This is a genomic window from Streptomyces sp. NPDC028711 (genome assembly GCF_055565415.1).
Genome location: NZ_JBVHUJ010000013.1, coordinates 85529 through 139977, shown reverse-complemented (window position 1 = coordinate 139977; position 54449 = coordinate 85529). Strand labels below are relative to the sequence as shown.

Annotated in this window: 55 protein-coding genes and 2 pseudogenes (1 of these 57 cut by a window edge); 25 read left to right on the top strand and 32 right to left on the bottom strand. The window is 71.1% G+C overall.

Annotated features, from left to right (window positions below; all coding sequences use genetic code 11):
- The 6 genes from ACZ4VK_RS32050 to ACZ4VK_RS32025 all read right to left on the bottom strand — a co-directional run.
- Positions 1-852 carry the 5' portion of an HEXXH motif domain-containing protein gene (locus ACZ4VK_RS32050; protein ID WP_468359851.1) on the bottom strand. Its footprint begins 426 nt before the window's first position, so 852 of the gene's 1278 nt are visible here — the first part of the coding sequence; its start codon is at positions 850-852; its stop codon lies off the left edge, out of view.
- A gap of 201 nt (positions 853-1053) precedes the next feature.
- Positions 1054-1251 (bottom strand): hypothetical protein, encoded by a 198-nt coding sequence (locus ACZ4VK_RS32045; RefSeq protein WP_468359848.1) that lies wholly within the window; start codon positions 1249-1251, stop codon positions 1054-1056.
- Positions 1252-1387: 136 nt separating this feature from the next.
- On the bottom strand, positions 1388-4621 hold the full coding sequence (locus tag ACZ4VK_RS32040) for an SAV_2336 N-terminal domain-related protein (protein ID WP_468359845.1): 3234 nt from the start codon (positions 4619-4621) through the stop codon (positions 1388-1390).
- Positions 4622-4637: 16 nt separating this feature from the next.
- Positions 4638-5654: an AAA family ATPase gene (locus ACZ4VK_RS32035; RefSeq protein WP_468359844.1), complete on the bottom strand. Its 1017-nt coding sequence runs from the start codon at positions 5652-5654 to the stop codon at positions 4638-4640.
- Positions 5655-5775: 121 nt separating this feature from the next.
- The gene (locus ACZ4VK_RS32030) at positions 5776-7821 is read right to left on the bottom strand and encodes a VMAP-C domain-containing protein (RefSeq protein WP_468359842.1); all 2046 of its coding nucleotides are present in this window, start codon (positions 7819-7821) and stop codon (positions 5776-5778) included.
- The gene (locus tag ACZ4VK_RS32025) at positions 7818-8312 is read right to left on the bottom strand and encodes a CU044_2847 family protein (RefSeq protein WP_468359840.1); all 495 of its coding nucleotides are present in this window, start codon (positions 8310-8312) and stop codon (positions 7818-7820) included. Before ACZ4VK_RS32025 ends, ACZ4VK_RS32030 begins: the two co-directional genes overlap by 4 nt.
- A 94-nt stretch (positions 8313-8406) precedes the next feature.
- Here ACZ4VK_RS32025 and ACZ4VK_RS32020 point away from each other — a divergent pair, with 94 nt between their 5' ends.
- Complete coding sequence (locus ACZ4VK_RS32020) at positions 8407-8592, top strand: DUF6104 family protein (RefSeq protein WP_018102711.1); 186 nt, start codon at positions 8407-8409, stop codon at positions 8590-8592.
- A 217-nt stretch (positions 8593-8809) separates the two neighbouring features.
- Here ACZ4VK_RS32020 and ACZ4VK_RS32015 read toward each other — a convergent pair whose 3' ends face one another.
- The gene (locus ACZ4VK_RS32015) at positions 8810-9640 is read right to left on the bottom strand and encodes a hypothetical protein (RefSeq protein ID WP_468359838.1); all 831 of its coding nucleotides are present in this window, start codon (positions 9638-9640) and stop codon (positions 8810-8812) included.
- Between the two features lie 148 nt (positions 9641-9788).
- Here ACZ4VK_RS32015 and ACZ4VK_RS32010 point away from each other — a divergent pair, with 148 nt between their 5' ends.
- Positions 9789-10664, top strand: a complete 876-nt coding sequence (locus ACZ4VK_RS32010) for a DUF4097 family beta strand repeat-containing protein (RefSeq protein ID WP_468359836.1) — start codon at positions 9789-9791, stop codon at positions 10662-10664.
- A 1-nt stretch (position 10665) separates the two neighbouring features.
- The gene (locus tag ACZ4VK_RS32005; RefSeq protein WP_468359833.1) at positions 10666-11565 is read left to right on the top strand and encodes a PadR family transcriptional regulator; all 900 of its coding nucleotides are present in this window, start codon (positions 10666-10668) and stop codon (positions 11563-11565) included.
- Positions 11566-11664: 99 nt separating this feature from the next.
- On the opposite strand, the gene ACZ4VK_RS32000 is transcribed toward ACZ4VK_RS32005, so the two are convergent.
- The 3 genes from ACZ4VK_RS32000 to ACZ4VK_RS31990 form a co-directional block, all read right to left on the bottom strand.
- Positions 11665-13011 carry a cellulase family glycosylhydrolase gene (locus ACZ4VK_RS32000; RefSeq protein WP_468360195.1) on the bottom strand — a complete coding sequence of 449 codons (1347 nt, stop codon included), beginning with the start codon at positions 13009-13011 and terminating at the stop codon, positions 11665-11667.
- Positions 13012-13153: 142 nt separating this feature from the next.
- On the bottom strand, positions 13154-14119 hold the full coding sequence (locus ACZ4VK_RS31995) for a zinc-binding dehydrogenase (protein WP_468359830.1): 966 nt from the start codon (positions 14117-14119) through the stop codon (positions 13154-13156).
- A 297-nt stretch (positions 14120-14416) separates the two neighbouring features.
- Positions 14417-15628, bottom strand: a complete 1212-nt coding sequence (locus ACZ4VK_RS31990; protein ID WP_468359827.1) for an NAD(P)-dependent malic enzyme — start codon at positions 15626-15628, stop codon at positions 14417-14419.
- 538 nt (positions 15629-16166) lie between these two features.
- Here ACZ4VK_RS31990 and ACZ4VK_RS31985 point away from each other — a divergent pair.
- From ACZ4VK_RS31985 to ACZ4VK_RS31975, 3 genes are read left to right on the top strand one after another with little or no spacing between them, the layout of a single operon-like run.
- A complete protein-coding gene (locus ACZ4VK_RS31985; protein WP_468359824.1) occupies positions 16167-17129 on the top strand; it encodes an ABC transporter substrate-binding protein in 963 nt (320 codons plus the stop codon).
- Positions 17130-17158: 29 nt separating this feature from the next.
- Entirely contained in the window at positions 17159-18109 is a 951-nt protein-coding gene (locus ACZ4VK_RS31980; protein ID WP_468359821.1) for an amino acid ABC transporter permease, read from the top strand.
- Complete coding sequence (locus tag ACZ4VK_RS31975) at positions 18106-18873, top strand: amino acid ABC transporter ATP-binding protein (RefSeq protein WP_030553409.1); 768 nt, start codon at positions 18106-18108, stop codon at positions 18871-18873. The genes ACZ4VK_RS31980 and ACZ4VK_RS31975 overlap by 4 nt, the downstream gene beginning before the upstream one ends.
- Positions 18874-18936: 63 nt before the next feature.
- Here the strand turns inward: ACZ4VK_RS31975 and ACZ4VK_RS31970 are convergent, their stop codons facing one another.
- Positions 18937-19686 carry a class I SAM-dependent methyltransferase gene (locus ACZ4VK_RS31970; RefSeq protein ID WP_468359818.1) on the bottom strand — a complete coding sequence of 250 codons (750 nt, stop codon included), beginning with the start codon at positions 19684-19686 and terminating at the stop codon, positions 18937-18939.
- A 94-nt stretch (positions 19687-19780) separates the two neighbouring features.
- Between ACZ4VK_RS31970 and ACZ4VK_RS31965 the strand changes: the two genes are divergently transcribed.
- On the top strand, positions 19781-20395 hold the full coding sequence (locus ACZ4VK_RS31965) for a CGNR zinc finger domain-containing protein (RefSeq protein WP_468359815.1): 615 nt from the start codon (positions 19781-19783) through the stop codon (positions 20393-20395).
- Here ACZ4VK_RS31965 and sodX read toward each other — a convergent pair.
- The gene (gene sodX / locus ACZ4VK_RS31960) at positions 20314-20733 is read right to left on the bottom strand and encodes a nickel-type superoxide dismutase maturation protease (protein ID WP_468359812.1); all 420 of its coding nucleotides are present in this window, start codon (positions 20731-20733) and stop codon (positions 20314-20316) included. The genes ACZ4VK_RS31965 and sodX overlap by 82 nt on opposite strands.
- A 150-nt stretch (positions 20734-20883) precedes the next feature.
- On the opposite strand from sodX, the gene sodN reads away from it, so the two are divergent.
- On the top strand, positions 20884-21279 hold the full coding sequence (gene sodN, locus ACZ4VK_RS31955) for a superoxide dismutase, Ni (protein ID WP_015036129.1): 396 nt from the start codon (positions 20884-20886) through the stop codon (positions 21277-21279).
- A gap of 7 nt (positions 21280-21286) precedes the next feature.
- Here the strand turns inward: sodN and ACZ4VK_RS31950 are convergent.
- The 3 genes and pseudogenes from ACZ4VK_RS31950 to ACZ4VK_RS31940 all read right to left on the bottom strand — a co-directional run.
- Positions 21287-21502, bottom strand: a pseudogene (locus ACZ4VK_RS31950) (tyrosine-type recombinase/integrase); the annotation flags it as partial.
- A 288-nt stretch (positions 21503-21790) separates the two neighbouring features.
- Positions 21791-22324 (bottom strand): SMI1/KNR4 family protein, encoded by a 534-nt coding sequence (locus ACZ4VK_RS31945; protein WP_468359808.1) that lies wholly within the window; start codon positions 22322-22324, stop codon positions 21791-21793.
- 122 nt (positions 22325-22446) lie between these two features.
- Complete coding sequence (locus ACZ4VK_RS31940) at positions 22447-22977, bottom strand: hypothetical protein (RefSeq protein ID WP_468359805.1); 531 nt, start codon at positions 22975-22977, stop codon at positions 22447-22449.
- Positions 22978-23263: 286 nt separating this feature from the next.
- On the opposite strand from ACZ4VK_RS31940, the gene ACZ4VK_RS31935 reads away from it, so the two are divergent.
- Entirely contained in the window at positions 23264-23803 is a 540-nt protein-coding gene (locus tag ACZ4VK_RS31935) for a hypothetical protein (RefSeq protein WP_468359803.1), read from the top strand.
- A gap of 226 nt (positions 23804-24029) precedes the next feature.
- On the top strand, positions 24030-25106 hold the full coding sequence (locus tag ACZ4VK_RS31930; protein ID WP_468359800.1) for a hypothetical protein: 1077 nt from the start codon (positions 24030-24032) through the stop codon (positions 25104-25106).
- 2 nt (positions 25107-25108) lie between these two features.
- Here the strand turns inward: ACZ4VK_RS31930 and ACZ4VK_RS31925 are convergent, their stop codons facing one another.
- Positions 25109-25927 (bottom strand): class I SAM-dependent methyltransferase, encoded by an 819-nt coding sequence (locus ACZ4VK_RS31925; RefSeq protein ID WP_468359798.1) that lies wholly within the window; start codon positions 25925-25927, stop codon positions 25109-25111.
- The gene (locus ACZ4VK_RS31920) at positions 25924-26865 is read right to left on the bottom strand and encodes an XRE family transcriptional regulator (protein ID WP_468359795.1); all 942 of its coding nucleotides are present in this window, start codon (positions 26863-26865) and stop codon (positions 25924-25926) included. Before ACZ4VK_RS31920 ends, ACZ4VK_RS31925 begins: the two co-directional genes overlap by 4 nt.
- A 67-nt stretch (positions 26866-26932) precedes the next feature.
- Between ACZ4VK_RS31920 and ACZ4VK_RS31915 the strand changes: the two are divergent.
- The 4 genes and pseudogenes from ACZ4VK_RS31915 to ACZ4VK_RS31900 form a co-directional block, all read left to right on the top strand.
- Positions 26933-27115, top strand: a pseudogene (locus tag ACZ4VK_RS31915) (ASCH domain-containing protein); the annotation flags it as partial.
- 102 nt (positions 27116-27217) lie between these two features.
- On the top strand, positions 27218-27844 hold the full coding sequence (locus ACZ4VK_RS31910) for a DUF5753 domain-containing protein (RefSeq protein WP_468359793.1): 627 nt from the start codon (positions 27218-27220) through the stop codon (positions 27842-27844).
- Positions 27845-28090: 246 nt separating this feature from the next.
- A complete protein-coding gene (locus ACZ4VK_RS31905; protein WP_468359790.1) occupies positions 28091-28495 on the top strand; it encodes a hypothetical protein in 405 nt (134 codons plus the stop codon).
- Between the two features lie 101 nt (positions 28496-28596).
- Positions 28597-29208, top strand: coding sequence for a hypothetical protein (locus ACZ4VK_RS31900; RefSeq protein ID WP_468359787.1), 612 nt, complete (start codon positions 28597-28599; stop codon positions 29206-29208).
- Between the two features lie 1105 nt (positions 29209-30313).
- Here the strand turns inward: ACZ4VK_RS31900 and ACZ4VK_RS31895 are convergent.
- The 4 genes from ACZ4VK_RS31895 to ACZ4VK_RS31880 form a co-directional block, all read right to left on the bottom strand.
- Positions 30314-30553, bottom strand: coding sequence for a DUF7660 family protein (locus tag ACZ4VK_RS31895; protein ID WP_468359784.1), 240 nt, complete (start codon positions 30551-30553; stop codon positions 30314-30316).
- 82 nt (positions 30554-30635) lie between these two features.
- Positions 30636-31451: a hypothetical protein gene (locus ACZ4VK_RS31890; protein WP_468359781.1), complete on the bottom strand. Its 816-nt coding sequence runs from the start codon at positions 31449-31451 to the stop codon at positions 30636-30638.
- 51 nt (positions 31452-31502) lie between these two features.
- Complete coding sequence (locus ACZ4VK_RS31885; RefSeq protein ID WP_468359779.1) at positions 31503-31967, bottom strand: GNAT family N-acetyltransferase; 465 nt, start codon at positions 31965-31967, stop codon at positions 31503-31505.
- On the bottom strand, positions 31964-32932 hold the full coding sequence (locus ACZ4VK_RS31880) for a LysR family transcriptional regulator (RefSeq protein ID WP_468359776.1): 969 nt from the start codon (positions 32930-32932) through the stop codon (positions 31964-31966). The genes ACZ4VK_RS31885 and ACZ4VK_RS31880 overlap by 4 nt, the downstream gene beginning before the upstream one ends.
- 183 nt (positions 32933-33115) lie before the next feature.
- On the opposite strand from ACZ4VK_RS31880, the gene snpA reads away from it, so the two are divergent.
- Positions 33116-33760, top strand: coding sequence for a snapalysin (gene snpA, locus ACZ4VK_RS31875; RefSeq protein WP_468359773.1), 645 nt, complete (start codon positions 33116-33118; stop codon positions 33758-33760).
- Between the two features lie 64 nt (positions 33761-33824).
- Here the strand turns inward: snpA and ACZ4VK_RS31870 are convergent, their stop codons facing one another.
- Positions 33825-34244 carry a DUF6304 family protein gene (locus ACZ4VK_RS31870; RefSeq protein ID WP_468359770.1) on the bottom strand — a complete coding sequence of 140 codons (420 nt, stop codon included), beginning with the start codon at positions 34242-34244 and terminating at the stop codon, positions 33825-33827.
- A gap of 324 nt (positions 34245-34568) precedes the next feature.
- Complete coding sequence (locus ACZ4VK_RS31865) at positions 34569-35150, bottom strand: dihydrofolate reductase family protein (RefSeq protein WP_468359768.1); 582 nt, start codon at positions 35148-35150, stop codon at positions 34569-34571.
- A gap of 127 nt (positions 35151-35277) precedes the next feature.
- On the opposite strand from ACZ4VK_RS31865, the gene ACZ4VK_RS31860 reads away from it, so the two are divergent.
- Positions 35278-35853 carry a TetR/AcrR family transcriptional regulator gene (locus tag ACZ4VK_RS31860; protein WP_468359765.1) on the top strand — a complete coding sequence of 192 codons (576 nt, stop codon included), beginning with the start codon at positions 35278-35280 and terminating at the stop codon, positions 35851-35853.
- Between the two features lie 16 nt (positions 35854-35869).
- Here the strand turns inward: ACZ4VK_RS31860 and ACZ4VK_RS31855 are convergent, their stop codons facing one another.
- Positions 35870-36913, bottom strand: coding sequence for a family 2 encapsulin nanocompartment cargo protein polyprenyl transferase (locus ACZ4VK_RS31855; protein WP_468360192.1), 1044 nt, complete (start codon positions 36911-36913; stop codon positions 35870-35872).
- 104 nt (positions 36914-37017) lie between these two features.
- Positions 37018-38433 carry a family 2B encapsulin nanocompartment shell protein gene (locus ACZ4VK_RS31850; protein ID WP_468359762.1) on the bottom strand — a complete coding sequence of 472 codons (1416 nt, stop codon included), beginning with the start codon at positions 38431-38433 and terminating at the stop codon, positions 37018-37020.
- A gap of 254 nt (positions 38434-38687) precedes the next feature.
- Between ACZ4VK_RS31850 and ACZ4VK_RS31845 the strand changes: the two genes are divergently transcribed.
- Both ACZ4VK_RS31845 and ACZ4VK_RS31840 read left to right on the top strand, forming a co-directional pair.
- On the top strand, positions 38688-39278 hold the full coding sequence (locus ACZ4VK_RS31845; protein WP_468359759.1) for an N-acetylmuramoyl-L-alanine amidase: 591 nt from the start codon (positions 38688-38690) through the stop codon (positions 39276-39278).
- A gap of 29 nt (positions 39279-39307) precedes the next feature.
- A complete protein-coding gene (locus tag ACZ4VK_RS31840) occupies positions 39308-40216 on the top strand; it encodes a 1-aminocyclopropane-1-carboxylate deaminase/D-cysteine desulfhydrase (protein WP_468359756.1) in 909 nt (302 codons plus the stop codon).
- A 15-nt stretch (positions 40217-40231) separates the two neighbouring features.
- On the opposite strand, the gene ACZ4VK_RS31835 is transcribed toward ACZ4VK_RS31840, so the two are convergent.
- Positions 40232-41830 carry a Na+/H+ antiporter gene (locus ACZ4VK_RS31835; RefSeq protein WP_468359753.1) on the bottom strand — a complete coding sequence of 533 codons (1599 nt, stop codon included), beginning with the start codon at positions 41828-41830 and terminating at the stop codon, positions 40232-40234.
- A 39-nt stretch (positions 41831-41869) separates the two neighbouring features.
- Between ACZ4VK_RS31835 and ACZ4VK_RS31830 the strand changes: the two genes are divergently transcribed.
- From ACZ4VK_RS31830 to ACZ4VK_RS31820, 3 genes are all read left to right on the top strand, one after another.
- Positions 41870-42130, top strand: coding sequence for a UBP-type zinc finger domain-containing protein (locus ACZ4VK_RS31830; protein WP_468359751.1), 261 nt, complete (start codon positions 41870-41872; stop codon positions 42128-42130).
- A 354-nt stretch (positions 42131-42484) separates the two neighbouring features.
- Entirely contained in the window at positions 42485-42898 is a 414-nt protein-coding gene (locus ACZ4VK_RS31825; RefSeq protein WP_019889334.1) for an ATP-binding protein, read from the top strand.
- Positions 42895-44016 (top strand): RNA polymerase sigma factor SigF, encoded by a 1122-nt coding sequence (locus tag ACZ4VK_RS31820; RefSeq protein WP_468359748.1) that lies wholly within the window; start codon positions 42895-42897, stop codon positions 44014-44016. Before ACZ4VK_RS31825 ends, ACZ4VK_RS31820 begins: the two co-directional genes overlap by 4 nt.
- 6 nt (positions 44017-44022) lie before the next feature.
- Here ACZ4VK_RS31820 and ACZ4VK_RS31815 read toward each other — a convergent pair whose 3' ends face one another.
- A complete protein-coding gene (locus ACZ4VK_RS31815; protein ID WP_468359746.1) occupies positions 44023-44442 on the bottom strand; it encodes a hypothetical protein in 420 nt (139 codons plus the stop codon).
- 160 nt (positions 44443-44602) lie between these two features.
- Here ACZ4VK_RS31815 and ACZ4VK_RS31810 point away from each other — a divergent pair, with 160 nt between their 5' ends.
- Positions 44603-45571 carry a diacylglycerol/lipid kinase family protein gene (locus tag ACZ4VK_RS31810; RefSeq protein ID WP_468359743.1) on the top strand — a complete coding sequence of 323 codons (969 nt, stop codon included), beginning with the start codon at positions 44603-44605 and terminating at the stop codon, positions 45569-45571.
- Between the two features lie 309 nt (positions 45572-45880).
- Positions 45881-46138, top strand: coding sequence for a WhiB family transcriptional regulator (locus ACZ4VK_RS31805; protein WP_003953983.1), 258 nt, complete (start codon positions 45881-45883; stop codon positions 46136-46138).
- Positions 46139-46285: 147 nt separating this feature from the next.
- Here the strand turns inward: ACZ4VK_RS31805 and ACZ4VK_RS31800 are convergent, their stop codons facing one another.
- Positions 46286-47752: a sensor histidine kinase gene (locus tag ACZ4VK_RS31800; protein WP_468359740.1), complete on the bottom strand. Its 1467-nt coding sequence runs from the start codon at positions 47750-47752 to the stop codon at positions 46286-46288.
- A gap of 295 nt (positions 47753-48047) precedes the next feature.
- Positions 48048-48698, bottom strand: coding sequence for a TetR/AcrR family transcriptional regulator (locus tag ACZ4VK_RS31795; protein WP_468359737.1), 651 nt, complete (start codon positions 48696-48698; stop codon positions 48048-48050).
- Between the two features lie 83 nt (positions 48699-48781).
- On the opposite strand from ACZ4VK_RS31795, the gene ACZ4VK_RS31790 reads away from it, so the two are divergent.
- Together ACZ4VK_RS31790 and nagB are read left to right on the top strand one after the other, a co-directional pair.
- Positions 48782-49642, top strand: a complete 861-nt coding sequence (locus ACZ4VK_RS31790; RefSeq protein ID WP_468359734.1) for an SDR family oxidoreductase — start codon at positions 48782-48784, stop codon at positions 49640-49642.
- A 276-nt stretch (positions 49643-49918) separates the two neighbouring features.
- Positions 49919-50704 carry a glucosamine-6-phosphate deaminase gene (nagB, locus tag ACZ4VK_RS31785; RefSeq protein ID WP_468359731.1) on the top strand — a complete coding sequence of 262 codons (786 nt, stop codon included), beginning with the start codon at positions 49919-49921 and terminating at the stop codon, positions 50702-50704.
- Between the two features lie 83 nt (positions 50705-50787).
- Here the strand turns inward: nagB and ACZ4VK_RS31780 are convergent, their stop codons facing one another.
- Genes ACZ4VK_RS31780 through ACZ4VK_RS31770 form a run of 3 tightly spaced genes read right to left on the bottom strand, consistent with a single transcriptional unit; the run spans position 50788 to position 54210 of the window.
- Positions 50788-52314 carry a glycoside hydrolase family 3 protein gene (locus tag ACZ4VK_RS31780; protein WP_468359728.1) on the bottom strand — a complete coding sequence of 509 codons (1527 nt, stop codon included), beginning with the start codon at positions 52312-52314 and terminating at the stop codon, positions 50788-50790.
- Positions 52315-52324: 10 nt separating this feature from the next.
- Entirely contained in the window at positions 52325-53191 is an 867-nt protein-coding gene (locus ACZ4VK_RS31775) for a carbohydrate ABC transporter permease (RefSeq protein ID WP_468359725.1), read from the bottom strand.
- Entirely contained in the window at positions 53188-54210 is a 1023-nt protein-coding gene (locus ACZ4VK_RS31770) for a carbohydrate ABC transporter permease (RefSeq protein ID WP_468359722.1), read from the bottom strand. Before ACZ4VK_RS31770 ends, ACZ4VK_RS31775 begins: the two co-directional genes overlap by 4 nt.
- Positions 54211-54449 lie beyond the last annotated feature (239 nt).

Here is a 54449-nt window from a genome sequence, read left to right as displayed (position 1 = left end):
GGCGACGCTGAGGGTGGCGCCGACGGAGCGCGGTCCCTGCGGGCGCAGCGGTACCAGTGCGCCGACGGTCCGACCGACCTCCGCGGCCCGCTCCCGGTCGGTCCGCCGCAGCAGTTCGCGGGCGGCGCGCCAGTGCCCGAACCAGGCGGCGTGGTCGATGTCGGGCCGCTCGGCCGCCATCCGGGCCGGGGTCCCGACCCCGCCGGGCGGCACCCGGTACGGATCCAGGTCCTCCAGGCGGGCCGCCCCGCCGGACAGACCGCGCAGGCCGCGCCAGCCGGGGCCGCTGCCGGTCACGGCTCCGGTGCGGTGGTCGGTGAGCCGGAGGAGCGCCGCCGGGGCCCCCGGGGTGCCGTCGGCGTGGACCCGTACGACCTGGGAACGGGAGGTCAGCCGGACCGGTCCCGCGGCCAGCAGGACGCTCCCGGCGCCCGGCAGCGAGAGCACCCCGGCGGGGGCCTGGACGACGAGGTCGAGCGGGCGGCCGGCCCGGAGGGCGGCGGTGGCGGCGACGAGGCCCAGGCGGGTCAGGTGCCGGTCGAGGGCGGGGCCCACGGGCTCGGTGAGGGCGGCGGCGAGCCAGGCCCCGGTGGTCGGGTAGTCGAGGACGGTGCGGACGGCCCGGGGGGCGGCGCGCTCCGTCCGCTCGAGGAGGCGCCAGGCGGTCTCGAAGCCACGGAGGGTCTCGGGAGCGACCTCGTCACGATCACGCCGCACCCGTACGAGGAGGGCCTTGAGCAGCAGCAGCCGGCGGGCGTGCGCGCCTGACCGCAGGAAGGCCGCGCCGGCGGGGGCGGGCCGGGTGGCCGCGAGCGCGGCGAAGGCCGCGGGCCGCGGCGGCGCGGCGATCACTCCCGACTCCGGGGCACGGCCGGGGGCATGGCCCGGCTCCGGGGCGCGGCCGGGGACGCGACCCGGCTCCAGGCCGCGTCCCGGGGCGTGGCCCAGCTCCGGGACGCGGCCGGGGGCGTGCGTCCGGCGAACACGGCTGGAAACGAGTGGTCGACCCGGGTGCGGGGCGCGGCGCGCCGGGCGGTTCGGGGCGCTCGTACGTCAGTCGACGAACGCGTCCTCGGGCCAGGAGACGACCAGATCAGAGGGATCGCGCAGTACTCTCTCGACCGCCGCGCCGAGGACGGCGTCGTCCGTGACGCGCAAGGTCCGCAGATCAACGGCCGCGAGATCGGGCAGATGCGGAGACCTGCCGGCCCTCCGGCCGGCACCGGTCGCCCACTCCGTACGCTCGAACACTCTCGGCTCCTCCTCACCGACGCTGTCCCCCACGGTCGTAGCGGCGCAGCGGTTCTTCCCGACGCCGGGAGACCGGAAACCCTTTCGATTCAACTGCGCCCATGCGCGCCCCCGTTATCAGCCGATCCTCGGCAGCTCATCCGGTGGTACCGCTCCAGGCCCACCAGGGCGGTGCGATCCTGCGCCGGTCCTCGGCGGAGAGCCTCCCGTGGCCATCTCCCGCCACTCCTTCCACCTCCCTCAGCAGGGCTCTGGTCCGTTCCACGTCCGCCCAGTCCACCTCCACGAGGTGCCCGGTCAGCCGCCGCCACCGCTCGGTGGCGGCGAGCAGCGCGGTCCTGGCCCCGGCCGGCCGGCCCATCAGCCACAGGACGGCTCCCTGGGCGTGCGACGCGCGGGCGCCGGTGACCGTGCCCGGAGTGTCTCCGTCGGCGGTACGGGACTCCTCGCCGGCGTTGCGGTAGGCGGTGAGCGCGTCACCGATCAGCCCGTCCCGCGCCGTCTCGGCCAGTTCGAGCCGCACCCGGCCCAGTTGCAGCCACACCTCGGCCCGGTCCGCCGGGTCTTCGGTGCCCCGGAGGGCGTGTTCGAGCAGATGGCGGCTCTCGAAGAGGTCGGGGAGGAATCCGGCGCGGTGGAAGCGGAGGGCGAGGACGCTGCCGATGAGGGTCCGCGCCCTGGCCCGTTCGGGCGCCCCGGCGGGCAGCCGGGTGAGGGCCTCGCGCAGCACGCCTTCGGCCCGGTCGACGGGGGCCGTACCGGCGCCGGCCGCGGCGCGCCGAAGCAGCGATCCGCCCCAGGTGAGCAGCAGCGGGCCGCGCTGCGCGCTGTCGGCGGGGGCGAGCAGGGTGGCCTCCTCGTACGCGGCGTCGGCGGCGGCCCCGTCGCCCTCCGTGTCGTACAGCCGGGCACGCGCGGTGATGAAGCGCAGCCGCAGGGAGCGGCCGTCGCCGAGGAGGGGCTCGGCGCGGTCGAGCACGGGGCCGATCCTGGCCGGTTCCGCCTCGGCGAGGCGGAGGGCGTCGGCGAGGTCGAGCAGGGCGGCGGCGCTCTCGTGGAGGGTGAGGGCGGCGGTGAGCTCGCCCGCCGCCGCGGCGCCGTCGCCGCGGGCGAGGAGCAGGCGCCCACGGCGGAGATGGAGGGTGTGGCGGGCGGTCTCGGGCCACCGGTCGGCGTCCTCGGCGAGGGCGGTGAGGGCCGCGTCGAGATGGCCGGTGTCGTCGGTCTCGCGCCACAGCGCGTGATGGACGACGGCGAGTTCCAGCCGGACGTCGGCCCAGGCCTCGTCGCCGGGCGGCGCGAGTTCACCGGCCCGTACGAGGGTGTCGGCGGCCTGACCGAGGAGCTCCGGGCGGCGGCCGGTGCGCCGGGCGGCGGCGGTGCCCGCCTCGGCGTACAGGGCGCGGGCGAGGACGATCCGGGCCTCGACGGGTTCGTCGGGGAGCGCCGCCTCGGCGCGCTCGCGGGCGCCGGCGAGGAGGGCCGGGTCGGACTGGCCGCGGCCCTGCGCGAGGAGGCGGCGGGCCTCGGTGAGCGGGTCGGGGGTGATGAGGTCGGGGTGGTAGAAGCGGAGGACGCGCGCGGGGATGCGGGCGAAGAGCTCGGTCTCGGCGCCGTCGGGGCCGAGGGGTTCGTCGGTCTCGTAGGTCGCGTCCTCGGCGCTGTCGGACCGGTGGGTCTCGTGAGTCGCGTGGGTCCCGTGGCGTGGTTCGCGGGGGCCTCTGGTGGCGTCCCGGCCGGGATCGGCCGAGGTCCCGGTCCCTCCCGCTCCCGCTCCCGCTCCCGCGAGCCGGGCGGCGGCGAGCGCCGGGAAGTTGCGCATGCCCTGGCCGAAATTGCGCTCCACATAGGCGGAGCAGTGTTTGAGGACGAGGGCGGCGGCGCTGGGGTCGAGCGAGCCGAGGAAGTGCTGCTGGATGCCGGGCGGATAGCTGAAACAGGGGTACGGGGTGGGGCCGGGCAGCCGTCGCAGGAGCCCGCTGAGCAGGACCTCGGCCAGCTCCATGGGGCCGGTGTCCGGCAGCATGGCGCGCTGCACGAGCTGCATGACGGGCAGCGTCAGGGGGGCCGCCGCGAGGTGGACGGCGAGGCGGAGCGCGCCGGGTGACGCTCCGGCGCGGAAGGCGCGCAGGAGCTCGTCGTCGCCCCGGGGCGCGCGGGGCGTGCGGGACGCGCGCGCGTCGACCGGCGCGGGGCCGAGCCAGGCGGCCCAGCCGCGTACGGCGTTGCCACCGTGCCCCGTGTGGAGCCGGGTCCAGGAGGCGAAGGCCTCGGGGGTCGGGGTGAGCACGGGGACGGCGCGGCGGCCGGGGGTCCGGGGTCCCCAGGGTTCGTCGTCGGAGCGGAAGACGGTGTGACCGCCGGGGGTTGCGGAACGCTGGAAGGTGCCCGGTTCGGCGGGGAGCGCGGTACGGGGCCAGAGCCGGGGCGGCAGGGGCTGGACGAGGGCGAGCGGTGAGTGGCGGGGCCACTGGCGGAGGAAGCGCTGGGCGGCGCCGCGCTGCCAGAGGGGTCCGACGCAGTCGCTGACGACGAGGGTGAGACGGCGGCCGGTGGGGTCGTGCAGCTGGTCGACGGGTCGCAGTCGGGGCCTGCCGTCGGCGCCGGAGGTGGTGGTGACGAGCGGGGGGCCTTCCCCTGTGTCGTACAGGCGGTGGACCTGGACGTCCCGGAAGGCGCCGGACTGCTGGCAGGCCTGGCGGAGTTCCTCGACCATCCGGCTCCAGACGACCATGGCGGGGCCGGTGTCCATGAGGAGCTGGATGTCGGGGCGGCGACCTGCGGCGGGGCGCAGGACGGGGGTGAGGATGCCGGCGGCGGCGCTGCGTTCGGCGGTGGCCTCCTCGTCGAGGGTGCCCTCGCCGGGGCGGTGCGGCGCGAGGGCGTAGCCGCGCAGGGGGCGGAGGGCTTTCTGGAGGCTGAGGAGGCCGGGCAGGGCGTTGGCGCCGGGGGCGCGGACGGGCAGGGTCGCGCCCCGCTCCGTACGCCCTGTTCCACCGCCGTCCGGGACGCCGTCCGCTCCGGCGGCTCCACGGGTCCCGATGACCATGTGCAGGGAGACGGACTCGCGCGCGCCGGGCCCCGGCGGCCCGCCCGCGGCTCCTTCCGCTCCCCCGCCGTCACCTGCGGCACCGGCTTCCCCGGCGCCGCTCCCGCTCGGGCCCGGATGCCCGTCGGAGCGGCGCGAACCGTCGGAGGCGTCCTCGGCCGTCTCCGACGACGGGTCGCTCTCCGGGCTCCGCTGTCCTTCCGGCTCGCGCGGGGCGGGGCCGGGGAGCCACTGGGCCAGCCAGAGCGCGTCGGCGACGTCCTCGGCGGTGGGGTCCTGTCCGCCGTCCCGCAGTCTGCGGGTGAGTTCTTCCAGATGCATCCGGTGCATCCGACCGTCACCTCGGCTGATCGAGCGGTTGCATGAGCATGTCGGCGATGCGTTCCCTGGTGACCCGTTCGGCGCGGGAGGCGTGCTGGGTCAGATAGAGGGCGTTGAGCAGCTGGTCGGTGGCGATCACCTCGCCGGGCTCGCGGTTGAGGAAGCGCTGGACGAGCCCCTGTTCCCCGTCGCCCGCGGCGGCCTCGGTGCCGAGGTGGGCCTCGATCATGGCGCGGAGCTGCTCCTCGCCGGGCGGTTCGAGCTCCAGGCGGATGCAGCGGCGCAACAGGGCGGCGGGGAAGTCCCGTTCGCCGTTGGAGGTGAGCACGATGAAGGGGAAGGTGGTGCAGCGGACCCGGCCGCCGAACACCCGCACCTTGCGGCCGTCGTCGCTGAGCACCTCCACGACGGGCTCGCGGTCGGCGAGCCGCTCCAGCTCGGGAATGGCGAACTCGCCCTCCTCCAGGGCGTTCAGGAGGTCGTTCGGAAGGTCGAGGTCGCTCTTGTCGAGCTCGTCGATGAGCAGCACCCGGGGCTGCTCGGAGGGGAGCAGCGCGGTGCCGAGCGGTCCGAGCCGGATGTACGAGCCGATGCCGGCCGGGGCCGCGGCGGCGGAGCCGGGCGATCCGGCCTGGGCGCGCTCCAGCTGGACGTCCTGGAGCCGGCCGATGGCGTCGTACCGGTAGAGCCCGTCCTGGAGGGTCGTGCGGCTGACGATCGGCCAGCGCAGCACCCGACCGAGGCGCAGTTCGTGGGCGACGGCGTGGGCGAGGGTGGACTTGCCGGTGCCGGGGTTGCCGGTGACGAGGAGCGGGCGCCGCAGGTACAGGGCGGCGTTGACGGCGTCCGTCTCGGCGGGCCTGGGGTGGTGGTTCTGGACGAGTCTGCGCTTGACGCCGAGCCGCCGGTCGGAGCCGGCCAGGGTGTCGTCCGCGCTGCCCGTCGAGAAGTCCCGCCAGGGCGGCGGGGCGGGCAGCCGCTGTATCTCGTCGTGCGGAGAACCGGCACCACGGTAGATCCGCCAATCGTTCACGATGGACTCCTCCTGGCTGTGGTGTCGATGCCGGGTCCGTCGACGGTACCGCCCGCGGGCGGGGCCTGCCGATGGCGTAACCGGACGGATCGCGGCGGCGGCGTCCCGGTGGCCGCTCCGGTCACTGCTCCCCCTCCCCGAGCAGGGGCGGGGCCTCCAGGCGCCCGCCGTGCGGCGGCCGGTCGGGCGGGTCGAGCAGCACGGCGATGCCCTCGGCCCACGCGTACGCGGCCCGCGCCTCGGGTCCGGCCGCCGGGTCCGTGGCGCGGGTGCGCAGGGAGCGGACGGGTCCGCGTACGTCCCAGGCGGTGAGGGCGGTGGCGAGCAGCCGGTCGGCCCGCTCGTGGAACTCCGCGCAGTCGGTGTGGTCGTGGGCGCCGGTACGCCAGAGGGCGAGCGGATGGCCCGCGGCGAGGGCCGCGTTCATCGCCATCAGCCCGTCGCCGCTCCCCACGTGCCCGCAGTACACGGGGACGGCGCCGGCCTCGGCCTCACGGAGCCGGTCGTACGTCTCCGCCCAGGTCTCCCGACGCACGCGCGGGGTGTGGGCGTCCGGCCCTGCGGCCGCCACCTCGGCGCGCAGCGGGGTGGCGCGGAGCGGGCCGCGCTCGTCCGCGTCCCAGCGCTCGCGCCATTCGGGGGCCGGTTCCCGTGCGTGGCGGCGGGCGTCGCGGATGACGACGATCCTGCGCTGGCCGAGCGTGGTCGCCCAGGCGTCCTCGGGGCCCTGCGGGGGTTCGAGCCGCCAGGTGTCGAGGGGCTCGTCGAAGAGCTCGCGCGGCAGCACCGCCTCCACGGCGGCCAGGTGCGGTCCGCTGTCGCCGCGCCGCAGGGCGTCGGCGAGCGGTTCGCGGAGGGTCTCCCTGAGACGGGCCCGCTCGACGCCCCGGTCGTCGCAGTGGAGCGGGCTGACGGTGTGTCCGTCGAGGAGAAGCTTGACCCGCCACGGGTAACGCCGGTCGTAGCGGGGGGTGTCGATCTCCAGGAGGACGTCGGCACGCGCGCGTGGTTCGCGTACGGAGAGCGGCGCGGGCCTGCCGGGGGTGACGAGCCGGTCGATCTCGCGCCGGAGGTGCCGGTCGGCGTCGCCCGACTCGTCGACGATCCAGCGGGTGAGCGCCGTGGTGTCGGCCCGGTCTCCGTACCGTCCGCCGACGTGCCGGACGACATGGGCCGCGTACAGGAGCACCGCGTCCAGGTCGAGGTCGCGGACGCCGTCCCTGCGGGGCGCCCGCAGGCCGCGCAGGAGCCCGGCGCCCTCGCTCCAGGTCCGCGGGTCGTCCTCCAGGGCGTCCGGCAGGTCGTCGTCCCTGATCCAGGCCTTGACCTGGTCGATCAGGTCCATGATCTCGCCGGGCGCGGTGGGCGCGGGCAGTTCGGCGAAGTGCCCGTACAGCTGGGTGCGGAGGCCGGGGCTCACGCCCTGGGCGCCGGACAGTTTCCGCTGGGTGCGGGTCCAGTCGGGCCGGTCGTCGAGCGAGCGGTAGCGGGCCAGGTGGTACCGGTCGTGGGCGCGCAGCGCCTCGCCCATGGCCTCGCCGCCGGGGAGGTCGTGCAGCCCGCGCAGGGCGGTGACGGGGACGACCGCCCCGCCGTCGCGCCCACGGCCCTTGTTGAGGCCGACGACGGCCCCCTGCTGATGGTCGACGACGGGCCCGCCCGAGCAGCCTTCGACGGGCATGACCCAGTCGGTGATGAGCGCCTTCCCGTCGCTGCCGATCAGGGTGCCGTGGACGTGCCGGACGCCGAGCTCGCCGGTCTCCCGTGACCAGCCGTGCAGTCCGACGGCGGTCGGCGGGACGGGCGGGCGCTCGCTGAGGCGCACGCAGGACGCCTTCTGCGCGCCGGACACCCTGATGAGCGCGAGGTCGGGGAAGGCCCACCGGTCCGGCGGGTCGTCGGGCCGGTCGGGGCGCGGCAGGGCGAGCACGACGGTGCCGGTGGTCTCCCGGGTGGTCTTGCCGTCCTCCCAGGTGACGCCGACGGCGGGCTCCCTCCTCCACACCGCGCTTCCCCCCTCGGCCACGACATGGGCGCAGGTCAGCACCCAGCCGGGGGCGATGAAGAAGCCGGTGCCCCAGTACCGGTCGCCGTGCGGGTCATACCCGCAGCCGGGGGCGGCGATGCGTACGAGTGCGGGGCGCACGAGAGCGTCGAAGGCGCTCATGCGCGCTCATCGGCCCCCGGGCGGGTGTGGGGGGCTCTGTGGGGGGTGTCCTGGCGCTGGTCCTGCTCGGCCTGGTTCTGTGCGAGCGCGGGATCGGCCGCGGGCGCCGGTGTCGCCGCCGGGTCCGCCGCCGGGTCCGTCGCGGGGTCCGTCGCGGGTATGGGGCCCGGTTCGGTCCAGGTGAGGGAGACGTTCACGGAGGCCTTGCCCGAGCCGTCCGCGAGGACCCCGATGACCTTGCCCGACTGCGCCGACAGTTCGATGCCGAAGCTGACGGCGACCTCTACGGAGCCCTGCGGGTCGAGTCCGGCGCGCAGCGAGCCGACCACCCCGCGCACCACGTCCGTGAGCCCGCCGGCCATCGAGACCACCCGGTCCCTGACGCCGGTGTCCTGGAACCCTCCGCCCCTGCCGAGTTCCTGCACGTCACTGACCCGGGCCCACACGGGCGTGCCGTCGTCCAGCCGAATACGAGCGATCCCGTGTGTCACAGCGCCCCCGGTCCCCGAAACGATGATGAGGAAGGCTAGTCGGTGGGACTGACGGGCGACAGGGGACGGGAGAGGTACGGCCTATCCTGATCGCATGTACTTCACCGACCGTGGCATCGAGGAACTGGAGAAGCGGCGAGGCGAGGAGGAGGTCACCTTCGAGTGGCTCGCCGAGCAGCTGCGGACGTTCGTCGACCTCAACCCCGACTTCGAGGTGCCGGTCGAGCGCCTCGCGACCTGGCTGGCCCGTCTGGACGACGACGAGGACGAGGACGAGTAGAGCGCACCCGCGCGGGGCCGGGTTTCGTTCCGCACGCGCGCGCGACCGGGCTCCCGGGCGCGCGCGTCGGTGACGTTGCTGCCGGAGTGCGCGCGTCGGCGACGTGGCTCCCGGGACCCGCGCGTCGGCGAGGTTTCCGCCACCTCGCCGGCGCCCGCGTCAGGAGGGCCTCCCCCACCCCGCACCCGGTCCCGTCCGCGTACGCGCAGCCGCCCCGTCAGACCACCCGTAGCCGGTCACGGGCGAGGGCGAGCGCGCCGTACGCGACGAGCAGTGCCCCGGCCGTCGCCCAGCCGCCGTCGCGCCGGCCGATGCCCCAGAGCAGCAGCGGCAGCCCCGCCGCGAGTTGGACCCCGCCCAGCACGCGCGCGTTGGAGCCTCCCCGCACCCGCGCCTCGGGACCGCGCGCGTACGTCCCGAAGGGTCCGCCCTCCGCCGCCTCCGGTTCGGCGCGTACGGCCTCCTGCCGGTCGGGGCGTTCGAGCTGCTCGGCGCCCTGGGCAAGGGCGACGGAGCGGAGCCGGTCGGCGCTCTCGCCGGCGAGGAGCCCGGTCGGCAGGGCGAGCCCGGTGCGGGTGAGGACGGCGACGATGCCGACGAGCCGGCTGCGGGCGTCGGCTTCCGGGTCGGGCACGGTGAGCGGTTCCAGGGCCTGTACGTCCAGGACGGGGTCGAGGGCGAGCCGGGCGGCGAAGGTGCGCATGGCCTCGTCCTCGCCGACGGGCGTGCCGTCCGCGAGCCAGGTGTAGCCGACCGGACGCCGGAAGCCGGCGGCGAGCGTGAGGCCGGCCCCGTCCCCGTCCGCGACGACGGGCCAGGTGGCGGCCGAGACGGCGAGGGCCGTGGCCCAGCCGGTGACGACCTGTTCGACGGCCTCCCCTCCGGGGAGCCAGGGCTTCCCCTCCGGTACGAGGACGCTCCAGCCGTCGCCCGCCGGGGCGAGGAGCAGCCGTTCGCCGAGCAGCCGGGCCGGCCGCCGCACCGCCGGTGGATCGGCACGGCAGAGCAGCAGCGCCCCGGCGGCGCCCGGTCCGGATGTCGCGTTCATGGAGCCCACGCTAGGCCAATTTGTCCGTGTACGACGGTGATTGCACACCCTGTCAGGGAAGAGTCAGGGTTGACTTCACTTGGCCGCGATATATCGTGTGTATCGCAAGACGCGATATGTTGCGTTGCCGAAACGGGAGGTCAGCACCATGACAGAGTGGTCCGTCACCGAGCCGACGAAGCTGGCGCCGGCCGACCCCGTGACCCGCCTCCAGATCCGCGTCGTCAACGGCACGGTGAACGTGGTGGGGACGGACGAGAGTTCCGCCCGGGTGGAGATCGCCGAGATCGAGGGCCCGCCGCTGACCGTGACGCAGGACGGCTCCGCCCTGATCGTGGGCTACGACGACCTGCAGTGGAAGAACATCCTCAAGTGGCTCGACCGCAAGGAGTTCCGGCGCCGGGTCGTCGTCTCCGTCACCGTCCCCGCGGGCGTCGACGTCGAGGTGGGAGTGGTCGGGGCCGAGGCCGTCGTCACCGGCATCCGGGGGCGTACGGAGGTGCGCGGCGTCACGGGCGACACCACGCTCCTCGGGCTCTCCGGACCGGTCCGCGCCGAGAGCGTCTCGGGGAATCTGGAGGCCCAGTCGGTCACGGGCTCCCTCCGGGTCAACTCCGTGACGGGGGACGTGACGGTGATCGAGGGCGCGAGCGCCTCCGTGCGGGCCGAGACGGTCAGCGGCGACATGGTCATCGACCTCGACGGCGCCGGCCGGGAAGGGCCGCCCGCGGACATCCGGCTCAGCAGCGTCTCCGGTGAGGTCGCCATCAGACTCCCGCACCCGGCCGACGCCCGGGTCGAGGCGAGCACCACGAGCGGCTCCGTGTCGAACGCGTTCGAGGATCTGCGCGTGGGCGGCCAGTGGGGCGCCAAGTCCGTGACCGGCACCCTCGGTGCGGGCCGGGGCACCCTCAAGGCGACCACCGTCTCCGGCTCCATCGCCCTGCTCCGGCGCCCCGAGCCGGACGGGGACACCGACTCCACCCCCTCCCCCGCCCCCTCCGCGACCGGAAAGGTGCTCTGACATGCCGCCCGTCTTCGCGCACGGCCGCCTCCGTCTCTATCTGCTCAAGCTGCTCGACGAGGCCCCGCGCCACGGCTACGAGGTGATCCGCCTCCTGGAGGAGCGCTTCCAGGGGCTCTACGCACCCTCCGCGGGCACGGTCTACCCGCGGCTCGCCAAGCTGGAGGCCGAGGGCCTCGTCACCCACGCCAGCGAGGGTGGCCGGAAGGTGTACTCGATCACCGACGCGGGCCGCGCCGAGCTGGCCGGTCGCGGCGCCGAACTGGACGACCTGGAGCGGGAGATCCGCGAGTCGGTGTCGGAGCTGGCGGCGGAGATCCGCGACGACGTCCGTGGCGCGGCCGGCCGGGTGCGCAGCGAGATGCGCGCGGCGGCCGGCCGGACCAGAGCGGCGGAGTCCTCCTCGTTCGCCGACGCCAAGGAGGAGCTGCGCCGGGTCGGTCAGGAGTGGAAGGAGCAGGCCCGTCAGGCCCGCGCCGAGGCGAAGTCCGCCCGCCACCAGGCCAGGGAGTTCCAGCGGATCGCCCAGCAGGTGCAGGAGGAGGTCCAGGACCGGTTCTCGCGGGGCGACTGGCCGAAGGGGGTCTGGGAGGGCCTCTCGGGCATCACGGCCCAGCTCGGCGACCTCGTGACGGGCACGACGCACCCGAAGGCCGCCGGCCAGGAGCCGCCGTCCGCGACCGCCCCGGCCGGCGAGGCGCCGGAGTGGGCGCGGGACACGGCGGGTTCGGGCGACCCGGCCCGTGACCTCGACCGGCTCCTCGACCGCTTCCGCGACGAGATCCGTGACGCGGCCCGCGACCACGGGGTGACCCAGGACCAACTGACCGAGGCGCGCGACCAGTTGTCCACGGCGGCGATGCGCATCACGGGCCTGCTGCGGTCACGGCCCAGAGCATAGGAGGACGACCGGGCGGCCGCCGGGCCTGAGCCCCGGGCCGCGCCGGGCCTCAGCGCCGACCCTCGGTCCCCGGGCTGCGCCGGGTCGCACCGCCGGGGCTCAGCCCCGGGTGACGGTGACCGTCACCCGGGCGCCCGGGGCGGCGAGGACCCAGGCCTTGCCGCCGGTCTTGCCGCCGGCTTTGCGGAGCACAAGCGCTCCGCCCCCGGTCTTCACGTGCCAGGTGCCGGCCGGCAGGGAGAGCTCGGTGATCCGGGGGCCGCGCCGCCCGGCGGAGTCGTACGACAGGCGGTAGGTCCCCGTCCCCTGGTCGTACGCGGCGGAGCGGACCGTGCCGGCGACCGCCTCCGCGTACGGCTCGGCGGTCAGCTCCTTGTTCGTACGGAAGGTTCCGGCGCCGTCCACGGCGCAGTAGCCGCCGCCGTAGCACCAGACATAGCCCGCCCAGCCGGAGCCGTAGCGGCCGAGGGAGGCCATCGCCTCGCGGTAGAAGCGGTTCATGTTCGGCAGGGAGTTGTTGAGCGGCCCCCACTCGCCCACCACCACGGGCACCTTGTACTCCTTGGGGTACAGGGTGACGGCCTGCTCATAGCTCTCGATCCAGCCGGCGGCGGGGTCGTAGTCGGCTCCGGCCTCCATGCCGGTGTTGTAGAAGTGCGGTGCGTAGACGATCTTCGGGTCGTCGATCCGCCCGAGCCCGGTGGGCACGCCCTCGCCCACGATGGGGGTCGGCTCGACGAAGATCCAGGTGGACGGGTCGACCGACCGGACGGCGTCCGCCAGGCGGTTGTACAGAGGGGTGAGCTGGTCCCGCTCGATGCGCCGGGCCGCGGTGGCCAGGTCCTCGCCCTCCCGGAGCTCGCCCATCGGCTCGTTGATCAGGTCGTAGCCGATGACGGCCGGGTGGTCCTCGAAGCGGTCGGCGAGCACCCGCCACATGCGGGCCTGGGCGAGCCGCAGGTCCTCGTCCTCGTAGAGGTGGGTGAAGGCCCGCTGGACGGCGGGTTCGAAGTACTCGGAGAACCAGTCGTCCGGGCGCGGAGTGAAGGGCAGTCCATCGGTCCTGGTCGCCCACGCGGGCACGCCGCGGTGGCCGAAGGCGGGTCCGAAGACGTCCTGGTGGGCGTCGATGAGGACCTTGACGTCGTGCTTCCCGGCCCAGTCCAGGATCCGTTCGATCTTCCGCAGATAGCCCTGGCTGTACTGACCGGGCCGGGGCTCCAGGTCGTCCCAGAAGACAAGGAGGCGGGCGAAGTTGAACCCTCTGGCCCGCATGTCGCGGAAATGCCGCTCGGTGATCGCGGTGAGGGCGGCGTCACCGCGGTTCACCTTGTCCTCGACGTTCCAGCCGCGCAGGGTGAGGACGCGGCCGTGTTCGTCGGTGAGGGCGGGTATCCGGTCACCGCCCGGGCTCTCGGCGTGGGCGACGCCGGTCGGGGCGAGCAGCGCGGCGAGGACGGCGCCCGCGGCAAGGGTGGTTCGCGACGTTCGCAACAAGGAGGACCTCCGGCACGAGGAAGTGAGAGATGTTCACGTTTCGCGTGCCAGAGATCCCATCAGCAAGACTGACGAGTCATCAAGAGGTTCGTCAGGAGGTCTTCAGGACGATCTTTCCGAACAGTTCGCCGGAGGCCATCCGCTCGAAGCCCTCGCGCGCCCGGTCGAGCGGCAGGATCTCGTCGACCACCGGCCGGACGCCCGTCGCCGCGCAGAAGGACAGCAGGTCCTCCAGCTCGTCCTTGGAGCCCATGGTCGAACCGACCACCTTCAGCTCCAGGAAGAAGATCCGGGTCAGCTCGGCGTGCGCGGGCCGGTCGCCGCTCGTGGCGCCCGAGATGACGAGGGTGCCGCCCGGCCGCAGCGACTTGACCGAGTGGGACCAGGTGGCGGCGCCCACGGTCTCGATGACCGCGTCCACCCGCTGCGGGAGCCGCGCGCCGGGCTCGTAGGCCTCGACGGCCCCGAGCTCGACGGCCCGCTTGCGCTTCGCCTCGTCGCGGCTGGTGGCGAAGACCCGCAGGCCGGCCGCCTTGCCGAGGGCGATCGCGGCGGTGGCGACTCCGCCGCCCGCGCCCTGGACGAGCACCGAGTCCCCGGGCCGTACCCCGGCGTTGGTGAAGAGCATCCGGTACGCGGTCAGCCAGGCCGTGGGCAGGCAGGCGGCCTCCTCGAAGGAGAGCTCCTTCGGCTTGGGCAGCACGTTCCAGCGGGGCACGGTCACCCGCTCGGCGAAGGTGCCCTGGTAGCGCTCGGTGAGGATGGACCGGGGCTCGTCGGGCCCGACGCCGTGACCCGTCTGGCCGATCACGGAGTGCAGGACGACCTCGTTGCCGTCCTCGTCGATGCCGGCGGCGTCGCAGCCGAGGATCATCGGCAGCTTCTCCTCGGGCAGCCCGACCCCGCGCAGCGACCACAGGTCGTGGTGGTTGAGCGAGGCGGCCTTGACGGTGACGGTGGTCCAGCCGGGCCGCGCCTCGGGCTCGGGGCGTTCGCCCAATTCGAGGCCGTTCAAGGGCTGGTCGCGGTCGATTCGGGCAGCGTAGGCAGCGAACATGGCCCCGACCCTAGGCCGCAGCGGACGGCGAGGGGAACCACGCCCCGGTGTGACCCGCGTCGCCCACGAACCCGCCCCGCCGTGCACGGAAAGGCCCCGCCCCGCCGTGCACGGAGAGGCCCGCCCCGCCGCCGTACGCACAGGGCCGCCCCGCCGTACACGAACGACCCCCGCCCCCCCCATGCGCGGAGGCCCCCGTCCCGGCGTACGCGAAAGGGCCCCGTCCCGGCGTGCGGAACAGGGCCCTTTCGGCGTACCGGCGGACGTGCCGGCGGGTGACACTCCGGGGTGCGCGCGTCAGCGGCGGGCGACACCCTCGGCGCGGGCGGCCGCGGCGACCGCGGCCGCGACGGCCGGGGCGACCCGCTCGTCGAACGGCGACGGGATGACGCAGTCGGCGGCGAGCTGGTCGCTCACCACGTCCGCGATCGCGTTGGCCGCGGCGATCTTCATGCCCTCGGTGATCCGGGAGGCCCGGACCTGGAGCGCGCCGGCGAAGATGCCGGGGAACGCGAGGACGTTGTTGATCTGGTTCGGGTAGTCCGAACGGCCGGTCGCCACGACGGCCGCGTACTTGTGCGCGACGTCGGGGTGGACCTCGGGGTTCGGGTTGGCCATGGCGAACACGAAGGCGTTCGGAGCCATGGACGCGACGGCGGCCTCGGGGACCGTACCGCCGGAGACGCCGATGAAGACGTCCGCGCCGGCCAGGGCGCTCTCCAGGGAGCCGACGAGCCCGGCCTTGTTGGTGAGCTCGGCGAGTTCGCGCTTGACGTCCGTGAGGTCCTCGCGGTCGCGGCTGACGATGCCCTTGCGGTCGGCGACGGCCACGTCTCCGAGCCCCGCCTCCAGGAGGAACTTGGCGATGGCGACGCCGGCCGCACCCGCGCCGGAGATGACCGCGCGCAGGTCGCCCAGGGTCCGGCCGGTCAGCTTCGCCGCGTTACGGAGGGCGGCGAGGGTGACGATCGCGGTGCCGTGCTGGTCGTCGTGGAAGACGGGGATGTCGAGGCGCTCCTGGAGCTTCCGCTCGATCTCGAAGCACCGCGGCGCCGAGATGTCCTCCAGGTTCACGCCACCGAAGGACGGGGCGAGCCGGACGACGGTCTCGACGATCTCGTCGGCGTCGGTGGTGGCGAGGGCGATCGGGACCGCGTCCACGCCGCCGAACTGCTTGAAGAGGATGGCCTTCCCCTCCATGACCGGGAGGGAGGCCTCCGGGCCGATGTCACCGAGGCCGAGCACCGCCGTACCGTCGGTCACGACGGCCACGACCTGGGACTTCCAGGTGTAGTCGTTGACCAGCTCGGGCTGCTCGGCGATCGCGGTGCACACCTTGGCGACGCCGGGCGTGTACGCGAGGGACAGGTCGTCCCTGTCCCGCACGGGGACGGTGGCCTGAATGGCCATCTTGCCGCCCCGGTGAAGGGCGAAGACAGGATCGAAGGGCTCCTCCGGAGCCCCTTCCGTACCACTGTCGTTGCGAGGATTGACGATCTCCGCTGCCATTGGGTTGAACCCCTTAAGTCTGTTTCATTTGAGGGTGGCCACTCCCGGTTGAGGAGGGGTGGGGAGGCACCGCGGCCGCCGTGTCTGGCAGCCGCGCGGGCGCGCCGCACAACGCGCCCTGAGCCCCGGATGAGGGGTGTAAGGATCCTTCTTACCGGACGGACGGCACCGCAGACGAGTCCATATCCGCTCGGTGACGCGACTCATACCGAGTGCATTCGGACACGGACGGAGAACGACACGTCACCCCATGTCCCGATAGATGCATTCCCCACCCGATTGGCGGCCTTCCGCTCGTCCGAATGGCGAGATACACAGGAGATTTTTCGGTGGCGGGGAAGGGATCCCGAAGAAGATCCGGCCCTGATGTACCGGCCTGTCGGCATTCGGCCGTCACCCGTTACCCGATTTTGACATCCGCAGCCGTCGGTTTGGGGCGGTCCGAATGGCAAGATGCCGTAATCACACGAGGTCACGACACTCGAAGAGGTGTACGTGACCACCTGGCAACTCCCTCACACGCCGGAGGAACCCGATCATGACCGCACGCACCACGCGCTGTACGACCGCCAAGACCCGCACGTCCCGTCTTGCCGCGGTCGCCGCCGTCGCGGTCGCCGGCTCCATGCTGCTGACCGCCTGCGGTGACCAGACCGAGGGCGGCTCCGCGACTCCGACGAAGAGCGGCGGCCCCGCGAACGCCGCCCCGCTCTTCTCGAAGCTCCCCGCCGACATCCAGAAGGCCGGTGTCATCAAGGTCGGCACCGACGCCTCGTACGCCCCGATGGAGTTCACGGAGGGCGGCAAGATCGTCGGTGTCGACCCCGACATCGCCGCGGCTCTGAGCAAGCAGCTCGGCGTCGAGTTCAAGTTCACGTCCGGCACCTTCGACGGTCTGATCACCTCGATCTACACGGGCCGCCAGGACCTGATCATGTCCTCGATGACGGACAACAAGAAGCGCCAGGAGGGCCTGGACGACAACGGGAAGAAGATCGGCAAGGGCATCGACTTCGTCGACTACTTCAGCTCCGGCGTCTCCCTCCTGGTCAAGAAGGGCAACCCGCAGGGCGTCAACTCCCTCGACGACCTCTGCGGCAAGACGGTGGCCGTCCAGCGCGGCACGATCTACGAGGACACCTTCAAGGCCCAGGCCACGAAGTGCGGCGACAAGAAGCTGACGATCCAGGCCTTCGACACCGACGCGGAGGCCCAGACCCGCGTCAAGGCCGGCGGCGCCGTGGCCGACCTGAACGACTACCCGGTGGCCGCGTACATCGCGAAGACCTCGGGCGGCGGCAACGACTTCGAGGTCGTCGGCAGCCAGAGCGACGTCGGCCTCTTCGGCATCGGCGTCTCGAAGGACAAGCCGCAGCTGCGCGACGCCGTCAAGGAGGCGCTCGACGCGATCATCAAGGACGGCACCTACGCCGAGGCCCTGAAGAAGTGGAACGTCGAGGACAGCGCCGTCAAGTCGGCCACCGTCAACGCCGGCAAGTGACCTCCCCGCTCCACTGAAGGGCAGTCGTCGTGACTGACAAGATCAGCAAGGACCCGGCCGCCGCTCCGGCCGGGCCCGGCGCCTCGGGCACTCCGTACGAGGCGATCAAGGCCATCCCCGTGCGGCACTACGGGCGCTGGATCAGCGCCGTCGTGGTCGTCGTACTGCTCGGCTGGCTCGCCTACGCCTTCTCCCAGGGCAACATCATCTGGGACACGGTGTGGGACAAGGTGTTCGACACCTCGGTCATCAGCGGCCTGTGGAACACCATCATCATCAGCGTCGCGTCCATGGCCCTCGGCCTGGTCCTCGGCGTCGTCTTCGCCGTGATGCGGCTCTCCAAGAACCCGGTGACAGGCGCGGTCGCCTGGCTCTACATCTGGTTCTTCCGCGGCACCCCGGTGTACGTCCAGCTGCTCGTGTGGTTCAACCTGTCGCTGATCTTCCAGTACATCGACCTCGGGCCGATCTACAAGAACGAGACCGTCGACGTCATGACGCCGTTCATGGTGGCGCTGCTCGGCCTCGGCCTCAACGAGGGCGCCTACATGGCGGAGATCGTCCGCGCGGGCATCCAGTCGGTCGACGAGGGCCAGACCGAGGCGGCGCACGCGCTCGGCATGTCCCAGACGAAGACCATGGGCCGCATCGTTCTTCCGCAGGCCATGCGGGTGATCGTGCCGCCGACGGGCAACGAGTTCATCAACATGTTGAAAACCTCGTCGCTGGTCTCGGCCGTGCAGTACACCGAACTCCTCCGGGCGTCCTCGAACATCGGCAGCACGGCCGGTGCCGTGATGGAGATGCTCTTCGTCGCCTCCATCTGGTACCTCGCGCTGACCAGCGTGTTCAGCGTCGGCCAGTACTACCTGGAGCGCCGCTTCGCCCGCGGTTCGACCCGTAACCTGCCGCCCACCCCGTGGCAGCGGGTCAAGGCGAACCTGACCACGTTCAAGCGTTCCCCGGAGGCAGCGGCATGACCGGCCAGCCCATGGTCAAGGCGGAGGGCGTCCACAAGTCGTACGGCGCCGCCCACATCCTCCGTGGCATCGACCTCGAAGTGCAGAACGGCGAGGTCTTCTGCCTCGTCGGCCCGTCCGGCTCCGGCAAGTCGACCTTCCTCCGGTGCATCAACCACCTGGAGCGGATCGACGGCGGCCGGCTCTCTGTCGACGGCCATCTGGTCGGCTACCGGCAGAAGGGCGACAAGCTCTACGAGCTGAAGGACAGCGAGGTCGCGGTCCAGCGCCGTGACATCGGCATGGTCTTCCAGCGCTTCAACCTCTTCCCCCACATGACGGCCCTGGGCAACGTCATGGAGGCCCCGATCCAGGTCAAGGGCGAGTCCAAGGCAGTGGCGCGCGAGCGCGCCGAGCGCCTGCTCGACCGGGTCGGCCTGCGGGACAAGATGGGGAACTACCCGTCGCAGCTCTCCGGCGGCCAGCAGCAGCGCGTCGCCATCGCCCGTGCGCTGGCGATGGAGCCGAAGCTGATGCTCTTCGACGAGCCGACCTCGGCGCTCGACCCGGAGCTGGTGGGTGACGTCCTCGACGTCATGCGGGACCTCGCCGAGTCGGGCATGACGATGATCGTCGTCACGCACGAGATGGGCTTCGCCCGCGAGGTCGGCGACTCGCTGGTCTTCATGGACGGCGGCGTGGTGGTCGAGTCGGGCAACCCGCGGGACGTCCTGGGCAACCCGCAGCACGACCGGACGAAGGCGTTCCTGTCGAAGGTGCTGTAGGGCGCACGGCATGAGAAGAGGGGCGGTACGGGTCACCCGTACCGCCCCTCTCCCGTGTCCTGGCTACTTGACGGCGAGGAGAAGGGTGTCGGAGGGCGAGGCCCAGACGGCCCTCGCCTCGCCGAAGCCGGCGGCGAGCAGGGTGTCGGCGTGCCAGCGCGGGGAGGGCATGTCGCCGTCGGCGTGCTCGCCGTAGATCTCGAAGCGGCGGGCGGTGGGCTCGGCGAGGACGGGGTCCTTGGCGGCGAGGGCCCACCATTCGGCCCAGTCGAGGACCCCGGTCGCCTTCTCCCGGTCCATCCGGGCATGCCGCCGGGCGCGCTCGGCGGCGTTGATGCGGGGCGTGGTCGCGTCGATCATGTGGTCGGCGTTCATGAACACGCCGCCGTCGCGGACGAGGCCGGCGACCTGGCCGTAGAGAGCCGTCAGGGGCTCGCTGTGCAGCCAGTGGAGCGCGGTGGCGGTGAGGACGGCGTCGTACGAGTCGTGGGGCAGCCGGGCGGCCCACGCGGGGTCCTTGAGGTCGGCGGTCACGAAGGTGACGCGGGCGTCGCCGGCGAAGTATCCCTCGGCGATGGCCAGGAGGGCGGGGTCGAGGTCGACACCGGTGCTGGTCGCCTCCGGGAACCTCTTGAGGAGCCGATCCGTGATACTTCCCGTACCGCACGCGAGGTCGAGGACGCGGGGCCTGGGCCCCACCAAGGCCTCGACCATGTCGAGCATCACCCGGAACCGCTCCTCACGGTCCGGCATGTACCACTCCTGCTGACGGTCCCAGCTCTCCTGCCAGCCCGCCCAGTCGGTTCCGGTCATCGCCGCTCCTCCCCCTCGCGTAATACCCTGACAGGGACAACAGTCGTTACCCCTTACCGACCATGACACTAGACCGCCGGAGTAAGGACTACAAGTGGAACTGGCCTATTACTCGGATTACGCCGTGCGTCTGGTCAACACCGAGGAGCCGACCCGCAACAAGGACGCCCTCACCTCCGTCGAGGTCATCCGCGAGCTCTTCGGCCCCGCCACCCAGATGGCCCGCCGGGCCACCGACTCCGACGTGACCCGCTTCCGCGCCGTGCGCGCCCGGCTGCGGGCGGTCTTCACCGCGGCCGACGAGGGCGACCACACGGGAGCCGTGGACCTGCTGAACTCCCTCCTCCTTGAGTTCCCCGTCAGCCCGCAGATCTCCGGCCACGACATCCTCGACGAGGACGGCCGGCCGCGGTGGCACATGCACCTCGCCGACCACCCCTCGAACGCGACCGCGGGATACGCGGCCATCGCGGCGATGGGCCTCGCCTTCCACCTGACGGAGTTCGGCGCCGACCGGCTCGGCCTCTGCCAGGCACCGCCCTGCCGCAACGCCTACCTCGACACCTCCACCAACCGCTCCCGCCGCTACTGCTCCGACCGCTGCGCGACCCGCGCCAACGTGGCCGCCTACCGGGCCCGCAAGCGCCTGGAGGCCACGGGCCTGACCGCCGAGAGCAGCCAGGAGAGCATCACCACCGGCGACCGCTGACGCCCCGGCGTCACCGGCCGGTAGCGGGCCCGCACCCGCCCGAGAACGAGCTCGGGCGGTACGGCTCCGAAAACCCGGCTGTCCCCCTCGGCGTCCGGGTTGTCCCCGAGCACCCACCAGCCGCCGTCCCGTCGCTCGATCAGCCGCTTCACGATGAGCAGATCCTGCTGGAGCGGATGCCGCAGCACGGCCACACACCCGGCCCGCAACCGCGCCCCGTACTGCACGAGCAACTGGTCACCGTGGAGCAGCGTGGGCACCATCGACACCCCCGTCACCTCGGCGAGCCCGAACGGAGCCCCGGCTTCCGCCACCCGCTCCCGCCCCGATTCCCTCATCCGGCACCTCCCGGTCCGCTCGTCCACTCGTACACGAGTCCCATGGTGACCCTGGACTTTTGACCTAAGCCCCAGGGGGCGCCCGCGAAATCGCCCTTCTCACCGAGTAATGTCCCACCTGAGAAGACGATCACGAGGAAGGACGGCACCATGCTCTCCCGCCTGTTTGCCCCCAAGGTGAAGGTCAGCGCCCACTGCGACCTCCCGTGCGGCGTGTACGACCCGGCCCAGGCCCGCATCGAGGCCGAGTCGGTCAAGGCTGTCCAGGAGAAGTACCTGGCGAACGAGGACGCGCACTTCCGCGCCCGCGCCACGGTCATCAAGGAGCAGCGCGCGGAGCTCGCCAAGCACCACGTGTCGGTGCTCTGGAGCGACTACTTCAAGGCCCCGCACTTCGAGAAGTACCCCGAGCTCAACCAGCTGGTCAACGACACCCTGAAGGCCCTCTCGGCCGCCAAGGCGTCGACGGACCCGAAGACGGGCGAAAAGGCGCTGGAGCTCATCGCCGAGATCGACCGCATCTTCTGGGAGACGAAGAAGGCTTGATCTCTGGTCAGGCGTTCTGACCTGCGGTTTCGCAGGTCACGTCGCCTACCTGTCCGCACCCGGTCCGCAGGCCGCCGAGCACGGCGTCCATGACGGCCCGGGTGCGGTCTGCTTCCCCCGGCCACAGGTGCGCGTAGATCCGCAAGGTGATGACGGCGGACGCGTGCCCGAGGACGAGCTGCACCTGCTTGACGCTCGCGCCGCCGGCGATGAGCGCGGAGGCGAGACCGCCGGCCAGAACCCCCGACGCCTCCTGGCCGAAGTGGGCAGCCAGCGGGAACTCGACAGCGCCGAGCACCCCGCCGATGTCCTCAACTGACGCATCACCGCGCTCAACTGAACCGGCGGACGCAAGCAGCTCGCAGCCGAAGCACTATCAGCGGAACGCCATCCATGTCCGCCACGCCGCGCCCTTCGGCCACACCAGCCGCGAGGCCCGAACAGCGCAGTCGGCACCGCTGACCCCGGCCCGATACCCCGCCACGCCTCGTGGCAGGGCATCGGGCCCGGCTCAGCGGCAGAGCTTCATGATCGTGTCGTCGAAGTCAGGAATCTCCTGTGTGGCCTGCGCGATGATCGCCGCTGCCGACGCTCGGCGGTCCGGAGCGAATTGCTCCGCGATAGCCGCCAGGTCGCGATTGACCTGGGGAGCCCAATCCGGCTCGGGCTCATACGAGGTGGCTGCTTCCCACGGGCCGAAGCCGTCAGCCAGCAGCCACAGGAAGGCGCCCAAGTCGCGAGCGACAACGCCGGCCTCTCCTTCGGAGCCCAGAAAAACAACGGGCTGCTCCACCAGCTCCCGACGGGGACGAACCAGCCAGAATGCCGCGTACCCGCCTGTGCCGTCCTGGCCGAACACGCGGAAGCCGTCGCCGTTCAGCTCGCCGTTGCCTGTCCATGCGCGGAACCACTCGGTGGTCTCATCAGCAGTCAGAAAGGACTCGTAGGGTTCGAAGTCGACCCCGTCCGCGCCAATGCACTCGAGCCGGACCGCCATGGCAGCGGCGAGCGGGGAGGGGAACTGGCGATCTCCGTTCGCAATCATGCGGGGAGAGTAGCGATCGGTTTGGGCTTGGCAGCACCACCTGATCCATATCCACACCAGCCGAGACGAGGTTGAACGGCAAGGTCAGCCATCGTCGTCCACGCCTCCCCGCAGTCCCCCACTCATCGAGGGCGGAGTAGATCACTGCGATCGCGCACCGGCGCAAAGCCGTTCAGGTCGAAGCCGTCGACGTCATCGCCGACGAGCTTGGTGACTTGCCTTGCCCACATAGATGCGTGGTGAGCCAAGGCAAGCGACTCCACCCAGCCCTCGATAGTCGCGTGGAGGGGCGCCCATTCATCTCCCTGGATACCGAACTCACCAGATGGACTGACCATGAATGAGTAGGGGACTGCGGTCCGCTGCATCCCGGCTTCGAACCACCACCCTGCGGAGTCCGCTTCGGGCGAGTCCGGATCGAGGTACTTGGGGCCTCCGTCGTACTGCGGTGCGGGTGGCAAGAGCAGACCGCCCCATCGCTCTTGGTAGGCCGCCATTCGATCGATCACCACTGCTGGGATGCCCCGCTCAAGCCACCACTGCCTGTGCCCCTCGACTGGGCGAACGTCGACCTTGACGCCATGCACGGAGACAAAGGATCGCGCTCGTCGGGTCAGGCCGTCGGGCACATCGTTGATGAGGTGCAGATTCACCGGAGGGACGCTACCCAGTAGCCGTGGGGAGAGCATGCCGGGGCCAGCATCCGTATCCAGAAGCGGCCCTCCCCCGGTCCATGGCCCTATTCCGCACGTCCGGATATCCGAAGCTGCCGATAGACGCCATCGGACAAGCCCGCGCCTCCGCGGTCGGCCCATCACCACCTACCCGGCCGGATACAGACCAGCCGGTCTTCCGGTATCCGCACGCACTGCAACATCGCAGTGCAATAGTTCTGCGACCTGATCAACACACCCCAACCCGCCACACTTCGGAGCCATCATGCGTAAGCCCGTCCTGTCCGCTGCCGCCCTCGTCATCGTCTTCGCGGCCACGACGGCATGCGGGTCAGGGAGCGATCAGAAGAACGACCAGCCGAAGAACGCCACCACTGCAACCGCTGGCGTCCCGACCAAGCCGACAGCGAAGGAGCTCACCGCCAGCGACGCCTTCAAGGCCCTTTCCGGCAAGGTCCCGTCCGCCAAGCTCTCGGGCGTCGTCACCGAGGACAACGACCCGAACCATCTCCTCGGCCGTCCCCACCAGTACACCAGCAAGGTCACGTTCACGGACTCCCGCATCAAGGTCGACGACGTTGCCGGCGCGGAACCCGGCAGCGTCGGGCTCGGCGGAGCGATCGAGGTATTCGCGACCGCAGCCGACTCCCAGGCCCGCGCCGACTACATCCAGAACGTCACCAAGGGCATGCCCATGCTCGCCGAGTACGACTTTGTCAGCGGCACCGTGCTCATCCGCGTCAGCCACTACCTCACCCCGACCCAGGCCGCCGACTACAAGGCCGCTGCCGCCGCCCTCGGGTAGGCGCCACCACGCCGGCGGACCTGCCATTCGCTCCCCTTCGGGCGGACACTGCAGGGAGCCCGAACGGCGCCGAGGTCGTCGCAGTCCGTCGCAGCGAATGCGCGATGAGGCAGCGGACTGCCACAGCGTCCTGGCATGTGCGGCCGTACCGCTCACTACGCTGGCAGAGGTGAACACGCCGTCGACGCCGCGACTGACCCTGGATGCCGCCCGTGCCCTTCAGGGCATGCTCCGAACCGAGATCGGGCCAGGGCTCACCGAGCGAGAGCTCGAAGCGGTCGAGACACGGTTCGGCTTCACCTTCTCGGCAGATCACAGGGTCTTCCTCGCCGCCGGGCTCCCGCACGGCTCGTCGCGGTGGCCCGACTGGCGCAACGGCGACCCCGAGGACCTGGCCGGGCAGCTGGCGTGGCCAGTGGAAGGGGTGCTCTTCGACGTGGAGCACAACGGGTTCTGGCATCCCGCCTGGCCGTCGAGGCCGGCGGAGACATCCGAAGCACTGCGCGTCGCCAGGGCCAAGCTGGAGAGCGCACCGCAGCTGGTCCCGGTCTACGGACACCGCTACCTGCCGGGCACGGCGGGCGAGCACGGGCATCCCGTCCTGTCCGTCTGGCAGACCGACATCATCATTTACGGGAACGACCTCACCGACTACATCCACCACGAATTCGTCGGCAGATCGAGCGGCCTCCTCGCCCGTACGACAGTCGACTTCTGGTCGTACTTCGTCGAGAGCGGCCCGGGCATCGACGTCACCGCGCCCACGCCCTTCACGCCGTACGCCACGAGCGCACAGGAGGTCGTCGCTTGCCTCCGGATGCTGGCCCTGGAGCGTCTGATCGGCCGTCGGCACCACCCGGAGCAGCTCATCGAAGCCGGCCTCACGGCCCTGGTCCTCGACGTCGAGACGGAGTCCCTCCCCCTCCTCGCCGGCCTGTCGCGCTCCGAGCGCGAGCAAGCCGACGCCCTATTCGACCAGGTGCTGGACGAACTCGGCCTGCTCCAGGACCTCCCGGCCGACACCACCGACCTCCCGTGGGAAGCGGCCCGCTGGGAACTCGTCCGCTGGTGGCTCCAGCTGATCGTGAACGGCAGCCTGGACTCCGGAGCCGGCGGCGACCTGATCACGTACGAAGGGTGGGGCGCACTGGCCCGGCCGCAGTCGCTCAGGCCGCTGGTCGACAAGACCAACGCCTACAACGACTGGGCAGCGACCCGACGCGGCGACCGGGACCAGCTGGCGGAAGCGATCGCCGAGGAGGCAGGACGCCTGCTTGCTGGGCCCTGGCCTCCACTGGGCTGATCTCACCAGCGACAGACGAGGATGCCGCCAAGGCAGGTGATCTCGTACGCGCCATTGCGGGCAATGTCGTCGGCGACGAGGGCCCGGGCCCGGTCGATCGTCGCGTCGAAGGGCACGTCGTGCTGGTCTGACCAGGCTCGATACGAGGCCATGTGGGCGATGACGGGCTCGGGGTCGCGGACCGTGATGGTCCCTGGCAGCTCGACAACCTCGACCCGCCTGAACTCCTCCCCAAGGAAGGCCGGGGCCTTCTCCAGGGAGAAGCGGGCGCTGAGCGAGATGCGGGCCGGGCCTCGGTCGATGCCGAGGACGTCGCCGGCGGCCCGCTGCCAGAGGTCGTCGAGTTCGGCCTTGTCGCGGTCGCCATTTGTGGAGGCGACCACCACCCCGTCACGGGCCACGACCCTGGCCAGCTCCCTGACCGCCTGGGGGATGTCGGGCACGTGGTACAGCATGTGAAGCGCGAGAGCGGCGTCGACGCTACCCACCGCCAGCGGAAGCCGCGTGGCATCCGCCACGGCGACCGAGCCAGGGACGCTGGCAAGGATGCCGGGCGCGATGTCGAGGCCGAGCAGGGACAGGTCCGGGCGGTCCTGGCGGAGCCGCTGGGTGAACTTGCCGTTGCCGCAGCCGATGTCGACTACTCGCCCGCGTACGTCGCCCAGCCGTTCGGCGACGAGGCCGGGCAGGTCGTACCGGGGCGTCTGCCACTGGTAGAGCGACTGCCGGGCGGCCAGGTCCCGGTCTCCGTTGTAGGCGCTACCCGCCAGGCGGGCCCGGTCGGTGACGGCGGCGTCGTGGGCGGCGGACAGGTCGGTCACGTCGGCAACTCCGGAGGGTGGGCGGCGGGCAGGGACGCACGGACGGCCGTGTGCTGGAGTCGTTCGCGCAGGTGCACCGCCTGCGCGGCTCCACCGTACTGCGGCCCTCCCAGCTCTCGCCCGAGAACGGTGAGCCGATGCACGATGCTGGCCGACATGCGCTCCGGCGAGGACTGGAGCACGAAGCCGAGCATCTCCTCCGCGCCGTCCAGGTCGCCCAGGAGCAGGTGCCCGCTGGCGAGGTCGAGGTGCGCGGCGAACAGGTCACCGACCGACTGATCGTCTCCGTCCGCGCTGCGATAGAGGCGGATCGCCGTCTCCGCGCTGACGATGGCCCGCTGGACGTGCTCCTGCCCACCCACGACCAGGAGGGTCGTTCCGGCGTACGCGAACTGCTTGGCCGCAGGGAAGTCGAAGACTCCCAGCACCTCGTCCCGACCCGAGATCGCCTCGCGCGATCTTTCGGCATCCGACAGGGCAGCGAGCGCACCTGCCGAGTCTCCGACTATCGCCAACGCCCGTGCCTCCAGGCTCGCCAGCCGTGCGCCGATGCTGCCGCCCGCTCTGTGCCGCCGGCCGGCCTGCGCCAGCCGGGCCGCCTGCTCGTACCGCCCGGTCCAGTACGCGATCAACGACTCCACAGCCCTTACCCAGGCCAGCATCCCCTCGTGCCCGGCCGCCTCGGCGCAGGCGCGTGCGGTACGGGCGTGGGTGGCGGCGGAGTCGTAGTGGCCGAGGTCGAGGCAGACGTGCGCGGACAGGCCACAGAGGCGAGAGGCAGAGAGGTAGAGGTCGGTGGTCTGCCGGGGGCGCTGGCGCCCGCGCAGCAGCTCGAACACCCCGTCCCGTAACCGCTTGATCTCGACGTACTGCTCCATCAACGGGTGGCTGACGTACGTACGGGCGAGGCGGCCGACGTCGGCCTCCAGTTGCTCCACGACGAACTCGTCGGCGTTCCGCTGCGCAATGAACCGGGTGAACTCGGCCGACCGAACCGCGTCGTCAGACGTCGGAGTGCTCCGGGTCACCGAGTACCCCGACTTCAAAGCCCTCCTCGACGGCGAGGGCCCGGCAAACGTCAACCCGACCGCCACCCGCGACCAGCAGCTCGCCAACATCCGCACGATCTACGGCCCCGAGAAGGAAGCCCTCGGCGCCCTCGCCATCGCGATCGAGCGCATGCCCTGACCATTTCCGGTCTTACGAGATCGCCTGCTCGCCGCCACCATCAGCCGGGAGGCAACACACGCCGAGATCCGCCTCAGTGGCGGAATCATGGAAGGGGACGAAGTGACCAGCTCGGTTCCGTGGCAAGAGCGCCTGTCCACCGGTACGGAAGCAGTCCAGGACGACGTAGTCGGCTGGTACCAGAGCACCCGTGAGGGCAGGGCCTACGTGCCCAACATGGTCTGGGGCACCCTCCAGACCGAGGCTTACGCCACGGTGATCCTCGGCCAGGTCGTCGAGTTCCTCGGCATCCCGAACGACGTGCCGGCCGGAGTCGCCAAGCGCATGAAGCGGCAGCAGGTGCTCTACGACGGCGAGCATCACTACGACGTCATCCTCGGGGAGCAAGCTCTCTACACGAACATCGGCGGACCCAAGGTCATGCGCGGTCAAATCGAGCGCCTCATCGACGAAGCTGGCCTGCCCTCGCTCCGGCTCGGGATCCTGCCCTCCACAGCGCGGGTGAACCTGTTCCCCGTTCACGGCTTCAACATCTACGGCGCGAGCAACGACGCCAGGGCTCACGTCGAACTCGTCTCCTCCGCCTTGGATGTCACCAAGCCGAGCGAACTCGCCCTCTACGAGAAAGCTTTCGCACTGCTGCGTACCACAGCCGTCCACGGCGCTGCCGCCGAGACCCTCCTACGAAAGGCTCACGCCCACTGGAGGAGCATCCCCGCACGAGAGTGACCGACTACGCACCGCCGACATCGCACACATGAGCCACGTCCTCCGAGGTCAACTGGGCCCCACCCAAGGGACCGCCTCCCTTGTCGAGGAACCGTCTCTTATGACAAGGGAGCGTGTTCCAGCCAGACCACGCTCCGAGAACGTCGAGTTTCCCAAACACGGGCACACGCGGGTTCTCAAGGCGCAACCATCGGCGTGAGGGGAGCCACCATCGGCTGCTAAGTGTCTTCGTGGGAGGTCGTCCGCATGCTCGACGAAGCGGCCGTAGCCGTCGCTATGGGTGCCGCCAGCAACGTTGTCGCCTATCTTCTGCAGGGACGAGCAGATGCTCTTCGCGCTCGGCTCGGTGTGGTCTTCCAGCGTGGAACTGCAGAGCAGCGGTCCACCGCGTTGCAGGCGGTGGAGGATGATTCCGTTGCCTTGGCGCAGCACACCGTGACAGAGGCGGAGGCCACCGCCCGGTGGACGGGCTTCTTGACTGCCTACCTTGCTGCCTACCCGGAGGCTCGGACAGACCTTGAGGCCCTGGCCTCAGCTGCCCCACCGGCCACCAGAACGATCAACATCGGATCCCAGCACAACCATGGATCCGGAACCTTCATCGGTGGTGACAACCACGGCGGCGTCACCGTGACCAACGGCGCCGACTAGTGGATACATCCGACTCTGGTCAAGACTCCCTCCGGGAACAGCACAATCATGGGTCCGGGACGTTCATCGCTGGTGACAACCACGGCGGCATCCACTTTGAGATGCTCGATGCGAATACCAAGGCTCTGCTCGCCAAGATGACCGAACAGAGCCCCCCTTTGGCCAGACTGCTCACCAGGGCCCTCGAAGATGGCGTCATTTCCCCGGATATCGTGAACTCCCTAGCCAGTGCAGCCAGAAGTATCAACGAGGACGTCGCCCAGCAACTGGGATACGCCGCGAGAAACATCAACGAAGACGTCGCCGGCCTACTGGGCTACGCCGCTCGCAGCATCAACGAAGACGTTGCTCAATCTCTCGCGCAAACGGGCGAGAAGATCAATCCAGTCGTGGCTCAGCAATTATCCGACGCGGCATACGCGCTGAGCAAAATCGACAATCGATTCGACTCCACCGACCTGGAAAGCGTCGCTACAAGATTCGAGGGATTCAAGGATTCCTTGAATGAGGCCGTCACTCGGTTGGATCGCCTCCAGAACGACAACCGTCTGTCTCACGCCACCGGCATGTTAGGCGATGCAGCGGAGAGAATGGAACGTCTAGTCACACCGCCCCCGCCGGAGATCATCGTCGACCGGAAGGCGCAGTTCTACTCGTTCCTATGGGGAGTCGGAGCTGGAGCAATCGCGGCCCTCTACCTATTTAATCGGTAGCCCATTCAAGCGAGTCAGCGCGACCGCAACACTTCCACCTTTCGCACCACTCCCTCAAACCAACCACAAAGAATTTCAGGATATCCCTGCCGCACCAACAGAGATCTTCGCATTGGAGGCCGTATTCAGGCGGGCTTTTCGGGCTCGACTGAAAACACGGAGGCCAAAGGGGCTCCATCCATAAAGAGAGGAAAGCCCCTCCGCCAGAGAAGCTGTGAACGCCGAGAGCACGCTCAGGGTGCGGGCTATCAGGACCGGCAGCCAAGCCGCGAGTCCCCCTTTGCCCTGCTTGGCAGTGACAGCGCATGAATCAGACCACAACTCAAAGACCTGAGTTGCCCTTGCAGTAAAAGCAGCAACGCACGCCAGGAAAGCGTATAGAAAGAAGACACCACCCAAAACCCGTGCTGCGATCCCGGGAGCTGGACTACCGGCTGACCACGGCCAACCCATTGCTAGACGAAAGGCCGCCACGCCCGAGCACGCTCCAAGGAAGCTGGCTTCAAGGAGTGCACTCCAAACGCTCTCGTAATCATCGACCTCGCCGTCGTCCCGTTCAGGCTCACGCGGAGATTCGCCTGACGCTGGAGGCGGCTTCCCCTCTGACCGGAGGAAGATGTTCCAGACGTCACCTTTGACGTCTCCACCCACAAACACCCCCGTCCCATGATTGTGCTGCTCACGGGCTTGGCTATCCGACATCCGATTACTCGCTCGCCGTGTTCAAGGTCCACCCGCCTGGGCGAAAGAATCATGGAAGGAGAGCTCCCCTTGATGTGCTCGTCCCCGAACCTACCGCCCTCACCAGGCGAGTGTGGGGCGATCCTGGCAAGTGGAAGTCAGCAGCCTGCACCAGTCCCCACACAGTCCGCAGGACACCCGATCAAGACCGTCGCACCCCATCGCCAGCCAACAAAGGCCAGGTCAGCGACCTGCGGCCACCATCGCCGCAGGCCACCGGCCCGGCCCATTACTAGGAGACGAAGAAGGCCTGATCAAGGCCTCTCCCGCCCCCTGCTCCGGCCCAGGACGGAGGGCAAACCGAACGGCCCGCCCGGTCACCCCGGCGCGGGCCGCTCGCGTATGTCCGTCACGCACTTCGGTTCTACTCGTAGACGCCGGCCGCACGGAGTGCTCGGGCCATGAAGGTCCAGTCGCCGTCGGTCGGGATCTGTTCTCCCGCGTGGCGGTACGCGCCCGGAGAGTCGTGCACCCATGCGGCGAGCGCCTCGAGAAAGCCGTCCAGGGTGTTGTTCTCCCACTCGTGACCGCGGGCACGAAACTCCTGGTGCAGGCCGAGGAGGAAGGAGACCAGCTCTTCACGACTGCGCGGTTCCGGAGACATCGCGCCAAGGTACCCAGCGTGATCACGCAGGGTCCAGCGCCATCACCAGCTCAGCGCCGCACCCCGACTCCCGAAACGGCGGTCACACCACGACGGCCCCTGTGAGCCGGCGTCCGACAGCGTCCAGCATCTGACCGAGCAGGTGGAGTGCTCGTGCACGAGTGGGCGCTCCGCGTGCGGTGCCCGTCCAGTAGGAGTCCGTCAGCCTCTCGACCGTGGCAAGGGTGCGCCGGTCGTCGCGGGCGGCCAGCACTAAAGCGAATCGCACGTAGTCACCGACGTCGGTGCCTCGAGGGTGCTGCTCGACAAAGCCTTGAAGCCGTGAGGTCAGGGCAGGCAGTGTGCGGACCGTTGGGAAGACGACGGCGAGGCCGGCCAGCACCAGACGGACGGCAGGACACTCCATCGCCCATCGGGCAAGCAGCTCCGGGATGAAGGACCGGACGGCGTCTCGTGCCCTGTCCTCGCTGTCCGGATCGGCACGTGGCGGGATGTCCGGCCAGCACCGGGCGAGGTGGCGGTCTGCAACAGTGGCGATCTCGAACAGCAGAACCACGGTCCGGAAGCGGAGCTGGGGAGGTACCCGGTCGTCGACGGACAAGGCTGCGAGCAGTGCGACACCCTCAGCGGTGTACGGATCGCAGGTGTCCTGGTGGAGGATCGCGTTGGAGAAGTCGCCGAGGAAGAACTCGTCGCTGTCCCAGTACGGATCCGCCGAGGCTTCGAACAGCATCGCTGCCTGCGGCGGCAGCGGGTCTGAGAGACGGTCGGCGATGACGTCACGAAACGTCCGACGGATCGGCGGACCGAAGACTCGACCGCTCCGCCACGCCTCGCGAAGGTCGGTCACGGTCGCCTCATCCGGCAGAGGTTCGGGATGGCTCGCATGCTCGCTCACGGCGCGATCGTCGCGGGGGCCAGGTGGCCGCGCGGCGGCCCCTCGTGGCCCCTACTCCCCCACACCCAGCGTGTAGCGGCGCTTCTCCTTGGACGTGGCGCCCAGGCGGTCGTAGAAGCGGATCGCGTTCTCGTTCCACTCCGGGGTCTGCCACTGGATCTCGTCGAGGCCCAGGGCGCGGGCTTCCTCGCGGATCGCGGATATCAGGAGGGGGCCCAGGCCGTGGCCGCGGGAGGTTTCGGTGAGGTAGAGGCAGTCCATGTGGAGGTACTCCGTGCCGTCCCAGGTGGAGAGCTCCGGTGCGCAGGTGGCGTAGCCCGCGAGGGTGCCGTCGGGGAGGGCGGCGACCAGGCAGCGGAGGCGGGGCCGTGCCGGGCCGAAGAGGAGGCGGGTGAGGCGGTCGGCGAGGCCGGGGGCCGGGGGTGACGCCTTCTCGTACGCCGCGTGCTCGGCGATGAGTTCGACGACCCGCGCCATGTCCTCGGGGCGTGCGTGACGTACCTCGCGTTCGTTCATACGGCCATCATGCACGGTCCCACCGACAGCCCCGCCGCCGTTCCCTGGCGACGGAGCCACTCGCGGTACGGGGCGGCGCGCAGGGCCACCTCCCGGTAGGCCGCCGCGAGTTCGGCGTACAGCGTGTCCAGGGGCGCTCCTGGGCGCGCGTACAGCAGGAGTCGGACCGCCAGCGGGTCGCCCCGTAACGGGCGGACGGCCATGTCCTCGCGCGGGACCGAGGTCGGCTGGCAGGGGGCCACGGCCTCGCCGAGGACGATGAGGGAGGCGGCCGTGTGGTAGTCGCCGTGCAGCAGCGGCGGGTCGATGCCGGCGGCGTCCAGGACCCGGCGGAGGCCGTCCCATTCGCCGTCCACGGTCGGGTCGACCATCCAGTGGTCGGTGGCCAGGTCGGCGAGGTCCACCACGGGCCGGCCGGCGGCCGGGTGGTCGCGGGCCAGGGAGACGAACTGGGGTTCGCGGGCGACGAGGACCCGTCGGTCCAGGCCCTCGGGGACCCGCAGCGGGCAGCCTTCCACCTCGTGGACGAAGGCCACGTCGAGCCGGCCCGCGGCGACCGCGCGCAGCAGCGCGTTCGCCGAGACGTCCATGCGGAGGCCGATGTCGATGCCGGGCAGCCGCTGCCGGAGCCGGCGGAGCCAGCCGGGGAGCGCCCGGCTGGCGGTGGAGCCGACGCCGAGCCCGGGCCCGTCGGTGCGGGCCGCCGCGGCCCGGGTCTCGGTGACGAGGGCGGCCATGTCGGCGACGAGGGGGCGGGCCCGGCTGAGCAGGGAGCGGCCGAGCGGGGTGGGCCGGCAGCCGGTGCGGCCGCGGGAGAAGAGTTCGGCGCCCAGGGAGTTCTCGATGCGGCGCAGCTGGGTGGTCAACGAGGGCTGGCTCATGCCCAGTTGCCTGGCCGCCTTGTGCAGGCTGCCCGTGTCCGCGATCGCGCAGAGCGCGCGCAGGTGTCTCACCTCCAGCTCCATGCCCCGAGGGTAGGGCGGCTCCCCGAGTCGCACCAGACGCCCGGAGTCACTCGATTCCCTTGGTTCTGAAGGGAGTTGGGGCCCCGTTGTGGTGATGCGGTGGGGTTATCGGCGGTTGGCATCATCCCCGGAGGCCGGGGCTCACCCCAGACTCTCCCCAGTCCCCTAGAGGAGGAGCCCCCCATGCGCCACCCCAAGGTCCTCACCTCCGTACTGACCGCCACCCTCGGTCTCGGTCTCGCCGCCTCCCTCGGAGTCGCCCCTGCGGCGGCCGTGAGCTCCGACCGGACGGGCAACGCCGCTGTGGCGTACGCCGGTTCGGCGGAGGAGGCCAAGGCCAATCAGGCCTTCTTCGAGGCCGTCGTGAAGTCGGTCGCGAAGAAGCGGGCCGCCAACCCCGACGCGCTCGCCGTCACCGTCGTCTACAGCGCCGCCAACGCGCCGACCTTCCGCACCCAGATCGCGCGTTCCACCCAGATATGGAACAGCTCGGTGGTGAACGTCCGGCTCGTCGAGGGCAGCAACCCGGACTTCCGCTACTACGAGGGCAACGACTCCCGTGGCTCGTACGCGAGCACCGACGGCCACGGCAGCGGCTACATCTTCCTCGACTACCGGCAGAACCAGCAGTACAACTCGACCCGGGTGACCGCCCATGAGACCGGGCACGTCCTGGGTCTTCCAGACCATTACAGCGGTCCGTGCAGCGAGCTGATGTCGGGCGGTGGCCCTGGTACGTCCTGCCAGAACGCCCAGCCGAACGCCCAGGAGCGTTCGCGCGTCGACCAGTTGTGGCGCTACGGTCTCGCCTCCGCCTTCAAGGGCTGAGCGGCCGGACCGTGAGAGACGGCGGCGGCGCCCCCTCCCCGGGGCGTCGCCGCCGTCCTCGCGCTCAGGCCGCCTGGAGCAGCCGGCGGGAGAAGTCCGCGCCGGGCGGGAGCTGCCGCCGGACCCGTTCGAGGGCTCCGTCGAAGTCGCCGCCGGCCACGCACGACTCGAAGGCGGCGCCTCCGCAGTGCAGGGTCAGGCTGAGATCCGCGCGCTCGCCCAGCGTCAGCAGACAGCTCAGGGTGGCCTGCTGGGTGGCGCCGTCCACGACGACGGGGAGGGGCAGGTCCCACTCCAGGACGCAGCCGGTGAGCGGCTGCCCGCCCTCGTCGGCCGCGCTGAGCGCGGCGAAACCTTCGCCCGTGTACTCGACCCCCCTGATCCGGGTGGCGACGCGCCGCCCGTCGGCCGTGATGACGATCGCTTCCGCGCCGCTGCGGTCCCGGTACCAGCCGGTCCAGACTTCTGTCGACTCCGATGACATGCGCGGACTGTAGCGGTATGACCGGCTCCGGCGCGCGCCCGGTCACCCAGAGGCCGGACTTCTCCCGATCTCGTCGTTCTTGCCGGTCACGGGCGTGCTCGTGGCTTCCGCACCCTCGTTGAGGGGGCATGCGGGGTTGCGGCACGGCTGTACTTCCCACTCCGGCACCCAGGCCCCGAGGACCTTGTGCCGGGTGGCCACGGTGGCACGGGGACTGCCGCAGGCCGGGCACGGATGCTCGGCCCGGGGGTCCCGCGTCGTGCGAGGCGCCTCTTCACCCATGCCTCCAGGGTAGGGCGCCCCGCACGGAAGTGCTTCCCGCCGCTACCGCTTCCTGGTGTACGTACGGACGAGCACGCCGTTGTCGAAGGTGCGCACCGCGCCGAGCTCGAAGTCGCGGGGCTCGAAACCGGCGCCGAACATCGGCATGCCACTGCCGTAGACCTGCGGATACGTCTTGATGATCAGCTCGTCGATCTCCTCGATGAGCTCGCCGGCGATGGTGGAGCCGCCGCAGAGCCAGATGCCGAGGGGGCTGTCCTCGGCCTTGAGCTCGCGGACGCGGCCGACCAGGTCGTCGGCGATCAGCTCGACGGCGGGGTCGGGCGACTCGGCGAGCGAGCGGCTGGCGACGAACTCCCGCAGGTGGCTGTAGGGGCTGGTGACGCCGATGTCGAGGGCGAGCTGGTACGAGCCGAGCCCCTGGATGACGGTGTCGAAGTACTTGCCCTCGGCGTCGATGCCGAGAGCCTCCCGGCCCTGCGTCGGGATGGTCTCCGGGAATTCGGCGCCCATCCACTGCAGGTAGGGCCCGTCGGAGTACTTGAACATCGACGTGGCATCGCCCTGGGGGTCGCCGATGAAGCCGTCGATGGTGCAGGCGATGTAGTACGTGAGCTTGCGCAAGCCGGTCCTCTTCTGCTTCGGAGCGTGACTGCAGTCGCAACCACGACGGCTATAGTGCTTCACCTGTAGTGGTTACGCAAGCCCTCTTGCCGAAAATCCGATGGTCGAAAATCCGAAGGAGCCCGACATGGCGAGAAACCCGGAACGCCGTACGGCACTGCTCGACGCCGCGATCGAGGTGCTCGCCGACGAGGGTGCCCGGGGGCTGACCTTCCGCGCGGTCGACGCCCGGGCGGGAGTCCCGACGGGCACCTCGTCCAACTACTTCCGCGACCGGGACCAGGTGCTCTCCCAGGTCGCCGACCGGATCTTCGTACGGCTCACCCCCGAGCCCGGCGTCATCGACGCCGCTCTGCTGCCGGCGCCGAGCCGAGCCCTGGTCGTCGAGCTGATGCGTCAGCTCGCCCAGCGGCTCGCGGCTGAACGCACCTGCTACCTCGGCCTCTTCGAGCTGCGCCTCGAAGCCGTCCGCCGCCCCGAGCTGCGGACCCAGCTCACCAAGGTGCTCCGCGCCGACCTGGACGAGAACATCCGGCTGCACCTGGCCTCCGGGATGCCCGGGGACGCGGACGCGGTCCGGCTGCTCTACTTCGCCCTCACGGGGCTGCTGCTCGACCACTTCACGGTCCCGGGCCTCCACGGCGACCGGGACCTGGACGAGCTGATCGAGACCGTGGTCACCCGGATCGTCCCCGACGCCTGATCACCCGCTCCGGGGCTCAGCGCGTACGGCGGGTGACGAACTCCGCGAGGGCGAGCAGGTCACCCGCGGCCTCCAGGTCCGGGACCGCCTGTGCCAGATACTCGACGGCGCGGCCCATGCGCTCGGCCGCCTGCGCCTGGGCCCAGTCGCGCCCGCCGGCCCGCTCGACCGCGTCCGCCGCCGCCAGGACCGCGGCCGGGTCGAGGACCGGACGGGAGTACAGCTCGGCCAGCTCCTCCCCCGCCCGGGTGCCCGAGGCGAGCGCCGCCACCACCGGGAGCGACTTCTTGTGGGCGACGAGGTCGGCCCCCGCCGGCTTGCCCGTACGGTCCGGGTCGCCCCAGATCCCGATGAGGTCGTCGATCAGCTGGAACGCGAGACCGGCCTCCCGGCCGAAGGCGTCCATCGCCGCGACCTCCTCGTCCCCCGCGCCCGCGTAGAGCGCGCCGAGGGCGCAGGAACAACCCAGGAGGGCGCCCGTCTTGGCGGTCGCCATCGCCAGGCACTCGTCGAGGGACACCTCACGGGGTCCGCGCTGCTCGAAGGCGCAGTCCGCCTGCTGTCCCGCGCACAGCTCGATGATGCAGGCCGCCAGACGCGCGGAGGCCGCCGCCGAGGCGGGATGCGGGTCCTCGGCGAGCAGCCGCAGCGCGAGCGCGCTCATCGCGTCACCGGCGATCAGCGCGTCCGGGACGCCGAAGACGGTCCAGGCGGTGGGCCGGTGTCTCCGGGTCACGTCCTCGTCGACGATGTCGTCGTGGAGCAGCGTGAAGTTGTGCGCGAGCTCCACGGCGGCGGCGGCCTTCACGGCCTGGGCCTCCTCGGCGCCGAGCGCGCGGGCCGCCGCGAGGACCAGGGCAGGCCGTATCGCCTTGCCCGCCTGCTCGGTGGCGGGTGTGCCGTCGGCGTGCTCCCAGCCGAAGTGGTACATCGCGACCCGCCGCATGGAACCGGGCAGGGTCTCGACGGTCGAGCGCAGTTGGGGATTGACGACCGTCCGCGTCCGGTCCAGGAGCACCACGGCCCCCTGACCGTCGGTGACGGCATCCGCGCTGGTCATGGTCACGGTCACTTCCTTCGTATCCTCCGTGGCGATGCTCCGGCGACGAGCCGGGAGCGCCCGGGGGCGGGAGGGTTCGGTTCCCGCCCCCGGGCGTCGTCGGCTCAGCGCCAGCGGCTGACCTCGACGTTCTCCAGGACACCGAGCGCGTCGGGGACGAGGATCGCCGCCGAGTAGTAGGCCGTGACCAGGTAGGAGATGATCGCCTGCTCGTCGATGCCCATGAAGCGGACGGAGAGGCTGGGCTCGATCTCGTCGGGGATGCCGGTCTGGTGCAGACCGATGACGCCCTGGTCGGCCTCGCCGGTACGCATGCAGATGATCGAGGTGGTGCGGGCGTCCGAGACCGGGATCTTGTTGCACGGGTAGATCGGCACACCGCGCCAGGTCGGGATGCGGTTGCCGTTGACGTCGATCGTCTCGGGCACGAGACCGCGCTTGTTGAGCTCGCGGCCGAAGGCGGCGATGGCGCGCGGGTGGGCGAGGAACATCTTGGAGCCGCGGCGGCGGGAGAGCAGCTCGTCCATGTCGTCGGGGCTGGGGGCGCCGTCGTGGGGCTGGAGCCGCTGCCCGTAGTCGCAGTTGGAGAGGAGGCCGAACTCCTTGTTGTTGACCAGCTCGTACTCCTGGCGCTCGCGGAGCGCCTCGACCGTGAGCCGCAACTGCTGCTCGGTCTGGTTCATCGGCTGGTTGTAGAGGTCGGCGACGCGGCTGTGGACCTTCAGCACGGTCTGGGCGACGCTCAGCTCGTACTCGCGGGGCGAGGCGTCGTAGTCGACGTACGTGTGCGGGACGAGGGCCTCGCCGACGTGGCCCGCGGAGAGGTCGATCTCGGCCTCGCCGTAGTTGTTGGTCCGCTGGTGGGGCAGCGCGGCCACGGTCGCGAGGTGGGCGGCGAGCGAACCGGCCCGCTCCGCGAGGTTGCGGACGTCGTCCCGGGTGAGTTCGAGGACCGTACAGGCCGTGGCGGCGCGGGCGCTCCACTCCCAGGTGGCCTCCGGATCGACGAGAGCGATGTCGCCGAAGTGGGCACCGTCGGCGAGGACGCCGAGGACGGTCTCGTCGCCGTACGGCCCCTCACCGACCTGTTCGATCCTGCCGTGCGCGAGGAGGTGGACGCGGTCGGTCGGCTCGCCCGCGACGGCGATCACCTCGCCGGCCGCGTACTCCCGCTGGCGGCAGCGGGACGCGAGCTCGGCCAGGGCCTCCTCGTCCTCGTAGCCGCGCAGGACGGAGAGTTCGCCGAGTTCGGCGGGGATGACCGCGACGCGCTCTCCGGTCTGGACGAAGGTGACCTTGCCGTCACCGACGGAGTAGCTGAGCCTCCGGTTCACCCGGTACGTACCGCCCTGCACCTGGACCCACGGCAGCGCCCGCAGCAGCCACCGTGAGGTGATCTCCTGCATCTGCGGCGCCGACTTCGTGGTCGTGGCGAGGTTCCGCGCGGCGGCGGTACCGAGACTCTGCTGCGGGGCCTGCTGCTCCGCGCGGACCTCGTCGCCAACCGAACCAACGGACATGGAACTCCCTCTCGTATGACTGAGTTGCGATACGAAGCCTTTCAGCACGGAGCGTGTCGGCGCCATTACACATTCGAGTGGGACTGTTCGACGATCTTCGGGGCATGTCACGTGATTTCCATCCGAACAGCGGAGCCCCACCCGTCACGGCGGGCGGTGTCCGGATCGGCTCGCACGCGGCTCGAACGGATGGCAGCGGAGTAGTGGACTCCGGTACTCCGGAAGCTCACCCCGTTCTCCGGAGGGAGTCGGTCATGTCCACACCCATGTCCGCGAGCAGGTTCCGCAGCGCGCTGCGCGACGAGGGCCTCGCGATCGTCGAGGTCGGCGACTGGTCCACCCACAACCGCAACCACAAGGGGCCCTGGGGCCCGGTGCACGGCGTGATGATCCACCACACCGTGACCCGCGGCACGGCGAACACCGTCCGGATCTGCCGGGACGGCTACGAGGCCCTCCCCGGGCCGCTCTGTCACGGCGTGATCGCCAAGGACGGCAAGGTCCACCTGGTCGGCTACGGGCGGGCGAACCACGCGGGGCTCGGTGACGACGAGGTGCTCCGCGCGGTCATCGCCGAGCGGGGCCTGCCCCGGGACGACGAGGCCACCACGGACGGCAACCGCCACTTCTACGGCTTCGAGTGCGAGAACCTCGGGAACGGCGAGGACCCGTGGCCGAAGGTCCAGCTGGAGGCCATCGCGAAGGCGGCGGCCGCCGTGTGCCGGGTGCACGGCTGGACGCACCGCTCGGTCATCGGGCACCTGGAGTGGCAGCCGGGGAAGGTCGACCCGCGCGGTTTCACCATGGGCTCGATGCGGGAGCGGATCGCCGACCTCCTGCGCTGAGCGGGCCGGCCGGCACGGACAATGGCCGGGTGAACGCGTTCGACCTGTCCCGTCTGCGGCCCCGGCTCCCCTCGCCCCTGGAGCCGGTGGAAGACGAGCGCTTCGCCCGCCGCGGGCTCACGCTGCTGCTCAAGCGCGAGGACCTCATCCACCCCGATCTGCCGGGCAACAAGTGGCGCAAGCTCGCCCTCAACCTGGGCGCGGCCGGCGGGCGTCCCGTGCTCACCTTCGGCGGCGCCTACTCCAACCACCTGCGGGCGACGGCCGCCGCGGGCCGGCTGCTCGGCTTCCCCACGGTCGGCGTCGTCCGCGGCGACGAGCTGGCCGGGCGCCCGCTCAACCCCTCCCTGGCGCGGTGCGCGGCGGACGGGATGCGTCTGGAGTTCGTCGACCGGGCCACGTACCGCGCGAAGAACGACCCGGCGGTCCTCGCGGCGCTCCTGGGACGGGCCCCCGCGGGCGCGTACGTGGTCCCGGAGGGCGGCAGCAACGCGCTCGCCGTCCAGGGCTGCGTGGAGCTGGGCCGTGAGCTCGCCGGGGCGGCGGACACCGTCGCCGTCGCCTGCGGCACGGGCGGCACCCTCGCGGGCCTCGCGGCCGGCCTCTCCCCCGGGCAGCGGGCCCTTGGCGTCCCGGTCCTCAAAGGCGGTTTCCTGGGCGGGGAGGTCCGCGCCCTCCAGGAGGCGGCGTTCGGAGGGCCGCGCGGGGAGTGGACCCTGGACGACCGCTTCCACGGCGGGGGGTACGCGCGCACGTCCCCCGCTCTGGAGGCCTTCGCACAGGACTTCGAGACGCGGCATGGACTCGCCATCGAGCGGCTGTATGTGGCCAAAATGCTCCACGGCCTGACGGTCCTCGCGGAGGAGGGCGCGTTCCCGGCGGGCACCCGGCTCGCGGCGGTGGTGACGGGCGCCCCCGACGCGCCCCCGCACCCCTGACCCCGCGCGCGGTTCTCACCCGTCCGGCTCCTCGCGGTAGGCCGCCGCCTCCTCCAGATCGAGGCGGCGGAGCAGGGTCCGCATCATCTCGTCGTCGATCCGCCGCGCGTCGCGCAGCCGTACGAAGACCTCCCGCTCGGCGTCGATCATCTCGCGCGAGAGCCGCCGGTAGGTGTCGTCCGCCGTCTCCCCCGTGGCCTCGTTGACCGCTCCGAGCCGCTCCCAGACCGCGTTGCGGCGACGCTCGAGAACCGTGCGCAGCCGGTCGGCGAGGGGCTGCGGAAGGGCGTTGCGCTCGTCGGCGAGGAGGGCGTCGAGGCGCTCCTCGGCGGCCCGCGACGCCTCGCTCTGCGCCTGCGCCTCGGCGAGGGTCTCCGCGTACCTGTCCCGCCCGGGCAGCTTCAGGAGCCGGATGAGGGGCGGCAGGGTGAGGCCCTGCACCACCAGGGTGCCGATGACGGTGGTGAAGGTGAGGAAGAGGACGAGGTTGCGGGCGGGGAACTCCTCCCCGTCGACGACCACGGGGATGGAGAAGGCGATGGCGAGGGACACCACGCCGCGCATACCGGCCCAGCCGACGATGAGCGGCGCCCTCCAGTCCACTCCGGGTTCCCGTTCCCTGACCCCGGCGGAGAGCCGGCGGGGCAGGAAGGTCGCCGGATAGACCCAGACGAAGCGGACGACGACCACGGCCACGAAGACCCCGACGGCGTACCAGACCGCCTCCCCGATGCCGTACCGCCCGAGGCCCTGCACGACGTACGGCAGTTGGAGGCCGATCAGGGCGAAGACGGCGGATTCCAGGACGAAGGCGACCATCTTCCAGACCGCCTCCTCCTGGAGCCGGGTCGCGAAGTCGACCTGCCAGGCCCGGTGGCCGAGGAAGAGGCCGACCACGACGACGGCGAGGACGCCGGAGGCGCCGACCTCCTCGGCCGCCGCGTAGGCGGTGAAGGGGATGAGGAGGGAGAGCGTGTTCTGGAGGAGGGAGTCGCCCAGGCTCCGGCGGAGCCAGTGGATCGGGACCATCAGGACCAGGCCGACACCGATGCCGCCGACCGCCGCGAGCGCGAACTCCCCGATGCCGCCCGCCCAGCTCACGCCCTCGCCGAGGGCCGCCGCGAGGGCGACCTTGTACGCGGTGATGGCGGTGGCGTCGTTCACCAGGGACTCGCCCTGGAGGATCGTGGTGATCCGGTGGGGCAGGCCGAGCTTGCGGGCGATGGCCGTCGCGGCGACGGCGTCGGGCGGGGCGATCACCGCGCCGAGCACGAGGGCGGCGGTGAGCGGCAGATCGGGCACGAGGACGTACGCGAGCCAGCCCACGGCCACGGTGGCGAAGAGGACGTACCCGACGGAGAGCAGGGCGACGGGCCGGATGTTGGCCCGCAGGTCGAGGTACGAGGAGTCGACGGCGGCCGTGTAGAGGAGCGGCGGCAGGATCAGCGGCAGCACGATGTGCGGGTCGAGCGTGTAGTCGGGCACCCCGGGGACGTACGACGCGACGAGGCCGACGGCCACGAGGAGCAGCGGGGCCGGCACCGGGGTCCTGCGGGCGAGTCCCGCGATCGCGGCGCTCGCCGCCACCAGTGCCACCAGCTGCAGTGCGTCCATGCCCGTCCCCGTCTTGAGCCGCAACGTAACCTGGCCATCATGAGCGAGTGCCCGCACCTTGCCGAAATGCCGCGCCCCGAACCGGCGCCGCTGGCCGACACCTGCCCCGAGTGCCTGGCGGACGGTACGCATCCGGTCCAGCTGCGGCTCTGTCTGAGCTGCGGGCACGTGGGCTGCTGCGACTCCTCGGCGGGGCGGCACGCGACGGGGCACTTCTCCTCGACCGGACACCCGCTGATGCGGACCTTCGAGCCGGGCGAGGCCTGGCGCTGGTGCTTCGTGGACGGCGCGATCGTCTGAGCGGCGTTCGCGCGGCACTTGTCCCGGATTGTCGGACCGGTTCGCTCCTCCGACCGTACGACCGTCCGGCGATTCGGCCGTCCGGCGATTCGCCCGCGCCCCGGCTGGGTACGTCACCCCTCCGCCGGTCGCTCGGTTCCGGCCCCGCAGACCCCTACCCACCGTCCGCATCCATGGGCCTACCATGGGTGATGACCGGTGGCCGGGGGGTCGACGGGGCGGGAGGCTCGCGGCGACACGGCGGGACGGATCGCGATAGCGTCACGGCGGACCGCGCAGCCCCCTGCGTACCGCCCGGTTCGGGGGCCTCTCCCCCCGAGCCCCGAATGAGCTTGTGCCACCTTGGAGGTGAGGGTGTCCCAGATCGCAGGCGAGCCCGGGACCCAGGACTTCGTGGAAGTCCGGCTGCCCGCTGCGGGTGCCTATCTGTCCGTGCTGCGTACGGCCACGGCCGGCCTCGCGGCGCGCTTGGACTTCACCCTCGACGAGATCGAGGACTTGCGGATCGCGGTCGACGAGGCCTGCGCCATCCTGCTCCAGCAGGCCGTGCCGGGATCCGTACTCAGCTGTGTCTTCCGGCTGGTCGACGACTCCCTCGATGTGACCGTCTCCGCGCCGACCACCGACGGCCGCGCGCCCGAGCGGGACACCTTCGCCTGGACGGTGCTCTCGGCACTGGCCGGGAAGGTGGAGTCGTCGGTGGCCGATGACCGTACGGTCTCGATCAGCCTGTACAAACAGCGCGGCGCGGGGCCAGGCCCGGCGTGAGGAGCGGGGACGCGACGGCCGGCATCCCTGAGCAGCAGGCGCGGCCGCATGAGGTCGCTACGGAGCAGGCGGACCAGATGAGCGAGCACGAGCAGCACCACGAGGTTCCCGAGACACCCGAGACACCAGGCGTCTCCGCGGCCCCCCGGGGCCCCGCGGGTGCGGACGGCTCTCCCGTGGCCTCCGGGGCCCATGGGGCTGCCGGGGCTGCCCAGGCGCTGGGATCTCAGGAGTCGGAAGGGTCATCGGCAGGGTCGGAAGGGCTGTCCGAGGCCGAGGCGGCGGCGAAGGCCGCATCGGACGGCGAAGAGGCCGACGCCGAGGCCGGCGAGGCACCGGACGCCGTCCACGTCGTCCCGGACCCGCATGACCGGAGCGGCGCCCGCGCCCTCTTCGTCACGCTGCGCGAGCTGCCGGAGGGTTCCCCGGAGAAGGCGGAACTGCGCAACCGGCTGGTACGGATGCATCTGCCGCTGGTGGAGCACCTGGCCCGGCGCTTCCGCAACCGTGGGGAGCCGCTCGACGACCTGACCCAGGTGGCGACGATCGGCCTGATCAAGTCGGTGGACCGGTTCGACCCGGAGCGCGGCGTCGAGTTCTCGACGTATGCGACCCCCACGGTCGTCGGTGAGATCAAGCGCCACTTCCGCGACAAGGGCTGGGCGGTACGGGTGCCGCGGCGGCTCCAGGAGCTGCGGCTCTCGCTGACCACGGCGACGGCGGAGCTCTCCCAGCAGCACGGCCGCTCACCGACCGTGCACGAGCTGGCCGAGCGGCTCGGGATCTCGGAGGAGGAGGTCCTCGAAGGGCTGGAGTCGGCGAACGCCTACTCGACGCTCTCCCTGGACGTCCCCGACACGGACGACGAGTCCCCGGCGGTGGCGGACACCCTCGGCGCGGAGGACGAGGCCCTGGAGGGGGTCGAGTACCGGGAGTCGCTCAAGCCGCTCCTGGAGGACCTGCCGCCCCGGGAGAAGCGGATCCTGCTGCTGCGCTTCTTCGGGAACATGACCCAGTCGCAGATCGCGCAGGAGGTGGGCATCTCGCAGATGCACGTCTCCCGGCTGCTCGCCCGGACCCTGGCGCAGCTGCGCGAGAAGCTCCTGGTGGAGGAGTAACCCTCGTCAGGCCTCCTGGCCGGGGCGCCGGATGCCGAGCGCCTCGGTCGTGGCCGGGTTCACCAGGAGGACGAGCCCGGCGACGGCCAGGACGCCGAGGACGACACCGGCCGGGATCATCGCGCTGTCCGCCTGGACCATCTGCCAGGCGACCGGCAGGGCGAGGATCTGGGTGATCACGGCCGGGCCGCGGCTCCAGGAGCGGCGCAGCCAGAGGCCGCGGGCGGCGGCGAGCGGGATCAGACCGAGTGCGACGAGCGTCACGGCGCCCGTCAGGGCACCGGTGAGGTCGCCGGACGTCCGGGTCAGCGCGTCCACCAGCATGTAGACACCGCCGGCGAAGAGTCCGAGGGCCTCGACACCGGTCACGGCCGCCGCGGCGGCGAGACGGGCGGGGCGGGGGGTCTGCTCCGTGCTGCTGCTCATAGAAGGCAGGGTATCGGGGAGCCGCCGGAACCGGCCGCCGGGCTTGTACGGGACAGGGCTCGGAAGGACAGGCGGCGCGGGTCCCGCCAGGCCCGGTCGCCGGGTCCCGCGGAGCGGACGGGGGTGGGACCGGTACCGCCGGGTAGGTACGCTGAAGCTCATGCGCGCACTTCTCGTGGTCAATCCGGCAGCCACCACCACCAGTGCCCGCACCCGTGACGTGCTCATCCACGCGCTCGCGAGCGAGATGAAGCTGGAGGCGGTCACCACCGAGTACCGCGGGCACGCGCGGGATCTCGGCCGGCGGGCCGCCGAGGCCGGGAACATCGACCTCGTGGTGGCCCTCGGCGGAGACGGCACGGTGAACGAGGTCGTCAACGGCCTGCTGCACGGCGGACCCGACCCCGACCGCCTGCCCGGCCTCGCGGTGGTCCCCGGCGGCTCGACCAACGTGTTCGCCCGTGCCCTCGGACTGCCGAACGACGCCGTGGAGGCGACCGGCGCCCTGCTCGACGCGCTCCGTGAGCGGCGGGCACGCACAGTGAGCCTCGGGCTCGCCTCGGGGACGCCCGGCACGGAGGACGAGTCGGTGCCGTCCCGCTGGTTCACCTTCTGCGCCGGTCTCGGATTCGACGCCGGCGTCATCGGCCGGGTCGAACAGCAGCGGGAGCGCGGGAAGAGATCCACGCACGCCCTCTATCTGCGCCAGGTGCTGCGCCAGTTCCTCGAGGAACCGAACCGCCGGCGCGGCACGATCACCCTGGAGCGCCCCGGCGCCGAGCCGGTCGAGGACCTGGTCCTCTCCATAATCTGCAACACCTCCCCCTGGACCTACCTGGGCAATCGTCCGGTGTACGCGTCCCCGGAGGCGTCCTTCGAGACCGCGCTCGACGTGCTCGGGCTGCGCCGTCTCTCCACCCCGGCGGTGGCCCGTTACGCCACCCAGCTACTCACCTCGACCCCCGAGCGGGGCCCGCGCGGCAAGCATGCGACGACTCTGCACGACCTGACCGACTTCACCTTGCATTCGAAGGTTCCGCTCCCCCTCCAGATGGACGGAGACCACCTCGGACTGCGTAGAAGCGTGACGTTCACAGGCGTACGCCGTGCACTGCGTGTGATTGTGTGAGTGGAAGGGGCGAAAGTCCTTTCACTCGAACGTTTAGGCGCGCATCCACCCCTTAGAAGTACGGCTGTGACCTAGCCGACACCGAGGAATCAAAAAAAACTTTCCTGAAGGGGTTGTATCCGTTGCCGGGGTTTGGGAGTCTCTTCTTGGCGATCGGGACGGCCCGCAACACCGGCCTCCACTGAGAGCCAGAACCCCTCCTCAGTCCAAGGACCACACCAGTTGATCTGGCAGTCGGCCCTTCCCTTGCGGGGGGATTCGTGAAAGCGTTCACATTCACAAGCAAGCACACCAAGAGAGGTAGCAGCCATGGACTGGCGTCACAACGCCGTTTGTCGTGAGGAAGACCCCGAGCTGTTCTTCCCCATCGGCAACACCGGTCCTGCGCTGCTGCAGATCGAGGAAGCCAAGGCCGTCTGCCGCCGCTGCCCCGTCATGGAGCAGTGCCTGCAGTGGGCGCTCGAGTCCGGCCAGGACTCCGGCGTCTGGGGTGGCCTCAGCGAGGACGAGCGCCGCGCGATGAAGCGCCGCGCCGCTCGCAACCGGGCGCGTAACGCCAGCGCCTGACGCCCACCGACAGCCTGAGGCCGGCGGCGCATACATCGCGTACGCAATCACCGCCCTTGAGCCGCAGCGCGCAGCAGTAACCCACAGCATTCGAGCCCCGGACCGACTCCTTCGGTCCGGGGCTCGCTGCTGTTCACCGCCGTGCGATCACTTCTGCGGCTGTACGGGGATGTCGAGGACCACCTTCGTGCCGCGCTCGGTGCCCGGCAGCATGTCGAAGGAGCCGCCCAACTCCCCCTCCACCAGGGTCCGTACGATCTGGAGGCCGAGGTTGCCGGCCCGCTGCGGGTCGAAGCCCTCGGGCAGTCCCCGGCCGTCGTCCTGCACCGTGATCAGGAGCCGGGCGTCGGTCCTGGCCTCGCCGCGCACGGCGGCGACCTCGACGGTGCCTTCGTCGCCGGGGGCGAACGCGTGCTCCAGAGCGTTCTGCAGGACCTCGGTGAGGACCATGGAGAGCGGGGTCGCGACCTCGGCGTCGAGAATGCCGAAGCGGCCGTTGCGCCGGCAGGTGACCCGGCCCGGGGAGATCTCGGCGACCATCGCGATCACCCGGTCGGCGATCTCGTCGAACTCCACCCGTTCGTCCAGGTTCTGAGACAGCGTCTCATGGACGATGGCGATCGAACCGACGCGCCGTACGGCCTCGTTGAGAGCTTCGCGGCCCTGGTCGGAGTCCATCCGGCGGGCCTGGAGGCGCAACAGGGCCGCCACCGTCTGGAGGTTGTTCTTCACCCGGTGGTGGATCTCCCGGATGGTGGCGTCCTTGGTGATCAACTCTCGCTCGCGGCGGCGCAGTTCGGTGACGTCCCGGAGGAGGACGAGCGAACCGATGCGGGTGCCCTTCGGCTTGAGCGGGATCGCCCGCAGCTGGATCACCCCGCCGTTGCCCTCGACCTCGAACTCGCGCGGTGCGTAGCCGGAGGCGAGCGTGACCAGGGCCTCGTCCACGGGGCCCCGGGAGGGCGCGAGTTCGGCGGTGATCTGCCCGAGGTGCTGGCCGACGAGGTCGGCGGCGAGACCGAGCCGGTGGTACGCGGACAGGGCGTTGGGCGAGGCGTACTGGACGATGCCCTCGGCGTCCAGCCGGACGAGTCCGTCGCCGGCCCGGGGCGAGGAGTCCATGTCGACCTGCTCGCCGGGGAACGGGAAGCTCCCGGCCGCGATCATCTGGGCGAGGTCGGAGGCCGACTGGAGGTAGGTGAGTTCGAGCCGGGAGGGGGTGCGGACCGTCAGCAGATTGGTGTTGCGGGCGATGACGCCGAGGACCCGGCCCTCGCGGCGTACGGGGATGGACTCGACCCGGACCGGAACCTCCTCGCGCCACTCCGGGTCGCCCTCGCGGACGATCCTGCCCTCGTCCAGCGCGGCGTCGAGCAGCGGACGGCGGCCGCGCGGCACCAGATGGCCGACCATGTCGTCCTGGTACGAGGTCGGACCGGTGTTGGGCCGCATCTGGGCGACGGAGACGTACCGCGTGCCGTCGAGGGTCGGGACCCAGAGGACGAGGTCGGCGAAGGAGAGGTCGGAGAGCAGCTGCCACTCCGACACCAGCAGGTGGAGCCACTCAAGGTCGGAGTCGCTCAGGGCTGTGTGCTGGCGCACGAGGTCGTTCATGGAGGGCACGGTGCGAGCGTACCCGCGGAATAAAGGGGCGGTGAACCTGGATCTCTGCGGCTTCGTGCTGGAGGATGGGCCAGGAAGCACCGCGTTCCTGTGGATGGACAGACAAGAATGGTCTAGTCCACAATGAACGCTGCAGAGCCTCCATCCTCCCCGCACAGGAGGATGGAACGAGGTACCCGACGCTCTCTGCCCTGACTGCGTCGAGACCTCCCACGACGGCCGAGGGACCGCACACCCCCGGCCGGAGCAACTCCGGGCTGCGGTGCCGGGCGGGCTGAGGGTCCCGTCAGGCGCCGCGGCCCGCGGGTGTTTCCGGGGCCGTTTCCATGTGGACGTGCGCGGGGGCCTGGGGCCATGCCCGCATCGCCGCCTCGGCCACGGCCGCCAGCTCCCCCGCCGTCGCCCCGTCGCGGGCCTGCTGGGACATACCCTGGAGGACGGCGCCGCTGAAGCGGGCCAGTGCGTGGGCGTCGGTATCGGCGGGCAGCTCACCCGCCTCGACGTCCCGGCGGATGCGGGCCTCGAACGACTCCAGATTGCTGTTTCTGCGCGCTCTCAGGGACTCCTCGACCTCGGGGGTCGAGCAGTTGGTCGCGGCGGAGATCATCAGGCAGCCGCGGGGGTGGCCGGGCTCCGTGAAGAGCTCGGCGGCCTCGCTCAGGAGCCGGCCGATGGCGCCGCGGGCGGTGCGCTCCTCCGCGAAGGCACGGCCGCCGTACGCGCCGTACGAGCCGGCGTACGCCTCGACGACCTCCTCGAACAGCGTCTTCTTGTCTCCGAAGGCGGCGTAGAGGCTGGGCGCGCTGATGCCCATGGCGCGGGTGAGATCGGAGACGGAGGTCGTCTCGTAGCCGTGCTCCCAGAAGGCCATCGTGGCCTGCTCCAGGGCCGTGAGCCGGTCGAAGGAGCGGGGGCGGCCTCGCGGTGTCGTCACCATGGAGTGAATTCTATAGCGTCCATTACGGAAGTGGGGTACGGTCTTTTCATAGCGACCGCTACAGAAATGAGGGGGGCGTCGTCATGGGCGTGCTCGAGGGCAGTACCGCAGTGAAGACCGTGGCCGTGGAGAACACGGCCGTGGAGGCCGTGACCGTGGAGAACACGGCTGTGGAGAACGCGACGGCCGGGAGGCTGGCCGGGAAGACGGCCCTGGTGACGGGCGCGAGCCGGGGCATCGGTCGGGGGATCGCCGAGCGACTCGGTCGCGAGGGGGCCCGGGTCGCGGTGCACTACGGGAGCAACGAGGCCGCGGCGAAGGAGACGGTCGCGGCGATCGAGGAGGCGGGCGGCGAGGCGTTCACGCTCGGCCAGGAGCTGGGGGTCCCCGGGGACGCGGCGGCCCTCTGGGAGGCGTTCGACACGGCCGTCGGCGGCGCAGGCCTGGACATTCTGGTGAACAACGCGGGGATCGGGGCCTCGCAGCCCTTCGCGGCGCTCGCCGAGGAGGAGTACGACCGGGTCTTCGCGATCAACACGAAGGCGCCGTTCTTCCTGGCTCAGCTGGGCGCGGAGCGGCTGCGGGACGGCGGCCGGATCATCAACGTCTCCACGGGACTGACCAAGGCGGCCCTCATGCCGGAGCTGATCGCGTACTCGATGTCGAAGGCCGCGCTCGACGTCTTCACCCGGGACCTGTCGAAGGTCCTCGGGCCGCGCCGGATCACGGTCAACGCGGTGGCGCCGGGGATCGTGGACACGGACATCAACGCGAGCTGGCTGCGGGGCAGCGAGGAGGCCTGGGCGGGAGCGGCGGCTCTCTCGGCGCTGGGCGCGGTCGGCACCCCGGCGGACATAGCGGACGTGGTGGCCTTCCTCGCCTCCGACGACGCCCGCTGGGTGACGGGCCACTGGATCGACGCGACGGGCGGCTCACTGACCTGAGGCCGAGTCGGAGGCAGAGGAGGCGTCCGGCCTGGACCAGGGGGTGCCGCAGGCGGGGGCCGGCACGGGCCCCGGGGGCGGCGGAAGTGGGGCCCGGCAGGGCCCCTGGGGTTCGAGTGGCTGGGGGGACAGGGGCGGTCGACGATGGAGACGGGCGGGGGCGTCCGGGGGGCGGAACGGCATGAGGGGAAGGCCCCTCCTCTGCTAGATTTGCCCTTAGATTGGTCTATACCACACGACCCCTCACCAGCCCCTCACCAGATCGGCAGGCACAGCGTGGAAGTTGTCATCGTCAAGGACGCCAAGGCGGGCGGCGAGCTCATCGCGGACGGCATCGCCGACCTCCTGCGCCGCAAGCCCGACGCGCTGCTCGGCGTTGCCACGGGCTCGACTCCGCTGCCCATCTACGACGCCCTGATCGCCCAGGTCACGGCCGGATCCGTGGACGCCTCGCGGGCCCGGATCGCCCAGCTGGACGAGTACGTCGGCCTGCCCGCGGGCCACCCGGAGTCGTACCGCTCCACCGTGCTCCGCCAGGTCGTCGAGCCGCTCGGGCTCTCCCCCGAGGCGTTCATGGGCCCTGACGGCTCGGCCGAGGACGTCCAGGCGGCCTGCGAGGCGTACGACAAGGCGCTGGCCGCGGCCGGTGGCGTGGACCTGCAGATCCTCGGCATCGGCACCGACGGGCACATCGGCTTCAACGAGCCCTGCTCCTCGCTCGCCTCCCGCACCCGCATCAAGACGCTCACCGAGCAGACCCGCGTGGACAACGCACGGTTCTTTGACAACGACATAGAGCAGGTGCCGCACCACGTCATCACCCAGGGCATCGGCACCATCCTGGAGGCCCGCCACCTGGTGCTGCTCGCCACCGGTGAGGGCAAGGCCGAGGCCGTGGCGCAGACCGTCGAGGGGCCGGTGGCGGCACTCGTGCCGGCGTCCGCGCTCCAGCTGCACCCGCACGCGACGGTCGTGGTGGACGAGGCCGCCGCGTCCAAGCTGAAGCTCGCGGACTACTTCCGCCACACCTTCGCTGCCAAGCCCGCCTGGCAGGGCATCTGAACCGACCGGATCCCCCGGCGTACGGCGAAGGGGCCCGGCACCTGTTCAGGTGCCGGGCCCCTTCCCGTAGGGGTACCGCGGTGTCAGCCGCCGGTTCCGACGACCGCCTCCGCGGCCGCGCGGCCGCAGACGCGGGCCGCGCCGTGCGTGGCGATGTGGAGGGCCCCGCGGGGCTCCGCCTCGTTGAGGCCCATCTCGACGACGACGGTGTCGGGGCGGGCCGCGACCAGGCCGTCGAGGGCCTCGGTCATCCAGGGGTGCCGGTGGGCGTCGCGTACCACCGCCACGATCCGCCGCTCCCCCGCTGCGGCCAGGACGGCGTCGGCGGAGGGCTCGTCATAGGAACCGGTCTCCGTACCGGGGAGCAGACGCTCCAGCTCGGCCGCGATGCCCCAGGGCGTCTCGTCGCCGACCGCGAAGTTCGCGACCGGGGTGAAGGAGGCCACGTAGGGAGCGCTGGTCATCGGCGTGTACGGCCGCTCCCCCCGGGTCACCTTGAGGGCCCTGCGGGCCGCCACGAGTCCGATGTCGGCGCCGGGCGCGGTCCCCTCCTGCACTGCCGCGCCCGGCACCGTCTCAGCCCCGCCCCTCGCCCGGTGCGCCTGGGTCCAGGCCGCCAGCGCGCGTACGCGCGCCGCGGCGTCGGCCAGCCGCTCCTCGGGCAGTTCACCGGTCCGTACCGCGGTGACGAGCGCGTCGCGCAGCCGCAGCACGGTGTCCTCGTCGCACAGCCCGCCGCCGACGCAGATGGCGTCGGCGCCCGCGGCGATGGCGAGGACGGATCCGCGCTCGATGCCGTACGTCGCCGCGACGGCCTGCATCTCCATGCCGTCGGTGACGATCAGCCCCTCGAAGCCGAGTTCCTGGCGGAGCAGACCGGTGAGGATCTGCGGGCTCAGGGTGGCCGGCCGGTGGGGGTCGAGCGCGGAGAGCAGGATATGCGCGCTCATGACCGCTTTGGTACCCGCGGCGACGGCGGCGCGGAAAGGTACCAGCTCACGGGCGTGCAGTGTGGCGAGGTCCACATCGATCCGGGGCAGCGCGTCGTGGGAGTCGACGTTCGTGTCGCCGTGTCCGGGGAAGTGCTTCGTGCAGGCCGCGACGCCGGCGCCCTGGAGGCCGTCGACGTAGGCCACGGTGTGCCGGGCGACCAGGTCGGGGTCGGGCCCGAAGGAGCGGACGCCGATGACCGGGTTCTCGGCGTTGGAGTTGACGTCGGCGGAGGGCGCCCAGTTGAGGTCGACACCACAGCGCGCGAGCCGGCGGCCGAGCTCGCGGGCCACGGCCCGGGTGAGCTCGACGTCGTCGACGCTGCCAAGGGCGTAGTTGCCCGGGAAGGAGGAGCCCTGCTTGACCTCGAGGCGGGTGACGTCGCCGCCCTCCTCGTCGATGGCGACGAGGACGTCGTCCCGCTCTGCCCTCAGCTGTGCGGTGAGCGCGGTGAGCTGCTCGGGGGTGACGATGTTCCGGCCGAAGAGGCCGACCGACGACAGGCCCTCGCCGATGCGGCGGAGCAGCCAGTCGGGCGCGGTGGTGCCGACGAAGCCGGGCTGGAGCACCGTGAGCGCGTCACGGGTCAGGGTGTCCGTGGCGTGTACGAGTGTGGTCATGGGGGAGCCCTTATCCCTTCACCGCGCCGGCGGTCATGCCGCCGACGGCCTTGCGCTGGAGGAAGAGGAAGACGACGAGCACGGGGAGGGCGAAGAGCGTGGAGGCGGCCATGGTGGCGCCCCAGTCGTCGCCGAACGCGGTCTGGAACTGGGTGAGCCAGAGCGTCAGGGTCTGCGACTCCTTCTCCTTGTTCAGCATGAGGATCATGGCGAACTCGTTCCAGGCGGTGATGAAGCCGAAGAGCGAAGTCGACATCAGGCCGGGGGCGAGCAGCGGGAAGATCACCTTGCGGAACGCCTGGGCGCGGGTGCAGCCGTCGATCTGCGCGGCCTCCTCCAGTTCGACCGGGACGGCGGCGATGAAGCCGCGCAGGGTCCAGATCGTGAAGGGGAGGACCATGACGAAGTAGATGAGTGTGAGCGTCGGGATGCTGTTCAGCATGTCGTTCTCACGGGAGATCATGTACATCGCGATGACCATGACCTCCCAGGGGGCCATCTGCGCCATCATCACGATGAGGACGATGCCCTTGCGTCCCTTGAACTTCAGGCGGGCGATCGCGAAGCTCGCGGCCAGGGCGACGAGGAGCGCGAGCAGCACGGCACCGAGGGTGACCATGAGGCTGTTGCCGACGTAGGTCCAGAAGAGGTCGACCTCGGTCGCCGTTGTGTAGTTCTCGAGCGTCGGCGTGAAGACGAAGACGGGGTCCTTCGTCATGATCTCGTGCTGCGGCTTCAGCGAGGACGAGAACATCCAGTAGACGGGGAAGACGAACACCACCGCGATCAGGAGGGCGCTGAGGTTCTTGGCGACCGCGCCGACCGTGAGCGGCTTCCTGGTGCGCAGCTTCTGCGGAGTCCGGGTGGTGGTGCTCACAGCTCCTCCTCCTGCTTCAGGATCAGGCGGAAGTAGAAGGACATGACCGCGACGAGCATCACGATCGTCAGGATGGAGATGGCGGCGGCCACACCGTAGTGGAACTGGCCGACGCCCTCGATGTAGGCGTAGACGGGGAGGGTCTCGGAGCCGCGGTCGGGGCCGCCCTGGTTCATGGCGTAGACCTGGGCGAACGCCTTGAAGATCCAGATGATCTCCAGGAACGTGGTGATCATGAAGAAGGACTTCAGGTTCGGGAAGACCACGGCCCAGAAGGTCCGCCAGCCGCTGGCGCCGTCCATCTTGGCGGCCTCGTACAGCTCGGACCCGATGGTGGTCAGGCCGGCGTACATGTTGAGGGCGACGAAGGGGACGGAGCCCCAGACGAGCAGGAGCAGGATGATGACGAGGGCGGAGAAGCCGGTCTCGAACCAGTTGTGCTGCTCGTAGCCGGAGAAGCCGAGGGTGCGCATCACCCAGTTCGCGACACCGAACTGCTCGTCGAAGAGCCAGCGGAAGACGGTGACGGAGGCGACGATCGGCATGGCCCAGGCGAACATCAGGGACAGCGAGAGGACCAGCCGCATCTTCTTGCCGAGGCGGTTGAGCAGCAGGCCAATGCCCGTGCCGATCGCCATGATGAGGGCGACGTTGACGGCCGTGAAGACGACGCTGCGGAGGGCGACGGACCAGAAGTGGGAGTCTCCGAGGAGCTCGGTGTAGTTCTGGAAGCCGATCCAGACCGTCTCGCGGGTGATGAACTCCTTCCGGTTGAGCTGCTGGAAGGAGAGGAGCAGGTTGCGGATCAGCGGGTAGAGCAGCAGCACGGCCATGGACAGCAGGGCCGGTGCGACGAGCAGGTACGGCAGCAGCCCGCCGGGCAGGGAGCGTCTGCCGCGTGGAGGCTGAAGGACTTCCTTCGGGCCCGAAGAGGGTGGCGGAGTCTGAGACTTCCCTGCCGCCCTTCCGGGCGCGTCCTGAGGATCGGCGGTCGCCGTCCCCTGGGAGTCCACGGTCATGGTCTTATTCCTCGCGGTTCTGGGGCTCCCGCGCCCACCGGGGCGCGGCCCGGGGGAGCGGGCCGCTGATCACTGCATCACCGCATCGCTGCATCACTGCATCGCTGCGCAACGCCCGGTGGTGGGGGGGGGGGGGGGGGGGGCGGCCCCCCCCCCGGGGGGGGGGGGGGGGGGGGGGGGGGGGGGGGTTTTTTTTTTGGGGGGGGGCGCGCGCGCCCCGGGGGGCGGGCACCACAGGG

Excerpts from the sequence above, each read along its gene's own strand:
- ACZ4VK_RS32040 (WP_468359845.1), bottom strand. The coding sequence starts at position 4,621 with ATGCATCTGGAAGAACTCACCCGCAGACTGCGGGACGGCGGACAGGAC.
- ACZ4VK_RS32030 (WP_468359842.1), bottom strand. The coding sequence starts at position 7,821 with ATGAGCGCCTTCGACGCTCTCGTGCGCCCCGCACTCGTACGCATCGCC.
- ACZ4VK_RS32020 (WP_018102711.1), top strand. The coding sequence starts at position 8,407 with ATGTACTTCACCGACCGTGGCATCGAGGAACTGGAGAAGCGGCGAGGC.
- ACZ4VK_RS32015 (WP_468359838.1), bottom strand. The coding sequence starts at position 9,640 with ATGAACGCGACATCCGGACCGGGCGCCGCCGGGGCGCTGCTGCTCTGC.
- ACZ4VK_RS32010 (WP_468359836.1), top strand. The coding sequence starts at position 9,789 with ATGACAGAGTGGTCCGTCACCGAGCCGACGAAGCTGGCGCCGGCCGAC.
- ACZ4VK_RS32005 (WP_468359833.1), top strand. The coding sequence starts at position 10,666 with ATGCCGCCCGTCTTCGCGCACGGCCGCCTCCGTCTCTATCTGCTCAAG.
- ACZ4VK_RS31995 (WP_468359830.1), bottom strand. The coding sequence starts at position 14,119 with ATGTTCGCTGCCTACGCTGCCCGAATCGACCGCGACCAGCCCTTGAAC.
- ACZ4VK_RS31990 (WP_468359827.1), bottom strand. The coding sequence starts at position 15,628 with ATGGCAGCGGAGATCGTCAATCCTCGCAACGACAGTGGTACGGAAGGG.
- ACZ4VK_RS31985 (WP_468359824.1), top strand. The coding sequence starts at position 16,167 with ATGACCGCACGCACCACGCGCTGTACGACCGCCAAGACCCGCACGTCC.
- ACZ4VK_RS31975 (WP_030553409.1), top strand. The coding sequence starts at position 18,106 with ATGACCGGCCAGCCCATGGTCAAGGCGGAGGGCGTCCACAAGTCGTAC.
- ACZ4VK_RS31970 (WP_468359818.1), bottom strand. The coding sequence starts at position 19,686 with ATGACCGGAACCGACTGGGCGGGCTGGCAGGAGAGCTGGGACCGTCAG.
- sodX (WP_468359812.1), bottom strand. The coding sequence starts at position 20,733 with ATGAGGGAATCGGGGCGGGAGCGGGTGGCGGAAGCCGGGGCTCCGTTC.
- sodN (WP_015036129.1), top strand. The coding sequence starts at position 20,884 with ATGCTCTCCCGCCTGTTTGCCCCCAAGGTGAAGGTCAGCGCCCACTGC.
- ACZ4VK_RS31945 (WP_468359808.1), bottom strand. The coding sequence starts at position 22,324 with ATGATTGCGAACGGAGATCGCCAGTTCCCCTCCCCGCTCGCCGCTGCC.
- ACZ4VK_RS31935 (WP_468359803.1), top strand. The coding sequence starts at position 23,264 with ATGCGTAAGCCCGTCCTGTCCGCTGCCGCCCTCGTCATCGTCTTCGCG.
- ACZ4VK_RS31930 (WP_468359800.1), top strand. The coding sequence starts at position 24,030 with ATGCTCCGAACCGAGATCGGGCCAGGGCTCACCGAGCGAGAGCTCGAA.
- ACZ4VK_RS31905 (WP_468359790.1), top strand. The coding sequence starts at position 28,091 with ATGCTCGACGAAGCGGCCGTAGCCGTCGCTATGGGTGCCGCCAGCAAC.
- ACZ4VK_RS31900 (WP_468359787.1), top strand. The coding sequence starts at position 28,597 with ATGCTCGATGCGAATACCAAGGCTCTGCTCGCCAAGATGACCGAACAG.
- ACZ4VK_RS31895 (WP_468359784.1), bottom strand. The coding sequence starts at position 30,553 with ATGTCTCCGGAACCGCGCAGTCGTGAAGAGCTGGTCTCCTTCCTCCTC.
- ACZ4VK_RS31885 (WP_468359779.1), bottom strand. The coding sequence starts at position 31,967 with ATGAACGAACGCGAGGTACGTCACGCACGCCCCGAGGACATGGCGCGG.
- ACZ4VK_RS31880 (WP_468359776.1), bottom strand. The coding sequence starts at position 32,932 with ATGGAGCTGGAGGTGAGACACCTGCGCGCGCTCTGCGCGATCGCGGAC.
- snpA (WP_468359773.1), top strand. The coding sequence starts at position 33,116 with ATGCGCCACCCCAAGGTCCTCACCTCCGTACTGACCGCCACCCTCGGT.
- ACZ4VK_RS31870 (WP_468359770.1), bottom strand. The coding sequence starts at position 34,244 with ATGTCATCGGAGTCGACAGAAGTCTGGACCGGCTGGTACCGGGACCGC.
- ACZ4VK_RS31860 (WP_468359765.1), top strand. The coding sequence starts at position 35,278 with ATGGCGAGAAACCCGGAACGCCGTACGGCACTGCTCGACGCCGCGATC.
- ACZ4VK_RS31855 (WP_468360192.1), bottom strand. The coding sequence starts at position 36,913 with ATGACCAGCGCGGATGCCGTCACCGACGGTCAGGGGGCCGTGGTGCTC.
- ACZ4VK_RS31850 (WP_468359762.1), bottom strand. The coding sequence starts at position 38,433 with ATGTCCGTTGGTTCGGTTGGCGACGAGGTCCGCGCGGAGCAGCAGGCC.
- ACZ4VK_RS31845 (WP_468359759.1), top strand. The coding sequence starts at position 38,688 with ATGTCCACACCCATGTCCGCGAGCAGGTTCCGCAGCGCGCTGCGCGAC.
- ACZ4VK_RS31835 (WP_468359753.1), bottom strand. The coding sequence starts at position 41,830 with ATGGACGCACTGCAGCTGGTGGCACTGGTGGCGGCGAGCGCCGCGATC.
- ACZ4VK_RS31830 (WP_468359751.1), top strand. The coding sequence starts at position 41,870 with ATGAGCGAGTGCCCGCACCTTGCCGAAATGCCGCGCCCCGAACCGGCG.
- ACZ4VK_RS31815 (WP_468359746.1), bottom strand. The coding sequence starts at position 44,442 with ATGAGCAGCAGCACGGAGCAGACCCCCCGCCCCGCCCGTCTCGCCGCC.
- ACZ4VK_RS31810 (WP_468359743.1), top strand. The coding sequence starts at position 44,603 with ATGCGCGCACTTCTCGTGGTCAATCCGGCAGCCACCACCACCAGTGCC.
- ACZ4VK_RS31805 (WP_003953983.1), top strand. The coding sequence starts at position 45,881 with ATGGACTGGCGTCACAACGCCGTTTGTCGTGAGGAAGACCCCGAGCTG.
- ACZ4VK_RS31800 (WP_468359740.1), bottom strand. The coding sequence starts at position 47,752 with ATGAACGACCTCGTGCGCCAGCACACAGCCCTGAGCGACTCCGACCTT.
- ACZ4VK_RS31795 (WP_468359737.1), bottom strand. The coding sequence starts at position 48,698 with ATGGTGACGACACCGCGAGGCCGCCCCCGCTCCTTCGACCGGCTCACG.
- ACZ4VK_RS31790 (WP_468359734.1), top strand. The coding sequence starts at position 48,782 with ATGGGCGTGCTCGAGGGCAGTACCGCAGTGAAGACCGTGGCCGTGGAG.
- ACZ4VK_RS31780 (WP_468359728.1), bottom strand. The coding sequence starts at position 52,314 with ATGACCACACTCGTACACGCCACGGACACCCTGACCCGTGACGCGCTC.
- ACZ4VK_RS31770 (WP_468359722.1), bottom strand. The coding sequence starts at position 54,210 with ATGACCGTGGACTCCCAGGGGACGGCGACCGCCGATCCTCAGGACGCG.